This window comes from Streptomyces sp. NPDC051921 (assembly GCF_040680975.1).
Lineage (GTDB): Bacteria > Actinomycetota > Actinomycetes > Streptomycetales > Streptomycetaceae > Streptomyces.
Genome location: NZ_JBFAXU010000001.1, coordinates 222,436 through 278,518, shown reverse-complemented (window position 1 = coordinate 278,518; position 56,083 = coordinate 222,436). Strand labels below are relative to the sequence as shown.

Here is a 56,083-nt window from a genome sequence, read left to right as displayed (position 1 = left end):
CTTCCGGCTCGGGAACACCGAGAACCGCGGACGGCCCTGGACCGACGTGGAGTTGGCCTCCGGGGACCTGTTCGTCTTCGGCGGGCCCTCGCGCTTCGCGTACCACGGGGTGCCGAAGGTGTACGCGGGCACCGCCGAGCCCGGTCTCGGCCTCGGCGGCCGGCTGAACATCACGCTGCGGGAGACCGGGCTCTGACGCGGTCTCAGCGTTCGCGGGAGTGGCCGAAAACGATGCGGTACGCGATCAGCAGCACGAGCGAGCCGCCGATCGCCGACAGCCAGGTGGCCCCGTCGTAGAAGTCCGCCGTGATCGGGCGGTCCAGGAAGCGGGCCGACAGCCAGCCGCCGAGGAACGCGCCGACGACGCCGATGACCGTCGTGCCGATCAGGCCGCCGGGGTCGCGGCCCGGCAGCAGGATCTTGGCGATGACGCCGGCGAGCAGTCCGAGAACGATCCATCCGATGATGCTCATGCACGGGAGGACGCCCGGCGGTCCCGCCCGGTTGCCGGACCCCCTAATGTGCGGCACATGACACAGGAACTGCGCCGCACGCTCGGAGTGTTCGACGCCGTCGTCATCGGGCTGGGCTCGATGGTCGGCGCGGGGATCTTCGCGGCGCTCGGGCCCGCGGCCGACGCGGCCGGGGCGGGCCTGCTGCCGGCGCTCGCGGTGGCCGCCGTCGTCGCCTACTGCAACGCCATGGCGTCGGCCCGGCTCGCCGCCCTCTATCCGGCCTCCGGTGGCACCTACGTCTACGGCAGGGAGCGGCTGGGCTCGTTCTGGGGCCATCTGGCGGGCTGGGCCTTCGTCGTCGGCAAGACGGCCTCGTGCGCGGCGATGGCGCTGACCGTGGGGGCGTACGTGTGGCCCGAGCACGCGCACGCGGTGGCGGTCGCCGCCGTCGTGGCGCTGACCGCGGTCAACTACGGCGGTGTGCAGAAGTCGGCGCTCCTCACCCGGGTGATCGTGGCCCTGGTCCTGGCCGTCCTCGCCGCCGTCGTGGTCACGACCGCGGGGGCCGGGCAGGTGGACCGGCTCGGGCTGGCCGGGGACGTCCCGGCGGGCGGGGTGCTCCAGGCGGCGGGACTGCTGTTCTTCGCCTTCGCCGGGTACGCGCGGATCGCGACGCTCGGCGAGGAGGTGCGCGACCCGGAGCGGACCATCCCGCGCGCCGTGCCCCTCGCCCTGGGCATCGCCCTCGTCGTGTACGCGTCCGTCGCCGTGTGCGTGCTCGCCGTCCTCGGGCCCGCAGCGCTGGCCTCCTCCGCCGCCCCGCTCGCGGACGCGGCACGGGCCGCGGACGCGGACTGGCTGGTGCCGGTCGTCACGGTGGGGGCGGCGGTGGCGGCGCTCGGCTCGCTGCTCTCGCTGATCCTCGGGGTGTCCCGGACGACGCTCGCGATGGCCAGGGACGGCTACCTGCCGGCCCCGCTGGCGGCCGTGCACCCGCGCTTCTGGGTGCCGCACCGCGCGGAGCTCGCGGTGGGCGCGGTGGTGGCCGTGGTGGCGGCCACGGCGGACGTACGGGGCGCGATCGGCTTCTCGTCGTTCGGCGTGCTGGTCTACTACGCGATCGCCAACGCCTCCGCCTGGACGCTGGGCCGCCGCGAGCGGCCGCTGGCCCTGCTCGGGCTGGCCGGCTGCGGGGCGCTCGCGTTCTCGCTGCCGCCGGCCGCCGTGGTCGCCGGGACGGGGGTGCTCGCGGTCGGCGTGGTGGCGTACGCGGTCAGTCGGGGGCGGCCCGCCTCTCCCCGCTCCTGAGGGCGTCCACGCGCTTCCGGCCCGGCCGAGCCGCCGCGCGGCTCGCAGCCGGTGCGGCCGCGCGGGTCCGCGTAGAGGCCGGTCACGTCCTCGCGGAAGGGCCGGTCACGCGTCGCGGAGGCGACGACTGGGCGCCGGCGGGCCGGCCGGGCCGGGATCGTCCGCTACCGGCCCGCGTAGGGGCCGTACATGGCGCGCGCGTCGTCCGTACGGACGATCTCCTTGCCCAGGGGCAGCAGCGAGACCGGGATCAGCTTGAAGTTGGCGATGCCCAGCGGGATGCCGATGATCGTGATGCAGAGCACGATGCCGGTGGTGATGTGCCCGAGGGCCAGCCACCAGCCGGCGAGGATCAGCCACAGCACGTTCCCGACGCAGGACGGCGCGCCCGCGTCATGGCGGTCGACGACCGTGTGCCCGAAGGGCCACAGGGCGTAGACCCCGATGCGGAAGGCGGCGAGTCCGAAGGGGATGCCGATGATCGTGATGCAGAGCAGGATGCCGGCCAGCAAGTAGCCGAGGAACATCCAGAATCCGCACAGGATCAGCCATATGACGTTCAGAATCGTTTTCACGGGCGTCGACCTGCCATCTGTTCGAGCCGGGCGATGCGCTCGGCCATCGGCGGATGGGTGGAGAACATCTTGGAGATCCCCTGTCCCGGACGGAAGGGGTTCGCGATCATCATGTGGCTCGCGGTCTCGATCTTGGGCTCCGGGGGCAGCGGAAGCTGCTTGGTGCCCGCCTCCAGCTTGCGCAGGGCGCTGGCGAGGGCGAGCGGGTCGCCGGTGAGCTGGGCGCCGGAGGCGTCCGCCTCGTACTCGCGGGAGCGGGAGATGGCGAGCTGGATGACGGAGGCGGCGAGGGGGCCCAGGATCAGGACCAGGAGATAGCCGAGGATGCCGGGACCCTCGTCGTCGTCGGACCGGCCGACCGGGATCAGCCAGGCGAAGTTCACCAGGAACATGATCACCGAGGCGAGGGCGCCGGCGACCGAGGAGATCAGGATGTCCCGGTTGTAGACGTGGCTCAGCTCGTGGCCGATGACGCCGCGCAGCTCGCGCTCGTCGAGGATCGCGAGGATGCCCTCGGTGCAGCACACGGCCGCGTTGCGGGGGTTGCGGCCGGTGGCGAAGGCGTTGGGCGCCTGCGTGGGTGAGATGTAGAGCCGCGGCATGGGCTGGCGGGCCTGGGTGGAGAGCTCGCGGACCATCCGGTACAGCGCCGGGGCCTCGAACTCGCTCACCGGGCGGGCGCGCATGGCGCGCAGCGCCAGCTTGTCGCTGTTCCAGTACGCGTACGCGTTCGTACCGAGCGCGACGACGAGAGCGACGATCAGGCCCGTACGCCCGAAGAAGCTGCCGATGACGATGATGAGGGCGGAGAGCCCTCCGAGGAGTACGGCGGTCCTCAGCCCGTTGTGCCGGCGGTGCACGGTACGCCCTCCAAGTGGTGCGGCAGGGGAACCCTTTGCTCTGTCGGGATCCACTCGGTGCTACTCGTCCAGTGGACCCTTCCCTCCTGGTCAACGCCAGGCGGGAAGCTCGGGTTCCCCAGGTCGCGGGGGGTGCCGTGTGGGCCGTACGGGTGAGGACCGACGGGCCGCGGCCGGAGGGAAGGCCGCGGACCCGCCCGTGATCCGCCGGACGGACCGGGGTCGTGTCCGGAAAGCAGCGCCGTCCGCCCCGCCGGGCGGGGCTCGCCGCGTCCGGTGCCTAGCGCGGTGCCGGGATCGCGAGCTTGTCCAGGCCGGCCTGCTCCAGGGCCGTGGCGACCGGCTCGACCTCGCTGGTGCAGTGGCCGCAGCGGGAGGCGATGGCCGGGATCTCGGTGAAGCAGCGGGGGCAGTCGCGCTTCACGGACTTCGGGTCCTCCGCCTCCTCCTTGGCGAACTTCTCCTGGATCTTGGTCATGGGGACGACGATCAGGAAGTAGAGGACGGCGGCGGTGATCACGAACGCTATCGCGGCGGCGATCGCCAGACCGTACGGGAAGACGGTCTTGCCGACGGTGAACCTGGCCTCGCTGAAGTCACCGACCGAACCGGTGGCGAGACCGATGAGCGGGGTGATGAACGCCTTGCTGAAGCCGGTGACCACGGCCGTGAACGCCGAGCCGACGGCCAGACCGATGGCCATCGTGACGACGTTCCCGCGAAGTATGAAGTCCTTGAAACCGTTCAGCACGGTGGTCCGCTCCTTGAGGTTCTGCTGTGTGGGGGGATCAGAAGAGGCTGTCCGCCGCGAAACGGAGGGCGAACTGCGGATAGCCCGACAGCACGACGCCCGCGACGGCGGTGAGCGCCACGGCCAGCGTGACGGGGGCGGGGACCCCGGCGCGCACCGTACGCGGCTCGCCCTCGGGCGCGGCCTCCGGCGCGCGGAAGAGCAGCGCCGTCCACCGCAGGTAGTAGTAGAGGGCGATCACGACGTTGACGCCCATGATCACGGCGAGCCAGCCGAGGCCGGCGTCGACGGCCGCCGAGAAGACGGTCACCTTGGCGAAGAGGCCGATGATACCCGGGGGCAGACCGGCCAGATTGAGCAGGAAGAAGCCGAGGGCGAGCGCGGCGGCCGGGCTCGCCGCGTACAGGCCGCGGAAGTCGGAGATCCGCGCCTCCGGGTGCGTACGGGCCACGACCGCGACGACCGCGAAGGCGCCGAGGTTCACGACGGCGTACATCAGGGCGTACGCGACCGTCGCGCCGATCTGGTCGTCGCTGGAGTACGCGGCCGCCGCGATCGGCACCAGGAGGTAGCCCGCCTGGGCGACGGACGACCAGGCGAGGAGCCGTACCGCGCTCCACGCGCGCGTGGGGACCTGCCGCAGGGCGGCCACGTTGCCGACGGTCATGGTGAGCGCGGCGAGCACGGCGAGTGCCGGGCCCCACACGTCCGCGTACGACGGGAAGGCGACGACGGTCACCAGGATGAGACCGGTGAGACCGACGGCCTTGCCGACCACGGACAGATAGGCGGCGACCGGCAGCGGGGCGCCGACGTAGGTGTCGGGCACCCAGAAGTGGAACGGGACGGCGGCCGTCTTGAACGCGAAGCCGACCAGGGTCAGCGCCACGCCCGCCTGGGCGAGGGTCTGCAGCTGGCCCGGCACGTCACCGAGCCGCTGGGCGACCTCGGTGAGGTGGAGGGTGCCGGTGGCGGCGTAGACGAAGCTCACACCGAGCAGGGTGACGGCCGTGGCGGTCACGGAGGACAGGAAGAACTTCAGCGCGGACTCGCTGGACATCCGGTCGCCGCGCCGGAGGCCCACGAGCGCGAACGCGGGCAGCGAGGCCACTTCGAGGGCGACCACGAGGGTGGCCAGGTCGCGGGAGGCGGGCATCAGGGCGGCGCCGGCCGCGGAGGAGAGCAGCAGGAACCAGTACTCGCCGGCCGGCAGCCTGTCGCGGGTGTCGGCGAGCGACAGCAGTGCGGTGACCAGCGCCGCGGCGAGCACCAGGAACTGGATGACCAGGGTGAACTGGTCGGCGGTGTAGCTGCAGGCCCGCACCTGGGTGTCGGCCGTGAGGCAGAAGGTCGAGCGGTCGCCGGCGCGCAGCGGCACGAGGAGCAGCAGCGAGGCGGCCAGGCCGGCGACGGAGGTCCAGCCGAGGAGCTGCTTGCGCGCGGTCGGCAGGAAGAGGTCGGCGACGAGCACGGCGAGGGCGACCGCCGCGGTGAGCGTGGGCGGCGCGATCGCCAGCCAGTCGACGGACTGGACGAGGCTGGGCGCTGCGGCCGTGGCGGTCACTGGGTGCCTCCCGCGAGGAGCTGCTGGACGGCCGGGTCGGTGAGGCCGAGGAGGACCGCGGGCCACAGTCCGGCGAGGACGGTGAGGGCGACGAGCGGGGTCCAGGCGGCGAGCTCGTAGCCCTGGACGTCGGCGAGGGCGGTCTCGCCTGCCGGGCGGGGGCCGCCCATGCAGACGCGGCGGACGACGACGAGCAGGTAGGCGGCGGTGAGCAGGGTGCCGAAGCCGCCGATCGCCATGAAGGTGAGGAAGGCGGGCCGGCTGAGTCCCGCCGCCGGCTCGAAGGCGCCGAACAGGGCCAGCATCTCGCCCCAGAAGCCGGCGAGGCCGGGCAGGCCGAGGGAGGCGACGGCGGCGAAGGCGAGGAGCGCGCCGAGGCGGGGGGCACGGCCGTAGAGGGCGGCGCCGGTGGCCCCGGCGAGGGTGTCGAGGTCGGCGGTGCCGTAGCGGTCCTTCAGCGCGCCGACCAGGAAGAAGAGGAGCCCGGTGATGAGGCCGTGGGCGATGTTGGCGAACAGGGCGCCGTTGACCCCGGTGGGGGTCATGGTGGCGATGCCGAGGAGCACGAAGCCCATGTGGCCGACGGAGGAGTACGCGATCAGGCGCTTGAGGTCGCCCTTGCCGCCGGGCTTCGCGAGGGCGAGGCAGGCGAGCGATCCGTAGATGATCCCGGCGACGGCGAAGGCCGCGAGGTACGGGGCGAAGACGCGCATGCCGTCGGGGGTGATCGGCAGCACGATCCGCACGAACCCGTACGTGCCCATCTTCAGCAGGACGCCGGCGAGGAGCACCGAGCCGACGGTGGGGGCGGCGGTGTGGGCGTCCGGCAGCCAGCTGTGCAGCGGCCACATCGGGGTCTTCACGGCGAGCCCGAGGCCGATCGCGAGGACGGCGATGACCTGCACGGACGTGGTGAGTCCACGGCCGTTGTCAGCCGCCAGTGCCACCATGTCGAACGTGCCCGCCTTCACGCCGATGAGGAGCAGGCCGAGCAGCATGACGACGGAGCCGAGCAGCGTGTAGAGGATGAACTTCCAGGCGGCGGCCTGCCGTCCCGCGCCGCCCCAGCGGGCGATGAGGAAGTACATCGGGATGAGGACCATCTCGAAGGCCAGGAAGAACAGGACGAGGTCGAGGACGGCGAAGGTCGCCAGGGTCCCGGACTCGAGGACGAGCAGCAGGGCGACGAAGGCCTTCGGGGAGGGCCCGGAGGGCATCGAGAAGTAGCTGTACAGCGCGCAGAGGAAGGTCAGCAGCGCGGTCAGGACCAGAAGGGGGAGGGAGATGCCGTCGACGCCGAGGTGGATCCGCACGTCGAGTGCCTCGATCCAGGTGATGTCCGTGGTCGCCTGCATCCTCGAGGGCTGGTCGTGGTCGAAGCCGAGGGTCAGGACGATCGCGGCGAGCAGGATCACGCCGGTGACGGTCACGCCGTGGCGGAGCACGGCCTGGTCGGGTGACGTCCCCTTCAGCCCGGGCGGGGCGGGCAGGAGCGCGGCCGCGGCGCCGAGGAGCGGGCCGACGACGACCAGCAGGAGGAGGAACTGCATCACGGATGGGCTGATATCGATCACGGCTCACGCTCCGGCGGCGGCGTTGGCGAGGACGACGGCGACGATCGCCAGGACGACGGAGCCGGCGAGCAGCGCGCTGAGGTAGGTCTGCACGTTGCCGGTCTGGGCCCGGCGGACGAGCCAGCCGAGTCCCTTGGCGCTGTCGCCCGCGCCGCGTACGTAGGTGTCGACGACCTCGCGGTCCAGGAACCGGACCAGGGAGGCGGCGGCGAGCACGGGGCGGACGAAGAGGGTGCGGTAGACGGCGTCCAGGTGGAAGCCGGCGGCGGCGGGCCGGTGCAGCGGGCCGAGCAGGGCGCGGCCCGGGTCGGCCGGGTCCGCCGCGGGGTGCGGCAGGTCCAGCGCCTCGGCCTCGACCTGGCCGCCCTCGGCGTCGGGGTGGGCGACGTGCGGGGCGGGCTCGGCGGCCCCGGCGGCGGCCTGCTGCGACGGTACGGCCGGGGGCGTCGCCGTGACGGCGAGCCGGGCCGTGAGCGAGCGGCGGACCGCGTAGGTGACGGCGGCGCCGACGACCGCGAGGCCCGTGCCGAGGACGGCGGTGGTGACGGTCGGCGTCAGCGGGTTCCCGTCGAACCAGTCGTCGAGGTAGGCGGCGGTCAGACCGAAGCCGAGGGAGGGGACCGCGAGCACCCACAGGACGGTGGTCATGGCGATCGGCTGGCGGCCGTGGTCGGGGGCCTCGGCGCCCTTGCCGCGGAAGGCGAGGAGCCACAGGCGCATCGCGTACGCGGCGGTGAGCAGCGCTGTCAGCAGCCCGGCGACGAGCACGGTCCAGCCGGCCCCGGCGGGGGCGACGGTCTGCTCGCCGGTGGCGGTGTGCTCGGCGGCGACGAGGACGGCCTCCTTGGAGAAGAAGCCGGCGAAGGGTGGGATCGCGGCGAGCGCGAGCAGACCGACGGTCATCGTCCAGTAGGCGTCCGGGATGCGCTTGGTCAGCCCGCTCATGCGGGACATGGCCGAGAGCGAGTTGGTGCCGGCGGCGTGGATGACCGCGCCGGCGGCGAGGAAGAGCAGCGCCTTGAAGGCTCCGTGCGACAGGAGGTGGAAGACGGCGGCCCCGCGGTTGCCGACGGCGAGGGCACCCGCCATGTAGCCGAGCTGGCCGATCGTCGAGTAGGCGAGGACCCGCTTGATGTCGTCCTGGGCGAGCGCGGCGAGCGCCGAGCCGACCATGGTGACGGCGGCCGCCACGGCGAGCACGATCAGCGCTGCGGCGGAGGCGGCGAAGACGGGCAGCAGCCGGGCCACGAAGTAGATGCCGGCGGCGACCATCGTCGCGGCGTGGATGAGCGCGGAGACCGGGGTCGGGCCGGCCATCGCGTCGGGCAGCCACGTGTGCAGCGGGAACTGCGCGGACTTGCCGGCCACGCCGGCGAGCAGCAGCAGCGCCACGAGCGTCGGGTGGTCGAGGCCGCCGGTCGCGACGGCCCCGAGCACGCCGGTGATCCGGAAGGTGCCCGCGTCGGCGGCCAGCGCGAAGAGGCCGATCAGGAAGGGCACGTCACCGAGCTTGGTGACGAGGAAGGCCTTGAGGGAGGCCGAGCGGGCCTCGGGGGTCTCCCAGTAGTGCCCGACGAGGAAGTACGAGCAGATGCCCATGATCTCCCAGCCGACCAGGAGCACCATCAGGTCGCCGGAGTAGACGACCAGCAGCATCGCGGCGGTGAAGAGGGAGACCAGCGCGGCGTACGAGGGGTAGCGCGGGTCGTGGCGCAGATAGCCGGTCGAGTAGACCTGCACGCAGGTGGCGACCACGCCGACCAGGACGGCGACGAGGGCGGCGAAGCCGTCGATGTTCAGGGCCAGGTCGATCGGGACCGAGCCGGTGGGGGTGAGCTCGGTGGCGGCGACGATCGGCCTCCCGCCGCCCTGCCGGGAGGCCACGACGGCGGCCAGTGCGGCGGCGGCGAGCGTGGGCAGCACGGCGAGCGGGCGCACGAAGCCGGGTGCGGTCCGGCCGAGGAGCAGGCCGGCGGCCGAGCCGAGGAAGGGGAGGAGGGGGACGAGGACGGCGAGGGTCGTCGTGGTCACGCGGTGGCCTCGGCCTTCTCGTCGGCGGACGGCTGGTCGGCGGACGCCTCGTCTGCGGTCGGCGCTTCCTTCGTGTCGCGGAGGCGGTCGACGTCCGAGGTGCCGCGGTTGCGGTAGACCATCAGGACGATCGCGAGACCGATGCCGATCTCCGCGGCGGCGATGGCGATGGTGAAGAGGGTGAGCGCCTGGCCGGCGTGCAGGGTGTCGCGGAGCCAGACGTCGAAGGCGACCAGGTTGAGGTTGACGGCGTTGAGCATGAGCTCGACGGACATCAGGACCAGGATCGCGTTGCGCCGGGCGAGGACGCCGTACAGACCGACGGAGAAGAGCAGCGCGGCGAGGACGGCGGGGTAGGCGAGGTGCATCAGCGCGTTTCCTCCGCGTCCTCGGGGGCCTTCTTGCGGGACAGGACGATCGCGCCGACCAGCGCGGCGAGCAGCAGCACCGACAGTGCCTCGAAGGGCAGCACCCAGTGCCGGAAGAGGATCTCGCCGGACACCTCGGTGGAGCCCTGGGCGGGCCCGTCGAGGTCGACCCAGGTCGTACGGAACGCGTCCAGGACCACCCACACCAGGGCGGCCGCCGCGGCCAGCGCCACGGCGAGGGCGACCGGCCGGTTGCCCGAGTCGGAGTCCGGTGAGCGGCCGATGGGGGCCCTGGTGAGCATGAGGCCGAAGAGGAGCAGGACGACGACGGAGCCGACGTAGATCAGCACCTGGACCCAGGCGATGAACTCGGCGGTGAGGAGGAGGTACTCGACGGCGATCCCGCCCAGCGCGACCACGAGCCACAGGGCGGCGTGCACGAGCTGCTTGGTGGTGACGGTGACGACGGCGGCGCCGAGGGTGACGAGCCCGACGAGGAGGAAGGCGATCTCGACGCCGGTGGGCGACAGGAAGCCGTGGCTGTCCGGGGCGGCGAGCTGAGCGGTGAGCGGAGCGGCGAGGATCACTGCGGGCCCCCTTCGTCACCGGAGCCGGCCTGCTGCTGAGCGGCCTGGTCCTGGGCTGCCTGTTCCTGGGCTGCCTGTTCCTGGGCTGCCTGTTCCTGGGCGGCCTGCACGGCGGCCTTCTCCGCCGCCTTGCGGGCCGCGGCGAACTCCTTCGGCTCCTCCGCGCGCGGGTCGAGCGCGGGCGGCTCCGGCACGGTCCACATCCACTCGCGGAGCTTGTCGCGCTCGTGGGTGAGCTCGTGGATGTCGGTCTCGGCGTACTCGAACTCGGGCGACCAGAAGAGCGCGTCGAAGGGGCACACCTCGATGCAGATGCCGCAGTACATGCAGAGCGAGAAGTCGATCGCGAAGCGGTCGAGGACGTTCCGGCTGCGCTCGCGGCCGCCGGGGGCGGCGGGCGGCACCGTCTCCTTGTGGGAGTCGATGTAGATGCACCAGTCGGGGCACTCACGGGCGCACAGCATGCACACCGTGCAGTTCTCCTCGAACAGCCCGATGACCCCGCGGGTGCGGGGCGGCAGTTCGGGCTGCGCGTCGGGGTACTGCGCGGTGACGCTCTTGCGGGTCATCGTGCGGAGGGTGACGGCGAGGCCTTTGGCGAGGCCGGAGCCGGGGATCGGTGCCATGGTTACTGGATCGCCACCTTCACGATGCCGGTGAGCGCGATCTGCGCGAGGGCGAGCGGGACGAGGGTCGTCCAGGCCAGCTTCTGCAGCTGGTCCTCGCGGAGCCGGGGGTAGCTCACGCGCAGCCAGATCACGACGAAGGCCAGGACGGCGGTCTTGAGCAGGGTCCAGACCCAGCCGAGACCGTCGGCGCCGAACGGGCCGTGCCAGCCGCCGAGGAAGAGGACGGTGGTGAGGCCGCAGAGGACGACGATGCCGGCGTACTCGGCGAGCAGGAACAGCGCGAAGCGGAGACCGGTGTACTCGGTGTACGCGCCGAAGATGATCTCCGAGTCGGCGACGGGCATGTCGAACGGCGGGCGCTGGAGCTCGGCGAGCCCGGCGACGAAGAACACGAGCGCGCCGACGATCTGCCAGGGCACCCACCACCACGCGAAGGCGTCGAGGATGCCGGGGAGGGAGACGGTGCCGGCCGCCATGGCGACGGACGCGGCGGCGAGCAGCATCGGCAGCTCGTACGCGAGGAGCTGGGCGGCGGTACGGAGCGCGCCGAGCAGCGAGAACTTGTTGGCGGAGGCCCAGCCGGCCATGAGGGAGCCGAGCACGCCGACGCCCATCACGGCGAGCACGAAGAACACGCCGGCGTCGACCACCTGCCCGACGGCGCCCTCGCTGGGGCCGATGGGGATCGCGACGAGGACGAGCAGGTACGGCAGGAGCGCGACGGCCGGCGCGAGCTGGAACACCCGCCGGTCGGCGTCCTTCGGTACGACGTCCTCCTTCTGCGCGAACTTCACCCCGTCCGCGACCAGCTGCGCCCACCCGTGGAACCCACCGGCGTACATGGGCCCGAGCCGGCCCTGCATGTGCGCCATGACCTTGTGCTCGGTCTGCCCGACGACGAGCGGCAGCACGAGGAAGCACCCGAAGACGACGAGCAGCCGGAGGGCGACGTCGAGTACGTCGTTCACGCGGGATCGCCTCCGGCGGGGTCGGTGGGGGGTGTGGTGGGCTCGCCGCCCGGGGCGGCACGTGGGACATCGGGCTCGCCCTGCGCGGGCGGACCGTCCGGCTCGTCGGCCCCGGCTCCGCCCTGCGCGGGCGCGGCGTCGGCCTCCTGCCCGGCGGGCGCGGCGTCGGCCTCCTGCCCGGCGGGCGCGGCGTCGGCCTCCTGCCCGGCGGGCGCGGCGTCGGCCTCCTGCCCGGCGGGCGGGGCGTCGGCCTCGGCTCCGCCCTGCGCGGGCGGCGGCGGGGCGGGGGCCTCGACCTGGGGGGTCGGGGCCTCGGCGGCCCCCGTCTCCGGGCCTGCGGCCCCGCTCTCGGCGGGTGCGGCCTGCGGTGCCGTGGGCTCCTCGTCGAACGCCGGGCGGGCATGGTGCCACGGGGCGTCCGAGCTGCGCGTACGGGGCGTGGGGGCGGGAGCCTGCGGCGCCGCTTCGGCGGCGCCCTCCCGCTGGCTCGCCGAGCCGGCGCTCGCGCTGCGGGCGCGGCGCGGGGCCGCCGGGGGCGTCGGAGCGGCATCGGCCTGCGCGGACTCCTCGGCGGTGCCCGGCTCCGCCGGGGTCTCCGCGCGCCGGCTCGCCGAGCCGGCGCTCGCCGTGCGGGCGCGCCGGACCGGGGCCGACGGGTCCGTCGGGGCCTGGCTCGCCGAGCCCTCCGCCGCCGTGCGCGAACGGCGCACCGGGGCCGAAGGGTCCGTCGGGGCCTGGCTCGCCGTGCCCTCCGCCGCGGTGCGGGTGCGGCGGGGCGGAGGGGTGGCTTCCGGCTGGCCGGCCGAGCCGTCCGCTGCCGTGCGGGTACGGCGGGCCGGGCGGTCGGCGGCGCCCGCCCGGGCGGGGCGGGTGGGGGCCGGCGGGAGCTGGCCCTTCAGGGGGCCCCATTCGTTGGGGTCGGGGACGCCCGGGGGAAGCATCTGACGGCGCTTCGGGGCGTGGGGGTCGTGGGACTCGCCCGGTTCCTTCGCGCCCGGCCATGCCTTGGCGACGCGGGCGGCGAGGACGAAGTCCTTGCGCAGGGGGTGGCCCTCGAAGTTCTCGGGGAGGAGGAGGTGGACCAGGTGCGGGTGGCCCGTGAAGGTCACGCCGAACATCTCGTACGTCTCGCGCTCGTGCCATCCGGCGCCCGCGTACACCTCCACCGCGGAGGGGAGGGTCGCGGCGGCGTGCGGGACCGTCGTGCGGAGCAGCAGGCGGCGCACGTTGCCCCGGTCCACCGACGCCACGTGCGCGCAGACGCGGAAGCCCGTGCCCGGCTCGTCGACCGCGCTCAGCCAGTCGAAGTACGTCAGCCCGAGCTTGTCCCGCGCGATCTCCAGCGCGGCGATCCACGACGCCGTCGGGACGTCGACGGTCAGCAGGTCGTACGCCCGCTCCGCGGTCGCCTCCTCGCCGAAGACCTCCGTGACGGAGTCCGGCAGCGCGTCGTAGGCGTTCGTGTCGTACTCGTTCACCGGCCCTCGCCTCCTGCCGGCTTCGGGGGCTCGACCAGTCCGCTGGTCAGCTGCGCCACGGACGGCTCCCCGGCTCCGTAGCGCTCGCCCAGGCTCTCCTTCGCGATCTTCTCCTGGAGCTTGAGGATGCCCTGGAGCAGGGCTTCCGGGCGCGGCGGGCAGCCGGGTACGTAGACGTCGACCGGGATGATCTGGTCCACGCCCTTCGTCACCGAGTACGAGTCCCAGTAGGGACCGCCGCAGTTCGAGCAGGCGCCGAAGGAGATGACGTACTTCGGCTCGGGCATCTGCTCGTACAGGCGCTTCACCGCCGGTGCCATCTTGTCCGTCACCGTGCCGGAGACGATCATCAGGTCGGCCTGGCGCGGGCCCGGCGCGAAGGGGATCACGCCGAGCCGGATGAAGTCGTGGCGGGCCATCGACGCGGCGATGAACTCGATCGCGCAGCAGGCGAGGCCGAAGTTGAAGACCCACAGGCTGTAGCGGCGGCCCCAGTTCAGGACCACCTTCATCGGCTCGGGTGCCAGGCGGGCCAGCGTGCCCAGCTTCGGGGCCGGCAGGGGTGTTACGTCCATGCCAGAACGCCCTTCTTGTACGCGTACAGCAGTCCCACGGCGAGGAAGCCGAGGAAGATGAACATCTCGACCAGCGTCGTCGCGCCGAAGCCGGGCGCGGCGAAGACCGTCGCCCAGGGGAAGAGGAAGATCGAGTCGACGGCGAAGATCACGTAGAGGAAGGCGTACACGTAGTAGCGGACCTGCGTGTGGGCCCACCCCTCCCCCACCGGGTCGACACCGCACTCGTAGGTGAGGAGCTTCTCGGGGGTCGGTACGACGGGCCTCAGCAGCCGGGCCGCGCCGAACGCGACCGCCACGAAGAGCACGCCGATGACGGCGAGCAGTCCGACGACGGAATACGTCTGGAAATAGTCCGCCGCGTGACCCGCCGCTTGGTCCGCCGCGACAACGGTCGGTTCCCGCACGTCCGCCCCTCGGTCTCGGTGTCTCATGGTTTACGTCGCTTACGCACGCGAGTCTAGGCCCTGTTAAAGGGGGCGTAAGCAGTCGCGGGTGGGGTTCCGGGCGGCGGACCGGTGGGGTTATCCCCCTTGTTTCTCACCGACCTCCCCCATGGCGTGTCCGGGGCCCCGCCCGGCAGGCTTGCGCTCATGAGTGACGACACCGACACCCCGCTGCCGCCCGCACGCTTCGCCTACGGCCGGCACACCTGGAAGGAGGTCGCGCACCTCCTCGCCGATCTGCCGTGCGCGCTGGCCGGGTTCCTCTACGCCGTCGCGACCGTCGCGATCGGCGCCGGCCTCGCCGTCACCGTCATCGGCCTCCCGCTGCTCGCCCTCGGGCTCGCCGGCGCGCGGGGCATGGGACGGGCGGAACGGGCTCGGGCCCGGGGGCTGCTCGGGGTGCGCGTCGACGAGCCGAGCCCGCTGCCGCGGCGGGACGGGTTCTTCCCCTGGCTGTGGGCGCAGCTGAAGGACCCGGTGGCCTGGCGCAGCCAGCTGTACGGGTTCGTCCGGCTGCCGTGGGGCGTCCTGACCTTCTCGTTGACGCTCGTGTCGCTGATCGTCCTGTGGCCCGTGCTGCCGTTCATCGCCCGCGGCCTCGGCAACGCCGACCGCGGCATGGTGCGCGGGCTGCTCTCGCCCTCCGACGAGCTGGAGCGGCGGATCGCCGAGCTGGAGTCGGACCGGGGCGTGGTGGTCGACACCGCGGCCGCCGACCTGCGGCGCATCGAGCGCGACCTGCACGACGGTGCCCAGGCGCGGCTCGTCGCGCTCGCCATGGGGCTCGGTCTCGCGAAGGAGAAGCTGCTCGACGACCCGGAGGCCGCGGCGGCCATGGTCGACGAGGCGCACGGCGAGGTGAAGCTCGCCCTGCAGGAGCTGCGTGACCTGGCCCGCGGCATCCACCCGGCCGTCCTCACCGACCGCGGTCTCGACGCCGCCCTGTCGGCGGTCTCGGCCCGCTGCACCGTGCCCGTGCAGGTCTCGGTCGACCTGGCCGAGCGGCCTGCGGAGGCGATCGAGGGCATCGCCTACTTCACCGTCTCCGAGCTGCTCCAGAACGTCTCCAAGCACTCCCGCGCCCGCTCGGCCGCGGTGGAGGTGTGGCGGGCGGGGGACCGCCTGGTGCTCCAGGTCCGCGACGACGGCGTCGGCGGCGCCCGCCTCGACGGCGGCGGTACGGGCATGGCGGGCCTCGCGGAACGGCTCGGCGCGGTCGACGGCGTCTTCGTCGTGGACTCGCCGGAGGGCGGCCCGACGGTCGTCACGGCGGAGCTCCCGTGGCGGGACCGGGCCCTCGACGCCGCCCGCGGCACGGCGACGGTCTCGGCGCCCGGCCGGTCCGCCCGGTAGCGAACGCGACGCCCGGCCGACCCGCCTGGTACGGAACGCGGCGCCCTGCCGACCCGCCCGGTAGGGAACGCGGCGCCATGCCGACCCGCCCCGCAGCGAACGCGACGCCCGGCCGACCCGCCCCGCAGCGAACGCGACGCCCGGCCGACCCGCCCGGTAGGGAAATCCCCCCTCCGCAGACGCCAACTCGCCTCATGGTCCCGCCCCCTCCCCGGCCGGGAAGGTGGAAGCGACCACCACCGCCTGAGAAACGGACCCCCGATGGCCTCCCCCCGTCTCCCCGCCGCCGTCCGCGCGCCGATCGAAGGGCGCACCTGGCGCGCGTTCGGCTACGTCCTGACCGGTCTGCCGCTGAGCGTCGCGTACTTCTGCTTCGCCGTGGCCCTGGTGTCGGCCGGTGCCGGGCTCCTCGTCACCTTCCTCGGCATTCCGGTCCTGGCCGGCGCGCTCGCGCTGTGCCGGGGGTTCGGCGCGGTGGAGCGGGCCAGGGCGCGCGGGATGCTCGGTCTGGACGTGCGGGCGCCGGAGCCCGCCCGCGGCCGGACCGGTGGGGCGCTCTCGTGGATGGGGGCGACGCTGAAGAGCGGGGCCTCCTGGCGGCACTTCCTCTACGCCCTGCTGCACATGCCGTGGGCCGTCTTCTCCTTCTCGCTGTCGGTCGCGCTGTGGGCGTGGGGCTGGGGCCTCTTCACGTATCCCGTGTGGCAGTGGGTGTTCCCGATGTACGCCGGGCAGGCCGGGCTCCAGCTGTACGGCGACGACACCCACAGCCTCTACCTCGACTCGGCGTTCGAGATCGCGCTCACCTCGGCGGTGGGCCTGGCCTTCGTCCTGATCGGGCCGTGGATCCTGCGGGGCCTGGTCTCGGTCGACCGGCTGATGGTGTCGGGGCTGCTCGGGCCGTCCCGACTGGCCTCGCGCGTGACGGAGCTCGAGTCGGACCGGGGTGTGGTCGTGGACGGCGCGGCCGCCGACCTGCGGCGCATCGAGCGCGACCTGCACGACGGCGCCCAGGCGCGGCTCGTCGCCCTCGCGATGGACCTGGGGCTGGCGAAGGACCGGCTCGCGAAGGACCCGCAGGCCGCGGCGGCCATGGTCGACGAGGCGCACGGCGAGGTGAAGCTCGCCCTGCAGGAGCTGCGCGACCTGGCCCGCGGCATCCACCCGGCCGTCCTCACCGACCGCGGTCTCGACGCCGCCCTGTCGGCGGTCTCGGCCCGCTGCACCGTGCCCGTGCAGGTCTCGGTCGACCTGGCCGAGCGGCCCGCGCCGGCCATCGAGGGCATCGCCTACTCCACCGTCTCCGAGCTGCTCCAGAACGTCTCGAAGCACGCGGGGGCCCGACGGGCCTGGGTGGACGTGTGGCGTACGGACGCCCGTCTGATGCTCCAGGTCCGCGACGACGGCCTCGGCGGCGCCGACCCGGCGGCCGGGGGCGGCCTGGCGGGTCTGGCGGACCGTCTCGACGCCGTCGACGGGGTGCTGGCGGTCGACTCGCCGCCCGGCGGCCCGACCACGGTCACGGCGGAGCTGCCCTGGCGGGGATGAGCCGGGCCGCGCCCGCGGAGGGGGCTGCCGTGCTCCTTCCGACCGGAACCGACCGGGACCTCTGGCCCGGTTGAACCCCTCTGCCGCCCACGGCGTCCCTTCTGCTGCGATGCTGGGGTCCGCTCAGCACAAGCAGAAAGGCAGGGGCCGTGACGGACTTGGGGACGGACGGGGGCGCGGACGCCGTGCGGGTGGTGATCGCCGAGGACTCGGTGCTGTTGCGCGAAGGTCTGACCCGTCTCCTCACCGACCTCGGGCACGAGGTGGTCGCCGGGGTCGGTGACGGTGAGGCGCTGGTGAAGACCGTGTCCGCTCTCGCGGGCGAGGGCGCCCTGCCGGACGTGGTCGTGGCGGACGTGCGGATGCCTCCGACGCACACCGACGAGGGGGTCCGGGCGGCGGTGCGGCTGCGGAAGGAGCATCCGGGGATCGGGGTGCTCGTGCTGTCGCAGTACGTGGAGGAGCAGTACGCCACGGAGCTGCTGGCCGGGTCCAGCACGGGCGTCGGCTACCTGCTGAAGGACCGGGTCGCCGAGGTCCGGGAGTTCGTGGACGCGGTGGTGCGGGTGGCCCGGGGCGGTACGGCGCTCGACCCGGAGGTGGTGGCGCAGCTGCTCGGCCGTAGCCGCAAGCAGGACGTGCTGGCGGCGCTGACCCCGCGTGAGCGGGAGGTCCTGGGGCTGATGGCGGAGGGGCGCACGAATTCGGCCATCGCGAAGCAGCTGGTGGTGAGCGACGGCGCCGTGGAGAAGCACATCAGCAACATCTTCCTGAAGCTGGGCCTGTCGCCCAGTGACGGGGATCACCGGCGGGTTCTGGCAGTGCTCACCTATCTCAATTCCTGAGCAGCTGACACCCTGTCAGATAGGTTTCGGCCGGTGCGGGGCATGGGGCGGGCGGAAATATCCGCCCCGTGACCGACAATGAACGGTGCGTCACCCCCGGTTGGACTAGGGGGTTCACAGAGAGCGACAATTGACAATAAAAGGGCGTCATGGGCGTCTCAAAACGGGGTCCACGATGCGAGAAGTCCCGGGGCGGCCTCCCTCACAGACGTAGGGTGGGCCACGGGACGGCCGGTACGCCGGTCGTCTCCCGAGCCTTCTCCGCAGGTGACAGCCTCGGCGGAGAGACCCTTGCCGCGAGGGAGGTCCAGTTCAGTGACCAGCCAGGTCAGTAGCGAGGCCGGTGAGGCCCTGGTCGGGGAGCAGCGCAGCGCCCCGGCGACGGCCGACCACGGCTCCGCGAAGGAAGTCCGCCGGCTCGACCGGGTGATCATCCGCTTCGCGGGCGACTCCGGTGACGGCATGCAGCTCACAGGTGACCGGTTCACGTCGGAGACGGCGTCGTTCGGGAACGACCTGTCGACACTGCCGAACTTCCCGGCGGAGATCCGGGCGCCCGCCGGCACGCTGCCGGGCGTGTCCTCGTTCCAGCTCCATTTCGCCGACCACGACATCCTGACCCCGGGCGACGCCCCGAACGTGCTGGTCGCGATGAACCCGGCCGCGCTCAAGGCGAACATCGGGGACGTGCCGCGCGGCGGAGAGATCATCGTCAACACCGACGAGTTCGCGAAGCGCGCCATGGCCAAGGTCGGCTACGAGACCTCTCCCCTGGAGGACGGCTCGCTGGCCGGCTACCGGGTCCACCCGGTGCCGCTGACCACGCTCACGGTCGAGGCCCTGAAGGACTTCGGGCTGTCCAGGAAGGAGGCCGAGCGGAGCAAGAACATGTTCGCGCTCGGACTGCTGTCCTGGATGTACCACCGGCCCACCGAGGGCACCGAGACCTTCCTGCGCCAGAAGTTCGCGAAGAAGCCGCAGATCGCCGAGGCGAACGTGGCCGCGTTCCGGGCCGGCTGGAACTTCGGCGAGACCACCGAGGACTTCGCCGTCTCCTACGAGGTCGCCCCGGCGACCCGGGCCTTCCCCACGGGCACGTACCGCAACATCTCCGGGAACCTGGCCCTCTCGTACGGCCTGGTCGCCGCCTCCCGCCAGGCGGACCTGCCGCTCTACCTCGGCTCGTACCCGATCACCCCGGCCTCGGACATCCTGCACGAGCTGAGCAGGCACAAGAACTTCGGCGTGCGCACCTTCCAGGCCGAGGACGAGATCGCCGGCATCGGCGCCGCGCTGGGCGCCGCCTTCGGCGGCTCGCTCGCCGTGACGACGACCTCCGGTCCGGGCGTGGCGCTCAAGTCCGAGACCATCGGGCTCGCCGTCTCCCTCGAACTGCCCCTGCTCATCGTGGACATCCAGCGCGGAGGCCCGTCCACCGGACTGCCCACCAAGACCGAGCAGGCCGACCTGCTGCAGGCCATGTACGGGCGCAACGGCGAGGCCCCGGTGCCCGTCGTCGCCCCGCGCACGCCCGCCGACTGCTTCGCCGCGGCGCTCGACGCGGCCCGGATCGCGCTCACCTACCGCACCCCGGTCCTGCTGCTCTCCGACGGCTACCTCGCCAACGGCTCCGAGCCCTGGCGGATCCCGGACGTCGAGGAACTCCCGGACCTCACCACGACGTTCGCCACCGGCCCGAACCACACCCTGGACGACGGCACCGAGGTCTTCTGGCCGTACAAGCGCGACCCCGAGACCCTCGCCCGGCCCTGGGCGCTGCCCGGCACGCCCGGCCTGGAGCACCGCATCGGCGGCATCGAGAAGCAGGACGGCACCGGCAACATCTCGTACGACCCGGCCAACCACGACTTCATGGTCCGCACCCGGCAGGCCAAGATCGACGGCATCGAGGTGCCCGACGTCGAGGTCGACGACCCGGACGGCGCCACGACCCTCGTCCTCGGCTGGGGCTCCACGTACGGACCGATCACCGCCGCCGTGCGCCGGCTGCGGGTGGCCGGGCAGCCCATCGCCCAGGCCCACCTGCGCCACCTGAACCCCTTCCCGAAGAACCTCGGCGAGGTCCTGCAGCGCTACGGGAAGGTGGTGGTGCCCGAGATGAACCTGGGCCAGCTCGCCACCCTCGTCCGGGCCAGGTACCTCGTCGACGCCCGGAGCCACACCCAGGTCAACGGCATGCCGTTCAAGGCCGAGCAGCTCGCCGCCGCTCTCAAGGAGGCCATCGATGAGTGAGCCGGTCCGGTCCACGGATCGTCCGGAGTCCCTTCTGCAGCTGGTGCCCAAGGCCGAGGCCGCCCAGTCGATGAAGGACTTCAAGTCCGACCAGGAGGTCCGCTGGTGCCCCGGCTGCGGTGACTACGCCGTCCTCGCCGCGGTGCAGGGCTTCCTGCCCGAACTCGGCCTGGCGAAGGAGAACATCGTCTTCGTCTCCGGCATCGGCTGCTCCTCCCGCTTCCCGTACTACATGAACACCTACGGGATGCACTCCATCCACGGCCGCGCCCCCGCCATCGCCACCGGCCTGGCGACCTCGCGCCGTGACCTGTCGGTGTGGGTGGTCACCGGTGACGGCGACGCGCTGTCCATCGGCGGCAACCACCTCATCCACGCGCTGCGCCGCAACGTCAACCTGAAGATCCTGCTGTTCAACAACCGGATCTACGGCCTCACCAAGGGCCAGTACAGCCCCACCTCGGAGCTCGGCAAGATCACCAAGTCGACCCCGATGGGCTCCCTGGACGCCCCCTTCAACCCGGTGTCCCTCGCCCTCGGCGCGGAGGCCTCCTTCGTCGCCCGGACCGTGGACTCCGACCGCAAGCACCTCACCGAGGTGCTGCGCCAGGCCGCCGCCCACGACGGCACGGCGCTGGTGGAGATCTACCAGAACTGCAACATCTTCAACGACGGCGCCTTCGAGGTCCTCAAGGACAACGAACAGGCGAAGGAGGCGGTCATCCGCCTGGAGCACGGGCAGCCGATCCGCTTCGGCGCCGAGCTCGACAAGGGCGTCGTCCGCGACCCCGCCACCGGCGACCTCAGGGTCGTCACGGTCACCCCGCAGAACGAGGGCCTGGTACTCGTCCACGACGCCCACTCGGCGTCGCCGACCACCGCCTTCGCACTCTCCCGGCTCGCCGACCCGGACACGCTGCACCAGACGCCCATCGGGGTGTTCCGGTCGGTGGAGCGGCCGGTGTACGACACGCTGATGTCGGAGCAGCTGGAGCAGGCCGTGGAGCAGCAGGGCAAGGGCGACCTGGCACAGCTGCTCACGGGGAAGGACACCTGGACGGTCGTCGGCTGACGTCCGTCCGCGCGGTCAGTCGCGCTGCGCTGCCTCGGCGTACGGGCCGAGGCAGCGCAGCCTTCCCGACCTGACCTGCCAGAGGGTCAGCCCCTCCAGCCGGGCCGCCACGCTGTCGTTGGCCCTGGCGTTGTAGGACCGGGCCACCCCGCGGTACACCGTGACGTCCTTCATGAACGCGTTCGGCATCGCCGTGGCCGGGCGCTCCACGTTCTTCCGGGCGGCACCGCGCAGCGCCTGCTCCACCCAGTACACGGCGTCGTAGGACTCCACCGCGAACCGGTCGACCGGGTCCGCGGCCGCGAGCCGCCAGCGCTTGCGGTACGCGGCCGCGAACTCCTTCGCGGCCGGGACCGTGTCGGGATCGGTGTAGCCCATCCCGAAGTACCAGCCCTCGGCGGCCGGACCCGCCAGGGTGAGGAACTCCGGGCCGAGCGCGGGCTCGACGCTTCCGCGCGGGCCCTTGTACCCCTGCTGCCGCAGGGCCCTGGCGCACAGGGCGGCCCGGCGCGGTGACTTCCCCACGTACATCACGCCCGTCGGGGAGGTGGCCAGCGCGGCCCGGACCGCCGGGCCGAAGTCCTCACTCTCCGCCGCGACCTGGTGCACGGTGACCGTGCCGCCGGCGGGAGCCGAGTTCTTCACGCTCCGGGCGGCGAGCCAGCTGTAGGTACCGGCCGCCCGGTCCTCGATGACGGCGGTGCGGCCCAGCTCGTGCTCGCTGAGGTAGCGGCCGAAGGGCACGATCATCACGTCGGGAACGGGCCGCATCTCGAAGTACGTGCGGAAGTCCGGCGTCTGCCCCTGGATCACCCCGTCGGGGACCGACGCCACCACGCTCAGCATCGGCACCTTCGGTTCGACGAACACGTTCGCCGCCGCGGTCGCCGTCTCGGTGGCCGTCGGACCGAGGACGGCGACCAGGGCCGGGTCCTGAAGCAGGGCGCGGGCCCCCGCGGCGGCCCGCTTGGGGTCCCCCCCGTCGTCCGTCACCTTGAGGACCAGGTCGAAGGGCCGGTCCTCGCGGGCGTTGAAGGTCTCCGTCGCGAGGCGCATCCCGCGTTCCTGGGCGCGCCCGTCCGCCTTGCCGGGGCCGCTGAGGTCGGTGAGCACGCCGAGCGTGTACGCCGTCCTCGGCGCCCCCGTACCGCCTCCCGTGCCGCCGCCCGCCCCGGTGGCCGGGCCGCGGCCGAGCAGCCAGGCGGTGAGGCCGCCCGTGCCCGCGACGGCCCCGGCCGCACCGAGGACCAGGAAACGGCGCCGCGAAGTCCCCTGCGGCTCCACGGGGTCGAGCATGGTCGGGTCGGCGACCGGCAGGTCCAGGACCCGCGACGAGCGCTGGGCGATCAGCGCGGGCAGGCCGGGCGGCAGCCAGTCGCCCGCCGCCGGGCCCTCGTACGGGCCGAGGGCGTCCCGCACCTCGGCGGCGCTCGGACGGCCGGCGGCGTCCTTGGCGAGGCAGGCCGTGACCAGGGGCAGCAGCGCCCCGGGCAGACCGTCGAGGTCGGGCTCCTCGTGGACGGTGCGGTAGACGACCGCGGCCACCCCGCCGGTACCGAAGGGGCGACGGCCGGTCAGCGCGTACGCGAGGACGCAGCCGAGCGAGAAGACGTCGGCGGCCGGGCCGACCTCGCCCGCGCCCATGACCCGGGCCTGCTCGGGGGCGAGGAAGCCGGGCGTGCCGATCATCGCGTCGGTGGCGGTGAGTGCGGTGGCGCCGCTGACCCGGGCGATGCCGAAGTCGATGAGCCGCGGCCCGTCGAGGGCGAGGAGCACGTTGCCGGGCTTGACGTCCCGGTGGACGAGCCCGGCCGCGTGCATGCCGTCGAGGGCCTCGGCGAGCCGGGCGCCGAGGGCGCGGACGGTGGGCTCCGGCAGTGCGCCGTGCAGGGATACCGCCTCGGCCAGCGAAGGCCCGGGCACGTACTCGGTGGCCAGCCACGGCTCGCGGGCCTCCGGGTCGGCGCCGAGGACCCGGACCACCCAACGGCCGGTGATGGTCCCGGCGGTGGCCGCCTCGCGGCGGAAGCGGGCCCGGAAGCCGGGGTCCGCGGCGTGCTCGGCACGGATCAGCTTGAGCGCGGCGAGCGCGCCGCCGGCGGAACGGGCGAGGTAGACCACGCCCATGCCGCCGGCGCCGAGCCGCCCGAGCAGCCGGTAGCCGGCGATGGCGGAGGGGTCGTTCTTCCTGAGTGGCTGCACGCTCAGGCCTTCTTGGGCTTGTTGGGCTGCGGGGGCGCCGCACCGAGGTACTTGTAGGCCCCCTTCTGCACGCCGAAGAGGAAGGTGCCGACGCCGGTCAGCTCACCGCGCTCGCCGAACTCGTAACCGCCCATGGCCCCGGTGTACTTCTGCTTGCGCAGGGCCTCCCACAGGCCCTTGCGGGTGAGCGGGCCCCTGGCGGCGCTCGTGGAGAGCCAGGACGTGACCAGGTTGACCACGTCGAAGGACTCGCCGGTGTAGAAGGCCGGGGTGGTGCCGTAGCGCTTGCGGTGGGCGTCGAGGAAGTCCTGGGTGAGCTTGCGGTGTTCGGGCTTCTGCTGCGTGTCGGCGGCCCGCTGGACGGGGTCCGTGACGGGCGCGCACACGAACCAGCCCTCGGCGGCGCTCCCGGCCTCCTTGAGGAACTCCGACCCGAAGACGTGCTGCCCGGCGAACCGGGGCCCTGTGAAGCCGAGTTGCTGCATGGCGCGGGCGGCGAGCACGGCCGTGGAGCGGACACCGCAGTGGACGTACGCGTCGATGCCGGCGTCGAGCATCTCGCCGATGATCCGGCGGTAGTCGGTGGCCCGGCCCGGGACCACCCGGAAGTGCGGCTTGATCCCGGCCTGCTGGAAGCCGAAGCGGACGCCTCGGGTGTACTGCCAGCTGTACTGGTCGTCGGTGCGTTCCTCCAGGACTCCGGGGCGGCGGATCTGCGGCAGCAGCGTGGCGGACCAGGCGAGGTAGGTGCCTGCCAGGAGGTGGTTCGGGATGGCGCGCAGCACGGTGGTGTTCGGCGGCCCGGCCGCGCCGCGCATGGTGAAGAGGTTGTAGCCCGCCGAGACGGTGAGGAGCGGAACGTCGGCTTCCTCGAAGGCGGGGAGCGCGGCGATGCCGGTGTCGTCGGAGGTGGGGCCGAGGACCGCGACCACGGAAGGGTCGGAGGTGAGCCGGCGGGCGGCGGCGAGGGCGCCGGCACTGTCGCCGCGGTCGTCGGAGACCTTGAGTTCGAGGGTGAAGGGCTTGCCCTTGTGCGCGGCGTTGAACCGCTCGACGGCGAGCCGGGCGCCGCGCTCCTGGGCCCGGCCGATCTCCTTGGCGGGTCCGGAGAGGTCGGCGAGGAGGCCGACGGCCCAGGTGTTCCGCCGCTTCGGCGCGGGGGCCTTGCCGTCCCCCTTGGTGTCGTCGCGCCGGGAGTCGACGAGGGCGTATGCGCCGCCGCCGGCCGCGAGCACGGCGGCTCCGGCGCCGAGCAGCAGGAAGCCGCGTCTGCTGGGCTTCGGCGGCGCGGCGGGATCGATGCCGGGCGCGGTCGCGTCGATGTCGGGGAGCGCCAGCATGGCCGCGGAGCGGGCGGCGATGGTGGCGACGACGGGCGCGGGCAGCCAGTCGGCGGGAGCGCCCGGGGTGTCCTCGGTGAGCCGCTCGGCGATCGACCGGGCGGTGGGGCGCACGGCCGGTTCCTTGGCGAGGCACTGGCGTACGAGGTCGAGCAGCGGTTCCGGGACGCCGGCGAGGTCGGGCTCGTCGTGCACGGTCCGGTAGAGGAGCGCGTCCAGGGCGCCGCTGCCGAACGGCGGGCGGCCGGTGGTCGCGAACGCGAGCAGGCAGCCGAGGGCGAAGACGTCGGCGGCCGGGCCGATGTCGGCGGCGCGGGCCTCGGCCTGCTCGGGCGCGAGGAAGCCGGGCGTGCCGACGACCATGTCGGCCGAGGTCAGCGCGGTCTCGTCGGCGGCGCGTGCGATGCCGAAGTCGATCAGCCGGGGGCCGTCGACGGCGAGCAGGATGTTGCCGGGCTTCACGTCCCGGTGGACGATCCCGGCCGCGTGCACGGCGGCGAGCGCGCGGGCGACGGCGCTGCCGAGGATGCGTACGCTCCGCTCGGGCAGCGGCCCGTGCGCGCGGACGGCCTCGCCGAGCGACGGGCCGGGCACGAAGGCGGTGGCCATCCAGGGCTCGGGCGCGTCGGGGTCGGCGCCGGTCACGGGGACGGCCCAGGGGCTGACGACCCGGCGGGCGGCCTCGACCTCGCGGCGGAAGCGTGCCCGGAAGTCGGCCTGGTCGGCCTGGTCGGCGTGGGTGACCTTGACCGCGGCGAGCTCACCGCTGTCGGTGCGGCCGAGGTAGACCACGCCCATGCCACCGGCGCCGAGGCGGCCGAGGAGGCGGTATCCGGCGATCGTGGAGGGGTCGGCGGGGAGGAGCGGCTGGAGCGCGCCCGGCTGGGAGCCGGGCTGGGGGCCGGACTGGGGGCCGGGCTGGGCCATCGGGCTCACGACTGGGCTCCCAACTGCTTCTTGACGTGGTCCTGCATGATGACGACGGCCCTGACCTGCGCGTTGTTGATCTCCGCCTCGGTGTAGCCGGGGGCTCCCTTGACCACGGCGGCGACGGTGACCTGCCCGGTGCGGGTCTGGAACCACGTGTAGAACTGCCGGCCCTTGAAGGCGTCGTTGAGGTACTCGCCCCGTTCGAGGACGGAGTCGGTCGACGAGGCGTTGCCGCCGGTGCCGTAGGGAGTGCCGAGCGAGGTGAGGCCGATGATGCGTTCGCCCGGGCGCAGCTGCTGGTCGGAGCAGCGCAGGGCCTCCTCCAGCGTCTCCGCCATCTCCCAGTCGGCGTCCGACTCGGTGCGGTGCACGGTGACCGTGGCGGCGACCCGCAGCGGTCCCTTGCCGCCGACGGCCGGGATCTCGCTGTAGGCGGTGACGCTGGCGAGGACGGAGCGGGGCCGGGTGCCGGCCTCCCACTCGCAGTCGGCGTCGAGGACCGGCCAGGAGCCGGGATCGCTGAGGTAGGGCGTGCGCTTGACGTAGTCCGGGCCCCAGGCGTCGGGGCCCGCGACGATCGCGAGGGCCAGTCGCTGGGCGTCGGCCGCGGTCTTCGGCGCGCGCGACGGGTCCGGGGTGAAGTCGATGCCGGTGGGGGTGGGGCTGGGGCCCGCGGTCGCCGGTGCCGGCGCGCTCGTGCTCGTACCGCCCTTGCCGACGCCCTTGTCCTCGCCGGCTCCCCCGTCCCCTCCGGAGCATCCGGCCAGGAGCAGCGTCGCGCCCGCCGTCATCACCCCGCATGCGCGCAGCAGTCTTCGCCTCACGTGCGCCACGATTCCCCCCACAAACGGTCATGGAATCCCCCGTAGGTGAGCGATCGTACGCCGGGCGGCTCCAACGGGCCCTGGCTACAACATCATTGGGACGCTTCACGCACCGTGTCGTAACGCACACGCGCCTCCTCCACGGACGCGAGGCGGTCTTCCGTCCAGCGCCCCAGCTCCGCGACCAGCAGGGCCGCCTCGCGCCCCAGGCCGGTGAGGCTGTAGTCGACGCGGGGCGGAATGACCGGCTTGGCGTCGCGATGGACGAAGCCGTCGCGCTCCAGGGTCTGGAGGGTCTGGGCGAGCATCTTCTCGCTGACGCCGCCGACGTGCCGGCGCAGCTCGCTGAAGCGGTACGAGCGCTCCAGCAGGGCGATCAGGATCAGGACGCCCCAGCGGCTGGTGACGTGCTCCAGGACGAGCCGTGAGGGGCACATGGCGTCGTTGATGTCGGGCTCCTTCCCACTTACCTGCACACCAGTACCTTACTTCAAAGTGGGTACTTACGAAAGGTTAGCGCCCGCCGTACGGTGAGTGCGTTCCCACCGATCACCCCCGAGAACGGGAGAAGCCCTCATGAGCATCGTCGTCACCGGAGCCACCGGACAGCTCGGCCGTCTTGTCGTCGACGCCCTCCTGGCCACCGCGCCCGCCGCGTCCGTCGCCGCCCTCGTCCGCAGCAAGGAGAAGGCCGCCGACCTGGCCGAGCGCGGCGTCGAGCTGCGGATCGGCGACTACAGCAGGCCCGAGACGCTCGCGGACGCCTTCGCGGCCGGTGACCGGGTGCTGCTGATCTCCGGCAGCGAGGTCGGGCAGCGGGTGGCGCAGCACGCGGCCGTCATCGCCGCCGCCAAGGCCGCCGGGGTCGCCCAGCTCGCCTACACCGGCATCCTCGGCGGGCCCGCGGCCGACTTCAGCCTGGCCGACGAGCACAAGGCGACCGAGCAGGCGATCCTCGACTCCGGCCTGCCGTACACCTTCCTCCGCAACGGTTGGTACACCGAGAACTACACCGCCAACCTGGCGCCCGTCCTCGCCCACGGCGCCGTCGTCGCCAACGCCGGCGGGGGCCGGGTCGCCTCGGCCTCCCGCGCCGACTACGCCGCCGCGGCCGCTGCCGTGCTCACCGGCCCGCTCGACGAGCACCTGGGCCGCGCCTACGAGCTGAGCGGCGACGTCTCGTGGTCGTTCGCCGAGTACGCGGCGGAGGTGGCACGCCTGTCCGGCCGGGAGATCGCGTACTCGGACGTGCCCGCCGCGACGCACCGGGAGATCCTGGTCGGCGCCGGCGTCCCGGCGTTCTTCGCCGAGATCCTCGTCGAGGTGGACGAGGCCGTGGCGCGCGGCGCGCTGGCCGCGCGCGGGGACGACCTGTCCCGGCTGATCGGGCGTCCGACGACGCCGATCACGGAGACGATCGCGGCGGCACTCGCCACCGCGTGAGGCGAGGCGCCCGCCCCTCCGCGGCGGCTGCGCCGCCTCCTCCTCGATCCGTCAGGACCGTATGGCGATACGGGCATGACAGGTGGCCCTCCGCGGCGCTACCTTCGACTGGACGCGCGGCGCAGGGCCGGCAGGGGCAGGAGGTCCGGTGGACACGGGACACGACGAACGAGCCGAACGCTCAGGACTGATCTACGGGTTCGCCGCCTACGGCATCTGGGGCCTGTTCCCCCTCTACTGGCCCCTCCTCCAGCCCGCCGGCGCGGTCGAGATCCTCGCCCACCGCATGGTCTGGTCCCTCGTCGTGGTCGCCCTCGCCCTGCTGGCGCTGCGCCGCTGGGCCTGGGTGCGCGACCTCGTCCGCACCCCGCGCCGACTGGCCCTGATCGCCCTCGCCGCGGGCCTGATCACGGTCAACTGGGGCGTCTACATCTGGGCCGTGAACGCCGGCCACGTCGTCGAGTCCTCGCTCGGCTACTTCATCAACCCCCTCGTCAGCATCGCCCTCGGTGTGCTCGTCCTCAAGGAGCGGCTTCGGCCCGCGCAGTGGGCGGCCGTCGGGATCGCCCTGGCGGCCGTCGTCGTGCTCGCGGTCGGCTACGGGCGGCTGCCGTGGATCTCGCTGGTCCTGGCCTGCTCCTTCGGCACCTACGGCCTGGTGAAGAAGAAGGTGAACATCGGCGGCCTGGAGTCGCTCGCCGCCGAGACCGCCGTCCAGTTCCTGCCGGCGGTGGGCTACCTCGTCTGGCTCGGGGCACAGGGCGAGTCCACCTTCACCTCCGGAGGCGGCGGCCACGCCGCGCTGCTGGCGACGACCGGTGTGATCACGGCGGTGCCGCTGGTCTGCTTCGGGGCCGCGGCCATCCGCGTCCCGCTCTCCACCCTGGGTCTGCTCCAGTACCTGGCGCCGGTCTTCCAGTTCCTGCTCGGCGTCCTCTACTTCCACGAGGCGATGCCGCCGGAGCGCTGGGCCGGCTTCTCACTGGTGTGGCTGGCCCTGTCGGTCCTCACCTGGGACGGGCTGCGGACGGCCCGGCGCAGCCGGGAGGCCCTGGCCGCGGCGGCCGCCGCGGCGACGGCCCCGGCCCCGACGCCGACCGCGCCGGGGGTCACGACGCCCGATCCCGTCATCGTGACCGGGCACCCCGGCGACGGGACCGGCACCGGCACCGCACCGCTGTCCACCCCGTCGGCGCGGCCCGGCCCCTGACCGTCCGCGGGCTCAGGCCGCCAGCAGGTCGTGCTCCCGGATCAGCCAGCAGACGGCGGTCAGGCGCAGGGTGGCGAAGTCGTGACCGGCGGGCTCGACCCAGTCGACCTCGGCGAGCCGGTCGGTGAAGCCCAGTACGTAGTCCGCGAGTTCCTCGCGGTGCACGGTACGGCCCTGCGGGCCCCGCTGGGCGGGCACGAGGGCGTCGCACACGGCCGCCGCGTGCTGGTCGACGGCGGCCACCAGCCCCGGCTCGAAGGAGAACTCCGAGAGCCGGGGCATGTACGCGGCGGCGACACCGACCAGGGGGCAGTCGGGCGAATCGTTCATCCCTCCACATTAGGCGCGGAACGCGCGAGCGAGGCCGTGACCTTGGTCGCAGCTCCGGGGAGCGACGTCCGGTGCCGGCCGGCCCGGCGCGGCGGCCGAGCGCCCGGGCCGACGGTGCGCCCGGCGGCGGTGCGCCCGGCGGCGGTGCGCCCGGCGGCGGTGCGCCCGGCGGCGGTGCGCCCGGCGGCGGTTGTCAGAGGCTCCCCCTATAAAGGCCGTATGACCGCACTCCACTGGAAGCTCGTCATCGACGCGGCGGATCCGCACACCCAGGCCGCGTTCTGGGCCGCCGCCCTCCACTACCGGCAGGAGGACCACAGCGCCCTCATCGACCGGCTCCTCGCCGCCGGCGCCGCCCCGCGCGAGGCCACCCTCACCGTCGACGACCGACTCGCCTGGCGGGACCTGGCGGCGGTACGGCACCCGGACGAGCCGTTCGACCCGGCGTCCGACGCGGGTCTCGGCCGCCGCATCCTCTTCCAGCGCGTGCCCGAGCCGAAGACGGCGAAGAACCGCCTCCACCTCGACCTGCACCCCGACCCCGGCACCCGCGACGCCGAGGTGGCACGCCTCGAGGGGCTGGGCGCGAAGGTCGTCCGCCAGGTGGCCGAACAGGGCGGCGCGTGGACCGTCATGGCGGACCCCGAGGGCAACGAGTTCTGCGTACATTGACCGCATGACGTCCCGCATGATCCGAGTCTGCTTCGCCGGGATCACCGGCTGGACCGCGCCGCCGATCGTCGCCGCCCTCGACCGGGCCGAGGACCTGACCCTGGTCTCCGGGGTCTCCCGGTCCTCCGCCGGCAGGTCCCTGGCCGAGGCGGTCGGCTCCCGGGCGGAGGGACAGGTGTACGGCTCGGTCACGGAGGCGCTCGCGGGCGTGCCGGCGGACGTGCTCGTCGACTACACGAGCGCGGCCGCCGTCGGGCCGCACGTCCGGGCGGCGATCGAGGCGGGGGTGCACGTCGTGGTCGGGTCCAGCGGCCTGACCGCCGAGGACTACGCCGAACTCGACGCCCTCGCCCGGGCTGCGGGCGTCGGGGTGATCGCGGCGGGCAACTTCTCCCTGATGGCCGCCGTCCTGTCCCGGGCGGCGGCGCTCGCGGCGGAGCACCTGGACCACTGGGAGATCATCGACTACGCGAGCGTGAGCAAACCGGACGTGCCGAGCGGCACCGCCCGCGAACTCGCCGAGTCCCTCGGCGCGATCCGCGCCCCGGAACAGGGCGTCGCCGCCGCCGACCTGATCGGCCCGCCCGAGGCGCGCGGCGCGGACGTGGCGGGCGGCCGGGTGCACTCCGTGCGCCTGCCGAGCTTCGTCGTCAGCACCGAGGTCGTCTTCGGCGGCGACGGAGAGCGGCTCACCCTCCGCCACGACGCGGGCGCCACCCCCGACCCGTACACGGCGGGAACGCTGCTCGCGGTGCGGCGGGTGGGCGCAACGACGGGCGTACGACGGGGCCTGGACTCGCTGCTCTTCGACGCGTAGCCGTCCGGCCTGCTAAGAAGCCGGGATGGACACCCAAACCGAACACCTCGACGACACCGCCCGGTTGATCGCCGAGCGGGCGTGCGAGCGTCTGATCCTCGACTTCGTCCACACGCTCGACCTCGGGGACCCGGGAGACGTGGCCGAGCTGTTCACGGACGACGGATCCTGGGAGTGGCCGGAGGGCGACCGCCGCATCGAGGGCCGTGACGCCCTCCGGTCCTACTTCGCCGGCCGCCCCGCGGACCGGCTCTCGCGCCGGATCTGCACGAACGTCCTGGTGACCGTCACGTCCGGGACCACGGCGTCGGCGACCACCTACTTCACGACCTACCGCGTCGACGGGTACGCCGGCGGCTTCGTGCCCCCACGGGCCCCGACGCAGGTCGGCCACTACGAGGACACGTTCCGCAAGGTGGACGACCGGTGGCTGCTCAGCTCCCGCACCCTGTTCCTGGCCTTCGCCGGACCGACCGACCGGATCGAGACGGCCGCCCCGCGCGACACCCTGTAGGAACCAGCCCTGGCACTCCATCAGTTCTTGCTTCTGGCGCGTGCCCCGTGGTCCGGGGCCGTCAGTCCTGGGGCAGCGCCGCGAGCTGGATGCCCGCGATGCGGCCGAGGGGGTCGAAGGCGATCTCGACCGTGCTGCCGCCCGGGAGTTCGGCGACGATCCGGCCGTCGCCCTCGGCCCGGCGGGGCAGGTCGTGGTGGTCGAGGTAGCCCTCGACCACCCGCCGGGCCGAGTGGCCGATGAGGCCGGCGCCGGTGAGCAGGGTGCGCGGCAGCGAGACCGGGTCCAGGGCGGCGCGCGGCACCTGCGGGTCGTCGGGCAGGAAGTACACCTGGGTGGCGGGGCCGGCCGGCACACCGAGGTAACCGGGCGCCTCGGCGACCCCCATGCCCGTGAAGGCGAGCGTCTCCGCGGCCAGTCGGGGATCGGCGAAGCCGGACAGGTCCAGGACCTCGTCGGTGAGTTCGGCGATCCCGTGCGCCCGCCCGTACCGCTCGACCGCCGCCGCCAGGGCGACCACCTCGGTGCCCCGCAGGCCGGGGTTCGCCCAGCCCCACATCCAGGACCGCTCGTCCATGTCGTACGTACCGAGGACCGAGACCCGCAGGTCCAGACCGCCCTGGCTGTAGCGGCAGCCCGGCAGGTCGGCGGTCCAGTCCCCCTCGGGCAGGAACGCCATCAGCGTTTCGAGCTGGGCCGCGCCCCAGGCAGCGTGCCGTTCGGCTTCGAGAAGAAACGTGTCACTGAAGGAACTCACCATGCCAGGGACCCTAGCGATCGGACCGTCGCGCGGGTCAAGGCGCCCACGGGACCGGCCGCGGCCGATCCCGCATCGGGCGCCGGTCACGCCCGGCGCAGTGCGGAGCGGCCCGCGAAGCGTGCCGAGTCGCCCAGCTCCTCCTCGATCCGGATCAGTTGGTTGTACTTGGCGGTGCGGTCGGAGCGGGAGAGCGAGCCGGTCTTGATCTGGCCGCAGCCGGTCGCCACCGCCAGATCCGCGATGGTGGTGTCCTCGGTCTCGCCCGAGCGGTGCGACATGACGGCCGTCCAGCCCGCCTGGTGGGCCGTGGCCACCGCGGCCAGCGCCTCGGTCAGGGTGCCGATCTGATTGACCTTGACCAGGATCGAGTTGCCCACGCCGGTGCGGATGCCCTCGCGCAGCAGCGTCTCGTTGGTGCAGAACACGTCGTCGCCGGTGAGCTGGCAGCGGTCGCCGACGCGGGCGGTCAGCTCGCGCCAGCCGTCCAGGTCGTTCTCCGCCATCGGGTCCTCGATGGAGACGATCGGGTAGGCGTCGATGAGCTTGGCCAGGTAGTCGGCGTTCTCGGACGGGGTGCGGCGCACCCCCTCGCCCGCGTAGTCGTACACCCCGTCGCGGAAGAACTCCGACGACGCCGGGTCCATGATCAGGCCGATGTCCGTGCCCGGGCGGTAGCCGGTGCGCTCGATGGCGGCCATCACGAAGTCGAGCGCCTCCTCGGCGGTGCGCATCGCGGGCGCGAAGCCTCCCTCGTCGCCGACGCCCGTGGAGTGCCCGGCGGCCAGCAGGTCGCGGCGCAGGGTGTGGAAGACCTCGCTGCCCATGCGGACGGCTTCGGCGAAGGTGTCCGCACCCACCGGGGCGATCATGAACTCCTGGAAGTCCAGCGGGTTGTCGGCGTGGGCGCCGCCGTTGACGATGTTCATCATCGGCAGCGGCAGGAGGCGGGCGTCGGCGCCGCCGAGGTAGCGGTAGAGGGGCTGGCGGTGGGCCGCCGCGGCGGCCTTGGCGGTGGCCAGCGAGACGCCGAGGACCGCGTTGGCGCCGAGCCGGGACTTCGTGGCGGTGCCGTCGAGGGCGACCAGCGCGGCGTCGAGACCCGCCTGGTCCGCCGCGTCCCGGCCGCGCACGGACGCGGCGATCTCCCCGTTGACGTGGGCCACCGCGCGGTCGACGCCCTTGCCGTGCCAGCGCGCGGCGTCTCCGTCGCGCAGTTCCACGGCCTCCCGGGCGCCGGTGGAGGCGCCGGAGGGGACGGCCGCGCGCCCCAGGGACCCGTCCGCCAGGACGACGTCGACCTCGACCGTGGGGTTGCCCCGGCTGTCGATGATCCTGCGGGCGGTGACCGTCTCGATGGTGACGTCGGCGGTCGCGGCTGTCGGTGCGGACATGGGTGTTCCTCCCCAGTGGGCGTGTGCCGTGGCCCCCGGCTGCGACGACGCTGGCGCTGGGCCCGACGAGGAAAACCATACAGCAATGCTGTTCAGTTTTGCTGTGCAGCATTGCTGTGCAGATCAGCTGCGCAGCTTCGCCGACCCACGGGTTAAAGTGCCCTATGCCCACCCCGGAAGCCGCCGCCATCGCCGCCGAACTGCGCACCGCGATGGGCAGGCTCACCCGACGCGTCAAGGACGAGGACCGCATTCCGCTGGGCCAGGCCGCCGTGCTCGGCGCGCTCGACAGGAACGGCGCCATGACCACCAGCGACCTCGCCGCCGATCAGCGCGTACGGCCCCAGTCGATGGCCCGGGCGGTGGGGCTGCTCATGGAACAGCAGCTGGTCACCCGCCGGGCGCATCCCACGGACGGCCGCAAGTCGCTGGTCGAGCTGACGGCCGCCGGCCGGGCCGCCCTCGAAGCGGAGCGCGGCCGCCGGGCCGGCTGGCTCGCGCAGGCCATCGAGGCCGAACTCAACGACGAAGAGCGGGCGTTGCTGGCGAGGAGCACCGCCCTGCTGGGGCGGCTCGCCGCACGCTAGCGCCCCGGCGGACGAGGCCCACGCACACTAGCCGGGGCGCCGTACCTCGAACTGGAAGCAGCCGTACTCGACCGCCCTGACGTGCACGAGGGCGACGGCCGGGTCGGCGAAGGCCTCGCCGAAGGCCCGGTCGAAGCCCTGGGTGGCGGCCTGCGGGATCTCCAGGAGCCGCCCGCCGACGATGCGCCCGCGCTCGTCGTAGCGCCGCAGGGTGCGCAGCGCGCCGGGCCGGTCGAAGGGGTAGCGCCCCGCGTCCCCGGCCTCCGGGCCGCCGCACTCCTCGGCGTGGACGAACACGGGACCCTGCTCGTCGTACGCCCCGGGCTCGGCGCCGCTCCCGGCGGCCCAGCGGCGCAGCGGCGCGTACGCCACGAGGGCGATCCGCTCCCCCGCCTCGACCGGCCGCAGGCAGCAGCGGAGCGGGCTGCCGACCGCGTCCTCCCCGGTCGCGGCGTACGGGACACACGGCCGCCCGGCGTCGTCACGGATCCGCAGCTCGGCGAGGGCATCGGGCGGGATGGGCAGTGCGGTGTACGTGGTCATGCGGCCAAGCCTCGCGCGCGCACGGGGCGAACACCGGCGGTATTCGGACGCGGAGCTCAGGGGGGCGGGCGACCCCGCCGGGAGCGCCCGCGTCGCGCGAACCCACGACGCGGCGACCCACGCCGTAAAAGACCTAAGTACCAGGGCAATGACCCAGTCGCCCCGGCTCCTCCTCTCCGAACGCGACGTACGTCGGCTCGCACCGGCCGCCACCAGCTGGCTCGAACGTGGTGTCCCCCCCGACAGCATCGCCCACACGGGCTTCAGGGCGCGCCCTCGTCCAGCAGCCGCCACGCCGCCAGCGCCAGTCGCGCCCTCGTCAGTCCCGTCGGGTCCGTGAGGTCGAACGACAGGGCCCTGCCGAGGTGTTCGAGCCTGCGGGCCACGCTGCTGTGGTGCAGGTGGAGGAGGTCGGCCGCCCGGCGGAGTGAGCCGGTGGCGCAGTAGGCGTCCAGGGTCTCCAGGTCCTCCGGGGTGCCGGCGATCCCGGCCAGCGCCGCCACGTCCGGGTTCGCCCGGGCCGACTCCCGCGGGATCTCCGCCAGGAGGGCCAGGGCGCCCAGGTCGGCGTAATGGACCACCGGTTCGCGCGCGGTGGTGAAGCGCAGCGCGGTGCGGGCCCGGTGCCAGGAGCGGTCGGGGCGGTCGGCGGCGGCCAGGCCCGCGCGGACGCCAGGCGGGAAGCTGCTCGGGTGCACGGCCGTGGCGGTCAGGAGGACGCCCACGTCACCGAGCGGGGCCGCCTTCACCAGGCCGTCCGGGCAGATGCCGGCGCCGATCCGGTCGAGCGGGAGATCGGCCCGTACGGCGACGACGTGGACGGGGGGACCCGGGGCGAAGCCCAGCAGCCGCAGGGCCCGGGCCCGGGCCGCCTCGTCCGCGTCGGTGGCGACGGCGAGTTCGACGAGCGCCGGGTCGGCCATCGTCGTGCGGGCCGGGCCGTAGCGTTCCACGGCCGCCGCCACCGCGATCGCGAGCCGGTCCAGGAGGATGTCGTCGAGGGCGGTCGGCGGGCCGGATCGCTCCAGCCACACCGCGCCGATCTCCTCGTCGTCGAGGGTGACCGGGGCCGTGGTCGACGGCGTCGGCGGCTCCGTCGTCGCCTCCGTGCCCAAGGGGGACACCCGGATCGCCCGCTCCGTGCCGTGGAGCCTGATCCCGGTCACGCACTCGGCGAGGCCCGCGGAGGCGCGCGCGAGCGCCGGGAGGTCGACGCGGCGGCGCATCAGGGTGTCGTAGAACGCGACGATGCGGATCGCGCCGTCCACGTACGGGTCAAGTCCCGACAGGCGCAGGGCCAGTGCCTCCATGGCGGCAGCATACGGAGGGGCGGCCGTCTGGCGGGGCGCCGAACGGCGCGTATCGGCGGGCCCGTTCGCGACGGTCGGCGGATGATCCGGCGCGGCGCCGGCCCCGAGGATGGGCCTCATGGATCCCGAACTCGAAGTATTCGTGCCGCTGTTCCCCCGGGCGGAACTCGGCGACCCGGCCGCCGCGCGGCAGGGGCTCGCCGCCCTGGCCTCCGCGATCCCCTCGCCCGAGACGCCGGGCCTGGAGGTCGAGGACGTCACGGTGCCGGCCGGCCCGGACGTGCCGGTGCGGGTCTACCGCCCGCAGGGAGCGCGCGGCGCCCTCGTCTGGCTGCACGGCGGCGGGTACGTCATGGGGGACGTGCACACCGAGCACCCGTGGGCGACGCGGATCGCCGCCGGCTCCGGAGCCGTCGTGGTCTCGGTGGGCTACCGGCTGGCCCCCGAGAACCCGTTCCCGGCCGCCCTGGACGACTCCTACGCCGTGCTCGAATGGACCGTCGCCCACGCTGCCGAGCTCGGCGTCGACCCCGAACGGATCGCGGTCGGCGGGCACAGCGCCGGGGGCGGGCTCGCGGCGGCGACCGCGCTGCGGGCGCGGGACGAGCGGGGGCCGGCCATCCGGTTCCAGCTGCTCAACCAGCCGCAGCTCGACGACCGGCAGGAGACCTGGTCGCAGCGGAACTTCACCGACACCCCCTGGATCGACCGCGACAAGGCCGCCGCGTCCTGGCGGCACTACCTCGGCGGCCGGCCGGCCGGCCCGTACGCCGCCCCCGCGCGGGCCGAGGACCTCACCGGGCTGCCGCCCGCGTACATCGCCACGGCGGAGCTGTGCCCGAACCGCGACGAGGACATCCACTACGCGCTGCGCCTCATGCAGGCGGGCGTGTCGGTCGAGCTGCACCAGTGGCCCGGCACCTTCCACGGCTCCCAGGCGATCGTCTCCGCCGACGTCTCGCAGCGGCAGAACGCCGAGCTGGGCGCGGTGCTCCGGCGCGCGCTCGGCGGCTGAGCCCTGCCCCCCTCCCACCACTCACGCGAGGACGAACTCATGAAGATGCGCATGGCGTTGTGCGCCGGGATGACCGCGCTGACCCTCGGCACCGGCACCCTGACGGCGGCCGCCGCGCCCGACGGGTCCGGCGCGACCCCACCCGCCGACGGCGCGGCCCCCGCGTCGACCCGGCTCGACGGCGTCGAGCTGCAGTCCGCCCTGGACGGTCTGCACGACGCGGGGATGCCGGGCGTGTTCGCGGAGGTGCGGGACTCCGGGCGGACCTGGCGCGGCGCCTCCGGGGTCGCGGACCTGGACACCGGGCGGCCGGTCACACCCGAGATGCGGCACCGGGTCGGCAGTCTCACCAAGACCCTCGTCGCCGCCGCCGTCCTGCGGCAGGTCGAGGCGGGCCGGGTCAGGCTGGACGCGCCGATCGGCGACCACCTGCCCGACCTGGTGCCGGGCGAGCGCGGCCGTGCGGTCACGGTGCGCATGCTGCTCAACCACACCAGCGGCATCGCCGAGTACATCCCCTACGCCTTTCCGTCCATCCGGGGCGGCGCTTCGGGCGTATCCGCGCAGAGCCTGGACGACAACCGGTTCCGGCGGTTCCGCCCGGCCGAGCTGATCGCCATGGGGCTCGCGGCTCCGCCGTCCGGCGCGCCCGGCGCCACCCCCGGGGTGTATTCCAACACCAACTACCTGCTGCTCGGGCAGCTGCTGGAGCGCGTGACCGGCACCCCCGCCGAGGAGTACATCACCCGGGCGGTCATCGAGCCCGCCGGGCTGCGGCACACCTCCTTCCCCAGCGGGCCGCGCATCAAGGGGCCGCACTCCAAGATGTACGAGGCGCTGTGGGGCGTGCTCGACCCGCCGCGCGACTACAGCGTCTACGACATGTCGTGGGTGATGACCGGGGCCGGGCTGGTGTCCACCATGGAGGACATGAACCGGTTCTACGCCCGGCTGCTCGCGGGCCGGGTCGTCGCCCCGTCCTCGTGGGCGGAGATGCGGCGCACGGTCCCGGTGGTCGCGCTGGACGGATCGACCATCCAGTACGGCCTCGGGCTCCACAGGCTCGAGATCCCGGGCTGCGGCACCTTCTGGGGCAACGAGGGCACGACCTGGGGCGCCGGCACGGTCTCGATGATCCGGGCGGACGGCAAGCGCCAGTTCTCCTTCGCCATCAACCTCATGCGGTGGAACGGACCGGGGCGGCCGCAGCCCCATCCCGTCGACGGCGCGCTGGCGACACTGAAGGCGCGGGCGCTCGGATGTTCGATGAGCGAACACTCCTGACCGGTTTCTGCTCTTGACGGGAAGTCAAACTCTCACTGAACATTCGTCACACACAGCGCAGCCGCACAGCTCCAACGCCTCGCACCACCCACGGTGCGAGGCGCTCGCACGTTCCGTCCCATCCCCAGTTCGGAATCCGGAGCCCCCACATGAAACTCTCCGCGAGACTGTCCGCCATAGCCGGCGCCTCGGCACTCGTCCTCGGCGCCTTCGCCGGCGCCGTCCCGGCCAACGCCGCGCCGGGCACCGCCGCCGCCGTCACCCCGCCCGACATCTCGGTGACCAACGTCAAGCAGCACCTCGCCGACCTCCAGACGATCGCCACCAACAACGGCGGCAACCGCGCCCACGGCCGTACGGGCTACAAGGCGTCCATCGACTTCGTGAAGGCCAAGCTGGACGCGGCGGGCTACACCACCACGCTCCAGCAGTTCACGTACAACGGGTCCACCGGCTACAACCTGATCGCCGACTGGCCGGGCGGCGACCCCAACCAGGTCGTCATGTCCGGCTCACACCTCGACTCGGTCAGCTCCGGGCCCGGCATCAACGACAACGGCTCGGGCTCCGCGGCCATCCTGGAGACCGCGCTCGCCGTCTCCCGCGCCCAGTTCCAGCCCACGAAGCACCTGCGCTTCGGCTGGTGGGGCGCGGAGGAACTCGGGCTCGTCGGCTCGAAGTACTACGTCAACAACCTGCCCGCGACCGAGCGTTCGAAGATCAGCGGCTATCTGAACTTCGACATGATCGGCTCGCCGAACCCGGGCTACTTCGTCTACGACGACGACCCGACCATCGAGCAGACGTTCAAGACCTACTTCACGGGCCTCGGCATCCCGACCGAGATCGAGACCGAGGGCGACGGGCGCTCCGACCACGCCCCGTTCAAGAACGTCGGCATCCCCGTCGGCGGGCTCTTCACCGGCGCCGACTACACCAAGACCGCCGCCCAGGCGCAGAAGTGGGGCGGCACGGCCGGCCAGGCCTTCGACCGGTGCTACCACTCCTCGTGCGACACCACGGCGAACATCAACGACACCGCCCTGGACCGCAACGCCGACGCCATCGCGTACGCGATCTGGAACCTGTCGAGCGGGACGACCCCGCCGCCCGGCAAGGTCTTCGAGAACACCGCCGACGTCTCCGTCCCGGACAACGGCGCCGCGGTGACCTCGTCGGTGACCGTCTCCGGCATCACCGGCAACGCCCCGAGCAGCCTCTCGGTCGGTGTGAACATCGTCCACACCTACATCGGTGACCTCGTCGTCGACCTGATCGCCCCCGACGGCTCGGTCTACAACCTGCACAACCGCTCCGGCGGCAGCGCGGACAACATCAACCAGACCTACACCGTGAACGCCTCCTCCGAGGTCGCCAACGGCGTCTGGAAGCTCCGCGTCCAGGACAAGGCCGCGATCGACACCGGCTACATCAACAGCTTCAAGCTGACCTTCCCGTAAGCGGCACGGCAAGAGCACACAGAAACGCCCGGGTGGGTCGGTGACCATCGCCCCGACCCACCCGGGGTCCCAACTACCGCGTCACTTGCCGGAGTTCGCCGCGTCCACGAGCGCCTGCGGGGTGACCGCGCCGACGTAGACCTTGCCGTCGTCCGTCATCAGGGCGTTGACGAGCTTCGTCTTGAAGACGGTCCCCGAGCCGAACTTCCCGCTCACCTTGTCGCCGAGGGCGTCCAGGAAGCCCTGGACCTCCTTCGGCGCCTCGTCGGTCTTCGGCGCCGGGGCGCCGGAGTCCAGCTTCGCGATGGTGGTCCAGCCCTCGCCGATGACGCCGAAGCCGCCGCCCTCCGCGTCCTTCCCGCCCTTCTCCAGGTCGCCGAGGTCACCCAGCCCGAGGTCGCCGAACATCCCGTTCAGGTCCTCGGGGGCCTTGCCGGCCCCCTTCTCCGCGGCCCCCTCCGTCACCTTCGCGCCCTTGGGTGCCTTGAAGTCGAAGGTGCCGGCGTCCGGCTTGCCGAAGTCGACCTTGGTGAAGCCCGCGTCGACGACCGGCTTGCCGCCGCTGACGGAGGCCAGGGTGAACTTCAGCGGGGTGCCGTTGGCGGCGTCCACCGCGATCTTGACCGACTCGACCGTCGAGCCGGACTGCTTCGGCTTGATGACGAGCTGGTACGCGTCCCGGCCGGCCACCTTGGCCGTGCCGCCGACGGTGACGGAGGTCGTGTCGCCCGCCGCCTTGAGGACCTCGTCCGCGAGCTCCTTCGGCGTGGCCGGAAGCTGCTTCTCCTCGGGGGCCGCGTCCCGGGCGCCCTTCTCGTGGAAGACCTCGTTCGACTTGCTGTCGTAGGCCCAGACGTCGTTGCCGTTGTGGATCAGGCTGTACTCGTCCGAACCGTCCAGCAGCGTCAGCTTCTGCCGCTCCGGGCCGTCGGCCGCCACCCGCAGGGTGTGGGAGCCGGAGACCAGCTGGGTCAGCTTCTCGGCCGGGTCGGCCGAGGAGGACCCGCCGCCCGGGGCCGACGGGAGCAGGCCCGCGAAGGCCGGCAGACCCAGGTCGGTGTCGATCTTGAAAGTGCCGGACAGGGTCTGGGTGTCCGACGCGGCGATCTTCTCGATGAGCTGCTGCGCCGTGATCTGCGGCAGATCCGGGTCGCCCGACGCGGCGAGCGCCGGAACGAGCCCGATGGTCGCCGCGGCCACTCCGGCCACCGCGACCGGGACGACGTAACGGCTCGCCTTGCGCTGTCCTGCCATGGTCTGCGTTCCCTCCGTGCCCTCGTGGACCGTGCTTGATGAGTCCATCTCACCAGCACGGCGGCACGGAATCGTCAGCCCGCGGGATCAACCTCGCGTACCTCTACGGGATGACCCACCCCTAGGGCGGGTCACCCGGTCGGCCGCCCCGACCGGCCGCGCCGATCGGCTATCCCGCCCGGTGGACCACCGCGTCGCACAGCTCTTCCAGGGCCGCCTTGGCCCACCCGTCGGGCAGCGGGGCCAGCATCGCCCGCGCCTCCTCCGCGTACCGCAGGGTGTCCCGGCGGGCCCGCTCCAGGGCGGGGTGGATGCGCAGCCGGCGCAGCGCCTCGGCGTGCCGCTCGTCGTCGCTGAGGTCGCCGTCGACGAGGGCGAGCAGCTCCAGGTCCTCGGGGCGGCCGTCGGCGGCCGCGGCGGCCCTCAGGTAGAGCACGGGCAGGGTGGGGACGCCCTCGCGGAGGTCGGTGCCCGGGGTCTTGCCGGACTCGTGGGAGTCGGAGGCGATGTCGAGGACGTCGTCGGCGAGCTGGAAGGCGACGCCGAGGCGCTCCCCGTACTGGGTGAGGATGTCGACGACGGACTCGTCGGCACCGGACATCATCGCGCCGAAGCGGCAGGAGACGGCGACGAGCGAGCCGGTCTTGCCGCCGAGGACGTCGAGGTAGTGGTCGACGGGGTCGCGGCCCTCCTGGGGACCCGCGGTCTCCAGGATCTGGCCGGTGACGAGCCGTTCGAACGCCTCGGACTGGATGCGTACGGCCTCGGGTCCGAGGTCCGCGAGCGTGTGCGAGGCGCGGGCGAAGAGGAAGTCACCCGTGAGGACGGCGAGCGAGTTGCCCCAGCGGGTGTTCGCGCTGTCGACGCCGCGCCGCACGGCCGCCTCGTCCATGACGTCGTCGTGGTAGAGCGTGGCGAGGTGGGTGAGTTCGACGACGACGGCCGAGGGCACGACGCCCGGCGCGTACGGGTCGCCGAACTGGGCGGCGAGCATCACGAGCAGCGGTCGGAACCGCTTGCCACCGGCGAGCACCAGGTGCTGGGCGGCCTCCGTGATGAACGGTACGTCGCTCTTGGTGGCGTCGAGGAGGCCGGCCTCCACGGCGGCGAGACCGGTCTGGACATCGGCTTCGAGAGCCTGGTCCCGCACGCTAAGACCGAACGGCCCGACGACGGTCACGAGGGGATCTCCTGTCTGCTGACGCCTGCTGACGCTGTCCGGACCGAACGCCGATCACTCGGATTGTCGATGTGTCGGTCCACTCACTCAAGCCAGCGTATCCGGTCACGTTTCGATCACCGTGGGCGCCTTCCCGTCACCGCCGGTATGTTCGTGATCAGCTCATACGACCAGGAGTGGGTGTTTTGTCCCGAACAGCGATCGACACCGGTACGAACGGCGGGCAGCCGCCGACCGAAGACGTCCGGGCCCCCCTTCGCCCGGCCGAGGGGGTTGCTCACTCTCCCGGGCCCGAGGTGCGGGGGCGCTTCTCGTCCCTCGGGGGCCTAGGCGATCCCCGGCCCCGGCGTGATCGCCCCGTCGCCGCGGCCGCGCCGCACCACGCACCCCGTCCCCCGAGGTGACCCGATGGCCCCGAAGCCGAAGATCCGCACCGACTTCCCGTACGAGACCCGCCACGAGGACGTGCGCATCCCGATGCCGGACGGGACGCGGCTCTACGCCCGGATCTGGCGCCCGCTCACCGACGAGCCCGTGCCCGCCCTCCTGGAGTACCTGCCCCACGGGCTGACCGACCGGACCGCGCCCCGCGACTGGCAGCGCCACCCCTGGTACGCGGGCCACGGCTACGCCTCCGTGCGCGTCGACGTCCGCGGCCACGGCAACAGCGAGGGCCTGCCCGGCGACGCGTACGACCCCCTCGAGCTCGCCGACGGCGTCGCCGTCGTGCACTGGCTCGCCGAGCAGCCCTGGTGCACCGGCAGGGTCGGCATGTTCGGCATCTCCTGGGGCGGCCTCAACGCCCTCCAGATCGCCGCGCTCGCCCCCGAACCACTGAAGGCCGTCGTCACCGTCTGCTCCACCGACGACCGCTACGACAACGACGTGCACTACATGGGCGGCTCCGTCCTCGCCGTCGACATGCACGCCTGGGCGGCGACCATGCTCGCCTTCGTGTGCCGCCCGCCCGACCCCCGGTACGTGGGCGAGGAGTGGCGCGAGACGTGGCTGAAGCGCCTGGAGGCGGTGCGGCCGTTCGTCCACACCTGGCTGGCCCACCAGACCCGCGACGCGTACTGGCGACATGGCAGCGTCTGCGAGGACTACGCGTCGATCCGCTGCGCCGTGCTCGCCGTGGGCGGCTGGCACGACCCGCACCGGGACACCGTGCTCCGGCTGGTCGAGCACCTCCCCCAGGACCGGATCCGCGGCATCATCGGCCCCTGGTCGCACCAGTACCCGGACCGCGGGCTGCCGCCCGGCCCGGCGATCGGCTTCCTCCAGGAGACCCTGCGCTGGTGGGACCACCACCTGAAGGGCCGCGAGAACGACGTGATGGCCGAGCCGCTGCTGCGCTCCTGGATCAGCGAGTCGCACCCGCCGGCCACCGTGTACGAGGAACTGCCGGGCCGCTGGGTCGCCGACCCCGCCTGGCCGTCGCCGCACGTCACCCCCGTCACGTACGGCTTCCGGGGCGCACCGGTCGTCGTCGACTCGCCCCAGCAGACGGGCCTCGACGCGGGCCGCTTCTTCCCGTTCGGCAACGACGCCGACCTGCCGCCCGACCAGCGCGAGGAGGACGCGCACTCGGCCTGCTTCGACTTCCCGGTCCCGGCTGACGGCGCCCCGATCGAGGTCCTGGGCAGACCCTCCGTCCGCCTCCGTCTGATGACGCCCGCTCCCACCGGCCAGGTCATCGCCCGGCTCTGCGACATCGCACCGGACGGCTCCTCCACCCTGGTCACCCGGGGCGCGCTGAACCTCTCGGCCCGCTACGGGCGCGACCGGGCGGTCGAGGCGCAGATCGGCGAGTGGGAGTCGTACGACCTGGACCTCAACGGCATCGGGCACACCTTCCCGCCCGGCCACCGGGTCCGGCTCGCCGTCTCCTCCACGTACTGGCCGTGGATCTGGCCCCAGCCCGACGCGGCCGGCTTCACCCTGGACCCGGCCGGCTCCTCGCTCACCCTCCCGGTCCGGGCGCGCACCACCGACGCCGTCGAGTTCGAGGAGCCGGAGCAGTCCGAGCCGCTGGGCGTCAGCCACCCCGGCACCCTGGAGGAACCGAGGCCGGAGCGGACGGTCGTCCGGGACGTGGCGAAGGGCGAGTGGCGGCTGGAGGTGGACCCCCGGTACGGCGGCACCCGGGTCTACCCGGACGGCCTCGAATACACCGAGGACGCCCTGGAGACCTACACGATCTCCGCATCCGATCCCCTCTCCGCCCGCACCCGCTCGAACTGGTCGATCCGGCTGCACCGCCCGGAGCTCGCCTGGGACGTCACCGTCGTCACCCGCTCGGAGATCTCGTGCGACGCGGACGCGTTTCTCACGTCGGACGAGGTGATCTGCAAGGAGGGCGGGGAGGTCGTCTTCCACCGCACCTGGGAGAAACGCATTCCGCGTACGGCGGGGTGAATTCCGCTGGTCGGCAGGAGAACCGACAAGCAAAGGGCCCGCATTCCGTGACGGAATGCGGGCCCTTTATCGCGCTGCGTGTCAGGCGTCCGCGCCGGCCTTGCGGCGGCGCACGACGACCATCGCGCCGGCGCCCAGGACCACGGCCGCGCCGCCCGCGAGGGCGATCGGCATCGTGGAGGAGCCCGCACCGGTCTTGGCCAGCGAGCCACCGGTGGAGCCGGAGGTGCCGTTGGTCACCGGGGTGTTCGACTGGCCGCCCTGCTGGGAGGTGTTGCCGTTGCCGCCGGTGGAGCCGGTGCCGGGCTTGCCGGGCTTGCTCGCCTTGACGATGCCGAACTCCGCGTAGGAGCCCTCCTCGGCCCAGCCGCAGGAGCCGTCCTCGTTGATGTAGGCACCACCGGCGACCACGACGCCGTCGCCGGCGGGGGCCTTGGCGTCGACCGCGACCTTCAGCTTGAAGTCGAAGGACTTGCCCGGCTTGAGGGAGGAGAGGCTGGAGAAGCCCTCCTCCTCGTCGACGGCCTGCCACTTCGGGCTGGTCGCGGAGGACCAGGTGAGGTGCAGGTACTTGTCGAGGTCGTCGCTCATGTTGAAGGCCTCGGCGTAGCCGCCGACCTCGCCGAGCTCGACCTTGCCCTTGTTGGTGACGCGGAAGGTGAAGACGCCGCTGGCACCGGCGGTGATCTTCTTCGGGCCGGTCACGGAGGTGACGAGGTTCTTGTCGACCTCGCACTCCTCGCCCGGCTCCTCCTCCAGGGCGTCGGCGAGCGCCTTCTTGGCGGCGTCGAGCTCCTTGGCGGCCTTCTCCTTGGCCTGCCGTGCCTTCTCGACCTCGCGGACGGCGGCGACGCGAGCGTCGTCCAGGGCGGTCTGCGCCTGGGTGGCGGCGGCGGCCTTGGTCTCGGCGGTGGTCTTGGCGGCGTCGGCGGCGGCCTGGGCCTCGTTCACGGCCGTCTGAGCCGCGTCCTTCTGCTCCTGCGTGGCGTCGGCGGGCAGCTCGGACTGGGCCTTCTTGGCCGCGGCCAGCTTGTCGTCGGCGGCGACCTTGGCGGCGGCGGCGTCGGCGGAGGCCTTCTTCGCGTCGGCGGCGGCGACGACCAGCGGGTTGTCGGACTTGCCGAGGGCGTCGACGGCCTCCTCGGCCTTCGCGTACGCGACGACGGACGCGTCGTACGCGGCCTGCGCCTTGGTCACCGCGCGGCGGAGCGCGTCGATGTCGGTCTTCTGGTCCTGCGTCTGCGCGGCCGGCTTGGTGTCGGCGAACGCGGGCGCGGCGGAAAGGAGCACGACCGGGGTGGTCACGGCGGCGGCCACGGCGGTCGCCACGATGCGGCGAATCTTCAAGGTAGACCTTTTCTGGTCGGACGAAGAGCGAAATAACAGAGTTGTGGGGGCCACGCCTGCGGATACCTCACGCGGCGCGACATAGCAGCGATCGTATGACCGGAATAAGGCCCGGGAATAGCCGGATTGACGAGTCCGCGACAGGCGCTTTGTCGATACAGCCGCCCCACAGGCATCACAAAATCCTCGAACACGGACAGTTGCCCACGGAGGCCACAGTTTCCGTGTGACACATGTCATCCGCCGCTCGGCGCCCGCCCCGTAACGTGTCCCCCACACACCTGGAAAGCGAGGCAAGCACCGATGCCCGAGCAGAGCCCGCTCGATCTGGCCGAGGGCGACCCCTTCGGCCCGCACAACCTTCCGTACGGCGTCTTCTCCACCGCCGACGAGCCCGACCGGCGTCGGCTCGGCGTCCGGATCGGCGGGCACGTGCTCGACGCGGGGGCCGCGGCCCACGCGCTCGGTTCGCCGTACGCCGCGCTGCTCGCGCAGCCCAGCCTCAACCCGCTGCTCGCGGCCGGCCGCACCGCCTGGCGCGACGTGCGGCGGGCGCTGACCGGCTGGGTGACCGTGCCCGCGCACCGCCCGGTCGTGGAGCCGCTGCTGCACCCGCTGGACGCGGTCACCCTGCACCTGCCGTACGAGGTCGCCGACTACGTCGACTTCTACGCGAGCGAGCACCACGCCACCAACGTCGGGCACATCTTCCGCCCGGACGGCGAGCCGCTCACCCCGAACTGGAAGCACCTGCCGATCGGCTACCACGGGCGCTCCGGCACCGTCGTGGTCTCCGGCACGGACGTGGTCCGCCCGGCCGGTCAGCGCAAGACCCCGGCCGACGCGACGCCCGTCTTCGGGCCCTCGGTCAAGCTGGACATCGAGGCCGAGGTCGGCTTCCTCGTCGGCACCCCGTCCGCGCTCGGCACTCCGGTGCCGCTGGCCGACTTCCGCGAGCACGTCTTCGGCCTGACCCTGCTCAACGACTGGTCGGCCCGGGACATCCAGGCCTGGGAGTACGTGCCGCTCGGCCCGTTCCTCGGCAAGTCCTTCCAGACCTCCGTCTCGGCCTGGGTGACGCCGCTGGAGGCCCTGGACGCGGCCCGGGTCGCCGCGCCCGCGCGGGACTTCCCGCTCCTCCCCTACCTGGACGACTCCGGCGAGGAGGAGCCCGGCGGCTTCGACCTGCGGATCACCGTCGCCATCAACGGCGAGGTCGTGGCCGAGCCGCCGTTCTCCACGATGTACTGGACGGCCGCGCAGCAGCTCGCCCACATGACCGTCAACGGTGCCTCGCTGCGCACCGGTGACCTGTACGGCTCCGGCACGGTCTCCGGCCCCGAGGTCGGTCAGCGCGGCTCGCTGCTCGAACTCACCTGGAACGGGCGCGACGCCCTCGACCTCGCCGACGGCAAGCGCACGTTCCTGGAGGACGGCGACGAGGTCACCCTGACCGCCTGGGCCCCGGGCCCGGACGGCGTCCGCGTCGCCCTCGGCGAGGTCACCGGCCGGATCGCGCCGAACAGCGCCGTCTGAGCCGGCTCAGGCCGCCCGCCACAGGGCGGGCACGGCCGGCGGCTCCCACCCGGGCTGGGCCGTGTGGGCCTGGAGGCACACATAGCCCCGCCCGGCGTAGGTGACCGCGTCCCCGGCCCGGTACGCGGTCCCGGCCGCCCAGGTGCCCCCCGGGGCGGTCGCCGTGGGGGTCGGTGTCGGGCTCGGGCCCGGGTCCTGGGGCACGTCCAGGACGAAGTCGAAGGCGGCCTCCTTGGCCCCGCCGCCCGCGTCCCGCACGCTCATCAGCAGCCGCGCGTCGAACAGCGCGTCGGTGTTGTTGCGCGGCTCGCCCGGGAAGTACAGCTGGGTGGTGAGCACCGGGCGGCCCGGTGCCTGCACCTTGACGTGGAGGTGCCGGGTGCGGCCCGGGTAGAGGCCCGGCACGATCGTGCCCAGCGTGAAGGCGCCGTCCGCACCGGTGAACTGGTGGCCGCGGAAGCGGAATCCGGTGTTGTCGTAGGCGCCGTTGGTGTCGGCCTGCCAGAAGTCGAGCAGGGCTCCCGCGACGGGGAGGCAGGCCCGTCCGAAGACGTAGCCGCTCACGGTCAGCCGCACGCCGGGCGTCCCCGGCTCCGCCAGGCTCGTGCGTAAGGGCGAGTTGGGCTTGAAGTAGGGCCCTTCGATCTGCGCCGGTGTGGGGTCGTCGCCGTCGTCGCACGCCGGGGTGAGCGCGGGCGCGACGGTGCCGGCGTCGAGGTTGCGTGCGAGCGCGGGAACGCCCATGAGCACCGCCGGGGCGGCCATGCCGGCCGCCAGTGCGGCGCGCAGCACGGCCTTGCGCGTGACGTGCCCGGTCGGGGTCTCTCGGTCCATGCCTGCTCCTCTGTGGGGGGCGGAACGATCGACCAGAAACCTAGGCGGATCCGGGGTCCGCTTCGATGGACGCAGCGCGGTGGTCGTGGTGCTTTCGGAAGTCCCCGGGGCTCATGCCGGTCTCGCGGCGGAAGAAGCGGCAGAAGTACGCGGGGTCGTCGAAACCGGTCCGGGCGGCGACCTGACGTATCGACAGCTGCGTGTGCGCGAGCAGGCGTTGGGCCTCCCGGGTGCGGGCCTCGCGGAGCAGGCCGGCCGGGGTGCGGCCGAGGGCCGCCCGCACCGTCGCGGTGAGATAGCCGGGGGTGACCCCGAGCAGCTCGGCGCACTGGCGCACGGACCGGGGTCCGGCGGCCGCGCCGTCCGCGTCGGTGCGGGCGATCAGCCGGGTGAAGGCGTCGGCGACGGAGGCGGGGCGCCCCGGAGGTACCGCCGGCTCCGTGGGGCCGCCGAGGCGGGCCGTGCGCACGAGCAGTACGTGCAGCAGGGAGCGCAGCACGGTGGCGAATCCGCTGTGGCCGTGGCCGTACTCCTCGCTGAGTTCGGCGATCAGACGCCCGGTGCGGGTGTGCTCGGCCGGGTCGAGGCGGAGCCAGGGGCGGGCGCCGATGCGGCGCAGCAGGTCCTGGTCGCCGGGATGGTCGACGAGGAACTCGGGGGTGAACAGGACGACGGAGCCGTCGAGGCCGTGGACGTCCTCCCAGTGGTGCAGCTCTCCGGGCAGGATCAGGCCGAGGTGCGGCGGGCGGAGCTCCCAGCGGTTCAGGTCGACGACGTGGGTGCCGGTGCCGTGGGTGACGTGCACGATCTCGTAGAAGGTGTGCCGGTGCGGGAAGGTGGCCCGGGACATGGGTCCGATGGTGTCGAAGCTGCCCACGGCGAACGGCACGTCGTCGGGCAGCCGCACCTCCAGGCGGTGCACGGGCGGTTCCCCGCGCCGGGACGCGGCACAGGGGGTGTCGGGCGACGCGGTGGTGCCGCGCATGGGGCGTCCTCCTCAACTGGTCGAGACCAATCCGGCGGTCACTCACGATGGCACGCCGCCCCCGGTCGGGTCACCCCCGCGTGCGCCGGACACGCGCCGAGGGCCCGGCCCCCCGCGAGCGCGGGGGCCGGGCCCTCGGGGCCGTACGGGTGGCTACCGCACGAACACGCTCGCCTGGTCGGCCAGGTCCAGGAAGTACTGCGGCGCGAAGCCGAGCACCAGCGTGACCACGACACCGGCCGTGATCGCCGCCGAGGTGAGGCCCGAGGGCACGGCGACCGTGGGGCCGTCCTCCTTCGGCTCGCTGAAGAACATGAGCACGATCACCCGGATGTAGAAGAACGCGGCGATCGCCGAGGAGATGACACCGACCACGACCAGCGTGCCCGCGCCGCCCTCCGCCGCCGCCTTGAAGACCGCGAACTTCCCGGAGAAGCCGGAGGTCAGCGGGATGCCGGCGAAGGCGAGCAGGAAGACCGCGAAGACCGCCGCGACCAGCGGGGAACGACGCCCCAGTCCGGCCCACTTGGACAGGTGCGTGGCCTCGCCGCCCGCGTCCCGCACCAGCGTGACGACCGCGAAGGCGCCGATCGTCACGAAGGAGTAGGCGCCCAGGTAGAACAGCACCGAGGAGACGCCGGTGGGCGTGGCCGCGATGACACCGGCCAGGATGAATCCGGCGTGGGCGATGGAGGAGTACGCGAGCAGGCGCTTGATGTCGGTCTGGGTGATGGCGACGATCGCACCGCCCAGCATGGTGACGATGGCGACGGCCCACATGACCGGCCGCCAGTCCCAGGTGAGGCCGGGCAGCACCACGTACAGCAGACGCAGCATCGCGCCGAACGCGGCGACCTTCGTCGCGGCGGCCATGAAGCCGGTGACGGGGGTCGGGGCGCCCTGGTAGACGTCCGGGGTCCACATGTGGAACGGGACGGCGCCGACCTTGAAGAGCAGGCCCATCGTCACCAGGGCGAAGCCGATGAGCAGCAGCACGTCGTTGCCCATGGTGTCGGCGAGCGCCGGGTCGATCGCGGTGACGTCGCCGCCGACGACGTCGGCGATGGTGGCGTACGAGACGGAGCCCGCGTAGCCGTAGAGCAGGGCGATCCCGAAGAGCAGGAACGCCGAGGAGAAGGCGCCGAGCAGGAAGTACTTGACCGCCGCCTCCTGCGAGAGCAGACGCCTGCGGCGGGCGACGGCGCACAGCAGGTAGAGCGGGAGCGAGAAGACTTCCAGGGCGACGAAGAGCGTCAGCAGGTCGTTGGCGGCCGGGAAGACCAGCATGCCGGAGACCGCGAACAGGGCGAGCGGGAAGACTTCGGTGGTGGTGAAACCGGCCTTGACCGCCGCCTTCTCCTGCTCGCTGCCGGGGACGGCGGCGGCCTCGGCGGCGAAGGAGTCGACCCGGTGGCCGTGGTCGGCCGGGTCGAGCCTGCGTTCCGCGAAGGTGAAGATCGAGACGATCGCGGCGAGCAGGATGGTGCCCTGGAGGAACAGGGCGGGTCCGTCGACGGCGACGGCGCCCATGGCCGCGATGTGGGCCTTGGTGGAGCCGTAGCCTCCGGCGGCGAGGCCGACGACCGCGGCGAAGGCGGCGGCGAGGGCCAGGACGCTCAGGAAGACCTGCGTGTAGTGGCGGGCCTTGCGCGGCACGAAGGCCTCGACGAGGACGCCGATGACGGCCGCGCCCACCACGATGAGCACGGGGGACAGCTGGGTGTACTCGATGTGGGGTGCCGGGATCTTGTCGATCGGCTCGGCGGCCGCCGTCGTCCACAGGGTGTGGACAGCGGGTGCGACGGCTGAAACGCTCACTTGGCCGCCTCCACTTCGGGGCTCGGGTCCTTCTGCTGGACATCGGACATGGTGTACTGCACCGCCGGGTTGACGACGTCCGTCAGCGGCTTCGGGAAGACCCCGAGGAAGATCAGCACCGCGATCAGCGGGGCCACCACCGCGAGCTCGCGCACCCGCAGGTCGGGCAGCCCGCGCACGTCCTCCTTCACCGGGCCGGTCATCGTCCGCTGGTAGAGGACGAGGACGTAGAGCGCGGCGAGGACGATGCCGGTCGTGGCGACGATCCCGGCCACCGGGTAGCGCGAGAAGGTGCCGACCAGGACGAGGAACTCGCTGACGAACGGGGCGAGTCCGGGCAGCGACAGGGTGGCGAGACCGCCGATCAGGAAGGTGCCGGCGAGCACCGGGGCGACCTTCTGCACACCGCCGTAGTCGGCGATGAGCCGCGAACCGCGCCGGGAGATCAGGAAGCCGGCGACCAGCATCAGCGCGGCCGTCGAGATCCCGTGGTTGACCATGTAGAGCGTGGCGCCCGACTGCCCCTGGGTGGTCATCGCGAAGATGCCCATGATGATGAAGCCGAAGTGGGAGATCGAGGCGTACGCGACCAGGCGCTTGATGTCCCGCTGGCCGACGGCGAGCAGCGCCCCGTAGACGATGCTGATGAGGGCGAGGACGACGATCGCGGGGGTGGCCCACTTCGAGGCCTCGGGGAAGAGGCCGAGGCAGAAGCGGAGCATCGCGAAGGTGCCGACCTTGTCGACGACGGCGGTGATGAGGACGGCGACCGGGGCGGTGGCCTCCCCCATCGCGTTGGGCAGCCAGGTGTGCAGGGGCCACAGCGGCGCCTTCACCGCGAAGGCGAAGAAGAAGCCGAGGAACAGCCACCGCTCGGTGCTGGTGGCCATCTCCAGCGAGCCGTTCGCCCGTGCCGCGGCGATCTCGGTGAGCGAGAAGTTGCCGGCGACGACGTAGAGCCCGATGACCGCGGCCAGCATGATGAGGCCGCCGACCAGGTTGTAGAGCAGGAACTTGACCGCCGCGTAGGAGCGCTGCGCGGCCGCGTTCTCGTCGGTGCCGGAGTGGGCGCGGTCGCCGAAGCCGCCGATGAGGAAGTACATCGGGATGAGCATGGCTTCGAACAGGATGTAGAAGAGGAAGACGTCGGTGGCCTCGAAGGAGAGGATCACCATCGCCTCGACCATGAGGATCAGGGCGAAGAAGCCCTGGGTGGGCCGCCACCGCTTGGAGGAGGTCTCCAGGGGGTCGGCGTCGTGCCAGCCGGCCAGCACGATGAACGGGATGAGCAGCGCGGTGAGCCCGATGAGCGCCACCCCGATGCCGTCCACGCCGAGCTCGTAGCGGACGCCGAAGTCCTTGATCCAGGCGTGCGATTCGACGAGCTGGTAGCGGTCGCCGCCGGGTTCGAACCGTACCCAGACGACGGCGGCGAGCACGAGCGTGACGAGCGAGACGAGCAGCGCGAGCCACTTGGCCGCGGTGCGGCGGGCGGCGGGGACGGCGGCGGTGAGGACCGCGCCGACCGCCGGGACCCCCGCCGTCACCGTAAGGAGCGGGAAGCCCGCGTTGACCACTTGGGACATGGTGGTTACACCGCCCTCATCAGCAGGGTCGCGGCGATGAGCACCGCCGTACCTCCGAACATGGAGACCGCGTACGACCGGGCGTAGCCGTTCTGGAGCTTGCGCAGCCGGCCGGAGAGCCCCCCGACCGAGGCCGCGGTGCCGTTGACCACCCCGTCGACGAGGCTGTGGTCGACGTAGACGAGGGAGCGGGTCAGGTGGGTGCCGCCGCGGACGAAGACGACGTGGTTGAAGTCGTCCTGGAGCAGGTCGCGACGGGCGGCCCGGGTGAGCAGCGAGCCGCGCGGGGCGACCACGGGCACCGGGCGGCGCCCGTACTGGACGTACGCGATGCCGACGCCGAGGAGCATGACGGCGACGGTGGCGGTGGTGATCGCGCCGGCGCCGATCGGCGGGTGTCCGTGCTCGAAGCTCGTGACCGGCTCCAGCCAGGTGACGAACCGGTCGCCGATGCTGAACAGGGCGCCCGCGAAGACCGAGCCGACGGCCAGCAGGACCATCGGGACGGTCATCGACCTCGGCGACTCGTGCGGGTGCGGCAGCTCGCCGTTCGCGTCGGGCTGCCAGCGCTTCTCGCCGAAGAAGGTCATCAGCATCACGCGGGTCATGTAGTACGCGGTGATGGCGGCGCCGAGGAGGGCGCAGCCGCCGAGGATCCAGCCCTCGGTGCCGCCCTTGGCGAAGGCCGCCTCGATGATCTTGTCCTTGGAGAAGAAGCCGGACAGGCCGGGGAAGCCGATGATCGCGAGGTAGCCGAGGCCGAAGGTGAGGAACGTGACCGGCATGTACTTCCGCAGGCCGCCGTAGCGGCGCATGTCGACCTCGTCGTTCATGCCGTGCATGACCGAACCGGCGCCGAGGAAGAGCCCGGCCTTGAAGAAGCCGTGGGTGACCAGGTGCATGATCGCGAAGGCGTAGCCGATCGGGCCGAGGCCGGCCGCGAGGATCATGTAGCCGATCTGCGACATCGTCGAGCCGGCCAGCGCCTTCTTGATGTCGTCCTTCGCGCAACCGACGATCGCACCGAAGAGGAGCGTGACGGTGCCGACCACGGTGACGACGAGCTGCGCGTCGGGGGCGGCGTTGAAGATCTCGCCGGAGCGCACGATCAGGTAGACGCCGGCGGTCACCATGGTGGCGGCGTGGATGAGGGCCGAGACCGGGGTCGGGCCCTCCATCGCGTCCCCGAGCCAGGACTGCAGGGGCACCTGGGCCGACTTGCCGCAGGCGGCGAGGAGCAGCATCAGACCGATCGCGGTCAGCTTGCCCTCGGACGCCTCACCGGTGGACTCCAGGACCGGGCCGAAGGCGAAGGTGCCGAAGGTGGTGAACATCAGCATGATCGCGATCGACAGGCCCATGTCGCCGACCCGGTTGACCAGGAAGGCCTTCTTGGCGGCGGTGGCCGCGCTGGGCTTGTGCTGCCAGAAGCCGATGAGGAGGTACGAGGCGAGGCCGACGCCCTCCCAGCCGAAGTACAGCAGCAGGTAGTTGTCGGCGAGGACGAGCAGCAGCATCGCCGCGACGAACAGGTTCAGGTAGCCGAAGAAACGGCGGCGCCGCTCGTCGTGCTCCATGTAGCCGACGGAATACAGGTGGATGAGCGTGCCGACGCCGGTGATCAGGAGCACGAAGGTCATCGACAGCTGGTCGAGCTGGAAGGCGACGTCCGCCCGGAAGTCTCCGACCGAGATCCAGGTGAACAGCTCCTGGTGCAGGGCCCGCTCGTCGGCGCTCTTGGAGAGCATGTCGGCGAACAGGACCAGCCCGATCACGAAGGAGGCGGCGGCGAGCAGGGTGCCGAGCCAGTGCCCGGTCCTGTCGAGCCGCCTTCCGCCGCACAGCAGGACGACGGCTCCGAGCAGGGGCGCGGCGATGAGCAGCGCAATGAGGTTGTCCACGGTCAGCCCCTCACAGCTTCATCAGGCTGGCGTCGTCGACCGAGGCCGAGTGACGGGCACGGAAGACGGACACGATGATCGCGAGCCCGACGACGACCTCCGCGGCGGCCACGACCATCGTGAAGAAGGCGATGATCTGGCCGTCGAGGTTGCCGTGCATGCGGGAGAAGGCGACGAACGCGAGGTTGCAGGCGTTGAGCATCAGCTCGACGCACATGAAGAGCACGATCGCGTTCCGCCGGATCAGCACCCCGACCGCGCCGATGGTGAACAGCAGGGCGGCGAGGTACAGGTAGTTGACGGGATTCACCGGGAGGCCTCCTCTTCGTCCCGCGTCCGGCCCAGACGCTCCTCGGAGCGCTGCTCCAGGGCCTTGAGGTCCGCGAGCGCCTCGCCGGACACGTCCCGGATCTGGCCCCGCTTGCGCAGGGTCGAGATGACGGTCAGCTCGGCCGGGGTGCCGTCGGGCAGCAGGCCGGCGATGTCCACCGCGTTGTGCCGGGCGTAGACGCCGGGCGCCGGGAGCGGCGGAACGTGCTTGCCTTCCCTCACGCGCTGCTCGGCCAGCTCGCGCTGGGTGCGGGCGCGTTCGGTGCGCTCGCGGTGGGTGAGGACCATCGCGCCGACGGCCGCGGTGATGAGCAGGGCGCCGGTGATCTCGAAGGCGAAGACGTACTTGGTGAAGATGAGGGCGGCGAGGCCCTCCACGTTCCCGCCGTTGGCCGTGTTGGCCGTGCCGAGGCCGTTGAACTCGGTCAGCGAGGCGTGGCCGAGTCCCGCGATCAGCAGGACGCCGAAGCCGAGCCCGCAGGCGGCGGCCCACCAGCGCTGGCCCTTGATGGTCTCCTTCAGCGAGTCGGCGGCGGTGACGCCGACCAGCATGACGACGAAGAGGAACAGCATCATGATCGCGCCGGTGTAGACGACGATCTGGACGATGCCCAGGAAGTACGCCCCGTTCGCCAGGTAGAAGACCGCCAGGACGATCATGGTCCCGGCGAGGCAGAGCGCGGAGTGGACGGCCTTCTTCATCAGGATGGTGCACAGCGCGCCGATGACGGCGACGGTGCCGAGCACCCAGAACTGGAACGCCTCACCGGTGGAGGTGGTGGCGGCGGCGAGCGCGCTCATGCGTCCACCCCCTCCGGTTCGTCCTTCTCCCCCTTGGAGGCGGCGACCTGACGGACGGTGCCGGGCGCCGCCTCGGTGACCCGGCCGCGGTAGTAGTCCTGCTCGTCCGTGCCCGGGAAGATGGCGTGCGGCGTGTCGACCATGCCCTCTTCCAAGCCCGCGAGCAGCTGCTCCTTGGTGTAGATCAGGTTCTCGCGGGAGGAGTCGGCCAGTTCGAACTC

The 56,083-nt window shown here is 72.7% G+C and carries 52 protein-coding genes (2 of these 52 running past the window's edge); 18 read left to right on the top strand and 34 right to left on the bottom strand.

Features of this window, described 5'->3' with window-relative positions; genetic code table 11:
• On the top strand, positions 1 to 196 hold the 3' end of the coding sequence (locus AB0M16_RS01335; RefSeq protein WP_365337466.1) for an alpha-ketoglutarate-dependent dioxygenase AlkB. Its footprint begins 434 nt before the window's first position; the window shows 196 of its 630 coding nt (coding positions 435-630); the start codon falls outside the window, past its left edge; its stop codon occupies positions 194 to 196.
• Between the two features lie 7 nt (positions 197 to 203).
• Here AB0M16_RS01335 and AB0M16_RS01330 read toward each other — a convergent pair whose 3' ends face one another.
• Positions 204 to 473, bottom strand: a complete 270-nt coding sequence (locus AB0M16_RS01330) for a GlsB/YeaQ/YmgE family stress response membrane protein (RefSeq protein WP_365337464.1) — start codon at positions 471 to 473, stop codon at positions 204 to 206.
• A gap of 57 nt (positions 474 to 530) precedes the next feature.
• Here AB0M16_RS01330 and AB0M16_RS01325 point away from each other — a divergent pair, with 57 nt between their 5' ends.
• Positions 531 to 1,763 carry an amino acid permease gene (locus tag AB0M16_RS01325; protein WP_365337462.1) on the top strand — a complete coding sequence of 411 codons (1,233 nt, stop codon included), beginning with the start codon at positions 531 to 533 and terminating at the stop codon, positions 1,761 to 1,763.
• Between the two features lie 164 nt (positions 1,764 to 1,927).
• On the opposite strand, the gene AB0M16_RS01320 is transcribed toward AB0M16_RS01325, so the two are convergent.
• The 13 genes from AB0M16_RS01320 to AB0M16_RS01260 all read right to left on the bottom strand — a co-directional run bounded on the left by AB0M16_RS01320 (position 1,928) and on the right by AB0M16_RS01260 (position 14,157).
• On the bottom strand, positions 1,928 to 2,338 hold the full coding sequence (locus AB0M16_RS01320; protein WP_365337460.1) for a YccF domain-containing protein: 411 nt from the start codon (positions 2,336 to 2,338) through the stop codon (positions 1,928 to 1,930).
• A complete protein-coding gene (htpX, locus tag AB0M16_RS01315; protein ID WP_365337458.1) occupies positions 2,335 to 3,198 on the bottom strand; it encodes a zinc metalloprotease HtpX in 864 nt (287 codons plus the stop codon). The genes AB0M16_RS01320 and htpX overlap by 4 nt, the downstream gene beginning before the upstream one ends.
• Before the next feature lie 280 nt (positions 3,199 to 3,478).
• On the bottom strand, positions 3,479 to 3,949 hold the full coding sequence (gene mscL / locus AB0M16_RS01310; RefSeq protein ID WP_365337456.1) for a large conductance mechanosensitive channel protein MscL: 471 nt from the start codon (positions 3,947 to 3,949) through the stop codon (positions 3,479 to 3,481).
• A gap of 37 nt (positions 3,950 to 3,986) precedes the next feature.
• Complete coding sequence (locus tag AB0M16_RS01305) at positions 3,987 to 5,513, bottom strand: NADH-quinone oxidoreductase subunit N (RefSeq protein WP_365337454.1); 1,527 nt, start codon at positions 5,511 to 5,513, stop codon at positions 3,987 to 3,989.
• Positions 5,510 to 7,063 carry an NADH-quinone oxidoreductase subunit M gene (locus AB0M16_RS01300; protein ID WP_365337942.1) on the bottom strand — a complete coding sequence of 518 codons (1,554 nt, stop codon included), beginning with the start codon at positions 7,061 to 7,063 and terminating at the stop codon, positions 5,510 to 5,512. The genes AB0M16_RS01305 and AB0M16_RS01300 overlap by 4 nt, the downstream gene beginning before the upstream one ends.
• Positions 7,064 to 7,090: 27 nt before the next feature.
• Positions 7,091 to 9,118, bottom strand: coding sequence for an NADH-quinone oxidoreductase subunit L (locus tag AB0M16_RS01295; protein WP_365337452.1), 2,028 nt, complete (start codon positions 9,116 to 9,118; stop codon positions 7,091 to 7,093).
• Entirely contained in the window at positions 9,115 to 9,486 is a 372-nt protein-coding gene (gene nuoK, locus AB0M16_RS01290) for an NADH-quinone oxidoreductase subunit NuoK (protein WP_365337450.1), read from the bottom strand. Before nuoK (AB0M16_RS01290) ends, AB0M16_RS01295 begins: the two co-directional genes overlap by 4 nt.
• A complete protein-coding gene (locus AB0M16_RS01285) occupies positions 9,486 to 10,073 on the bottom strand; it encodes an NADH-quinone oxidoreductase subunit J (RefSeq protein WP_365337448.1) in 588 nt (195 codons plus the stop codon). The genes nuoK (AB0M16_RS01290) and AB0M16_RS01285 overlap by 1 nt, the downstream gene beginning before the upstream one ends.
• On the bottom strand, positions 10,070 to 10,699 hold the full coding sequence (locus AB0M16_RS01280) for an NADH-quinone oxidoreductase subunit I (protein WP_365337446.1): 630 nt from the start codon (positions 10,697 to 10,699) through the stop codon (positions 10,070 to 10,072). Before AB0M16_RS01280 ends, AB0M16_RS01285 begins: the two co-directional genes overlap by 4 nt.
• Positions 10,700 to 10,701: 2 nt before the next feature.
• Entirely contained in the window at positions 10,702 to 11,670 is a 969-nt protein-coding gene (locus tag AB0M16_RS01275) for a complex I subunit 1 family protein (RefSeq protein WP_365337444.1), read from the bottom strand.
• Positions 11,667 to 13,148: an NADH-quinone oxidoreductase subunit C gene (locus AB0M16_RS01270; protein WP_365337442.1), complete on the bottom strand. Its 1,482-nt coding sequence runs from the start codon at positions 13,146 to 13,148 to the stop codon at positions 11,667 to 11,669. The genes AB0M16_RS01275 and AB0M16_RS01270 overlap by 4 nt, the downstream gene beginning before the upstream one ends.
• Positions 13,145 to 13,723: an NADH-quinone oxidoreductase subunit B family protein gene (locus AB0M16_RS01265; protein WP_365337440.1), complete on the bottom strand. Its 579-nt coding sequence runs from the start codon at positions 13,721 to 13,723 to the stop codon at positions 13,145 to 13,147. Before AB0M16_RS01265 ends, AB0M16_RS01270 begins: the two co-directional genes overlap by 4 nt.
• A complete protein-coding gene (locus AB0M16_RS01260) occupies positions 13,714 to 14,157 on the bottom strand; it encodes an NADH-quinone oxidoreductase subunit A (protein WP_365337438.1) in 444 nt (147 codons plus the stop codon). The genes AB0M16_RS01265 and AB0M16_RS01260 overlap by 10 nt, the downstream gene beginning before the upstream one ends.
• 159 nt (positions 14,158 to 14,316) lie before the next feature.
• Here AB0M16_RS01260 and AB0M16_RS01255 point away from each other — a divergent pair, with 159 nt between their 5' ends.
• The 5 genes from AB0M16_RS01255 to AB0M16_RS01235 all read left to right on the top strand — a co-directional run bounded on the left by AB0M16_RS01255 (position 14,317) and on the right by AB0M16_RS01235 (position 21,240).
• Complete coding sequence (locus AB0M16_RS01255; RefSeq protein ID WP_365337436.1) at positions 14,317 to 15,522, top strand: sensor domain-containing protein; 1,206 nt, start codon at positions 14,317 to 14,319, stop codon at positions 15,520 to 15,522.
• 261 nt (positions 15,523 to 15,783) lie between these two features.
• The gene (locus AB0M16_RS01250) at positions 15,784 to 17,070 is read left to right on the top strand and encodes a sensor domain-containing protein (protein ID WP_365337434.1); all 1,287 of its coding nucleotides are present in this window, start codon (positions 15,784 to 15,786) and stop codon (positions 17,068 to 17,070) included.
• A 185-nt stretch (positions 17,071 to 17,255) separates the two neighbouring features.
• A complete protein-coding gene (locus AB0M16_RS01245; protein WP_365337940.1) occupies positions 17,256 to 17,915 on the top strand; it encodes a response regulator transcription factor in 660 nt (219 codons plus the stop codon).
• 315 nt (positions 17,916 to 18,230) lie between these two features.
• The gene (locus AB0M16_RS01240) at positions 18,231 to 20,168 is read left to right on the top strand and encodes a 2-oxoacid:acceptor oxidoreductase subunit alpha (RefSeq protein WP_365337432.1); all 1,938 of its coding nucleotides are present in this window, start codon (positions 18,231 to 18,233) and stop codon (positions 20,166 to 20,168) included.
• Positions 20,161 to 21,240 carry a 2-oxoacid:ferredoxin oxidoreductase subunit beta gene (locus AB0M16_RS01235; protein ID WP_365337430.1) on the top strand — a complete coding sequence of 360 codons (1,080 nt, stop codon included), beginning with the start codon at positions 20,161 to 20,163 and terminating at the stop codon, positions 21,238 to 21,240. The genes AB0M16_RS01240 and AB0M16_RS01235 overlap by 8 nt, the downstream gene beginning before the upstream one ends.
• Before the next feature lie 15 nt (positions 21,241 to 21,255).
• Here the strand turns inward: AB0M16_RS01235 and AB0M16_RS01230 are convergent, their stop codons facing one another.
• From AB0M16_RS01230 to AB0M16_RS01215, 4 genes are all read right to left on the bottom strand, one after another.
• Positions 21,256 to 23,442: a bifunctional serine/threonine-protein kinase/ABC transporter substrate-binding protein gene (locus AB0M16_RS01230; protein WP_365337428.1), complete on the bottom strand. Its 2,187-nt coding sequence runs from the start codon at positions 23,440 to 23,442 to the stop codon at positions 21,256 to 21,258.
• A 2-nt stretch (positions 23,443 to 23,444) separates the two neighbouring features.
• Entirely contained in the window at positions 23,445 to 25,709 is a 2,265-nt protein-coding gene (locus AB0M16_RS01225; RefSeq protein ID WP_365337938.1) for a bifunctional serine/threonine-protein kinase/ABC transporter substrate-binding protein, read from the bottom strand.
• A 5-nt stretch (positions 25,710 to 25,714) separates the two neighbouring features.
• On the bottom strand, positions 25,715 to 26,536 hold the full coding sequence (locus AB0M16_RS01220; protein ID WP_365337426.1) for a hypothetical protein: 822 nt from the start codon (positions 26,534 to 26,536) through the stop codon (positions 25,715 to 25,717).
• A gap of 92 nt (positions 26,537 to 26,628) precedes the next feature.
• The gene (locus AB0M16_RS01215) at positions 26,629 to 26,973 is read right to left on the bottom strand and encodes a helix-turn-helix domain-containing protein (protein ID WP_365337936.1); all 345 of its coding nucleotides are present in this window, start codon (positions 26,971 to 26,973) and stop codon (positions 26,629 to 26,631) included.
• A gap of 139 nt (positions 26,974 to 27,112) precedes the next feature.
• Here AB0M16_RS01215 and AB0M16_RS01210 point away from each other — a divergent pair, with 139 nt between their 5' ends.
• Both AB0M16_RS01210 and rarD read left to right on the top strand, forming a co-directional pair.
• Positions 27,113 to 27,979 (top strand): NAD(P)H-binding protein, encoded by an 867-nt coding sequence (locus AB0M16_RS01210; RefSeq protein ID WP_365337424.1) that lies wholly within the window; start codon positions 27,113 to 27,115, stop codon positions 27,977 to 27,979.
• Positions 27,980 to 28,127: 148 nt separating this feature from the next.
• Positions 28,128 to 29,189 (top strand): EamA family transporter RarD, encoded by a 1,062-nt coding sequence (gene rarD / locus AB0M16_RS01205; protein WP_365337422.1) that lies wholly within the window; start codon positions 28,128 to 28,130, stop codon positions 29,187 to 29,189.
• Positions 29,190 to 29,201: 12 nt separating this feature from the next.
• Here rarD and AB0M16_RS01200 read toward each other — a convergent pair whose 3' ends face one another.
• Entirely contained in the window at positions 29,202 to 29,519 is a 318-nt protein-coding gene (locus tag AB0M16_RS01200; RefSeq protein ID WP_365337420.1) for a DUF6401 family natural product biosynthesis protein, read from the bottom strand.
• A gap of 219 nt (positions 29,520 to 29,738) precedes the next feature.
• Here AB0M16_RS01200 and AB0M16_RS01195 point away from each other — a divergent pair, with 219 nt between their 5' ends.
• The 3 genes from AB0M16_RS01195 to AB0M16_RS01185 are packed head-to-tail and all read left to right on the top strand — an operon-like array spanning position 29,739 to position 31,522.
• Entirely contained in the window at positions 29,739 to 30,191 is a 453-nt protein-coding gene (locus AB0M16_RS01195; protein ID WP_365337418.1) for a VOC family protein, read from the top strand.
• 4 nt (positions 30,192 to 30,195) lie between these two features.
• A complete protein-coding gene (gene dapB, locus AB0M16_RS01190) occupies positions 30,196 to 31,008 on the top strand; it encodes a 4-hydroxy-tetrahydrodipicolinate reductase (protein ID WP_365337416.1) in 813 nt (270 codons plus the stop codon).
• A gap of 25 nt (positions 31,009 to 31,033) precedes the next feature.
• Positions 31,034 to 31,522: a nuclear transport factor 2 family protein gene (locus tag AB0M16_RS01185; RefSeq protein WP_365337414.1), complete on the top strand. Its 489-nt coding sequence runs from the start codon at positions 31,034 to 31,036 to the stop codon at positions 31,520 to 31,522.
• Between the two features lie 61 nt (positions 31,523 to 31,583).
• Here the strand turns inward: AB0M16_RS01185 and AB0M16_RS01180 are convergent, their stop codons facing one another.
• The gene (locus AB0M16_RS01180; RefSeq protein ID WP_365337412.1) at positions 31,584 to 32,282 is read right to left on the bottom strand and encodes a DUF6882 domain-containing protein; all 699 of its coding nucleotides are present in this window, start codon (positions 32,280 to 32,282) and stop codon (positions 31,584 to 31,586) included.
• 83 nt (positions 32,283 to 32,365) lie between these two features.
• On the bottom strand, positions 32,366 to 33,673 hold the full coding sequence (eno, locus tag AB0M16_RS01175) for a phosphopyruvate hydratase (protein WP_365337410.1): 1,308 nt from the start codon (positions 33,671 to 33,673) through the stop codon (positions 32,366 to 32,368).
• A 164-nt stretch (positions 33,674 to 33,837) separates the two neighbouring features.
• On the opposite strand from eno, the gene AB0M16_RS01170 reads away from it, so the two are divergent.
• A complete protein-coding gene (locus AB0M16_RS01170; RefSeq protein ID WP_365337408.1) occupies positions 33,838 to 34,260 on the top strand; it encodes a MarR family transcriptional regulator in 423 nt (140 codons plus the stop codon).
• Between the two features lie 27 nt (positions 34,261 to 34,287).
• Here AB0M16_RS01170 and AB0M16_RS01165 read toward each other — a convergent pair whose 3' ends face one another.
• Positions 34,288 to 34,803 carry a DUF1203 domain-containing protein gene (locus AB0M16_RS01165; protein WP_365337406.1) on the bottom strand — a complete coding sequence of 172 codons (516 nt, stop codon included), beginning with the start codon at positions 34,801 to 34,803 and terminating at the stop codon, positions 34,288 to 34,290.
• Between the two features lie 263 nt (positions 34,804 to 35,066).
• Positions 35,067 to 36,113 carry a helix-turn-helix domain-containing protein gene (locus AB0M16_RS01160; RefSeq protein ID WP_365337404.1) on the bottom strand — a complete coding sequence of 349 codons (1,047 nt, stop codon included), beginning with the start codon at positions 36,111 to 36,113 and terminating at the stop codon, positions 35,067 to 35,069.
• Positions 36,114 to 36,231: 118 nt separating this feature from the next.
• On the opposite strand from AB0M16_RS01160, the gene AB0M16_RS01155 reads away from it, so the two are divergent.
• The 3 genes from AB0M16_RS01155 to AB0M16_RS01145 all read left to right on the top strand — a co-directional run bounded on the left by AB0M16_RS01155 (position 36,232) and on the right by AB0M16_RS01145 (position 39,872).
• On the top strand, positions 36,232 to 37,128 hold the full coding sequence (locus tag AB0M16_RS01155; RefSeq protein WP_365337402.1) for an alpha/beta hydrolase: 897 nt from the start codon (positions 36,232 to 36,234) through the stop codon (positions 37,126 to 37,128).
• A 225-nt stretch (positions 37,129 to 37,353) separates the two neighbouring features.
• Complete coding sequence (locus AB0M16_RS01150) at positions 37,354 to 38,412, top strand: serine hydrolase domain-containing protein (protein ID WP_365337934.1); 1,059 nt, start codon at positions 37,354 to 37,356, stop codon at positions 38,410 to 38,412.
• 149 nt (positions 38,413 to 38,561) lie between these two features.
• Complete coding sequence (locus tag AB0M16_RS01145; RefSeq protein ID WP_365337400.1) at positions 38,562 to 39,872, top strand: M28 family metallopeptidase; 1,311 nt, start codon at positions 38,562 to 38,564, stop codon at positions 39,870 to 39,872.
• Between the two features lie 81 nt (positions 39,873 to 39,953).
• On the opposite strand, the gene AB0M16_RS01140 is transcribed toward AB0M16_RS01145, so the two are convergent.
• Both AB0M16_RS01140 and AB0M16_RS01135 read right to left on the bottom strand, forming a co-directional pair.
• Entirely contained in the window at positions 39,954 to 41,126 is a 1,173-nt protein-coding gene (locus AB0M16_RS01140) for a sigma-E factor regulatory protein RseB domain-containing protein (RefSeq protein WP_365337398.1), read from the bottom strand.
• Between the two features lie 169 nt (positions 41,127 to 41,295).
• Positions 41,296 to 42,306, bottom strand: coding sequence for a polyprenyl synthetase family protein (locus tag AB0M16_RS01135; RefSeq protein WP_365337396.1), 1,011 nt, complete (start codon positions 42,304 to 42,306; stop codon positions 41,296 to 41,298).
• Positions 42,307 to 42,714: 408 nt separating this feature from the next.
• Between AB0M16_RS01135 and AB0M16_RS01130 the strand changes: the two genes are divergently transcribed.
• Positions 42,715 to 44,724 carry a CocE/NonD family hydrolase gene (locus tag AB0M16_RS01130; RefSeq protein ID WP_365337394.1) on the top strand — a complete coding sequence of 670 codons (2,010 nt, stop codon included), beginning with the start codon at positions 42,715 to 42,717 and terminating at the stop codon, positions 44,722 to 44,724.
• 81 nt (positions 44,725 to 44,805) lie between these two features.
• Here AB0M16_RS01130 and AB0M16_RS01125 read toward each other — a convergent pair whose 3' ends face one another.
• Positions 44,806 to 46,071 carry an LPXTG cell wall anchor domain-containing protein gene (locus tag AB0M16_RS01125; protein ID WP_365337392.1) on the bottom strand — a complete coding sequence of 422 codons (1,266 nt, stop codon included), beginning with the start codon at positions 46,069 to 46,071 and terminating at the stop codon, positions 44,806 to 44,808.
• A gap of 303 nt (positions 46,072 to 46,374) precedes the next feature.
• Here AB0M16_RS01125 and fahA point away from each other — a divergent pair, with 303 nt between their 5' ends.
• Positions 46,375 to 47,607 (top strand): fumarylacetoacetase, encoded by a 1,233-nt coding sequence (gene fahA / locus AB0M16_RS01120; RefSeq protein ID WP_365337390.1) that lies wholly within the window; start codon positions 46,375 to 46,377, stop codon positions 47,605 to 47,607.
• 6 nt (positions 47,608 to 47,613) lie between these two features.
• On the opposite strand, the gene AB0M16_RS01115 is transcribed toward fahA, so the two are convergent.
• From AB0M16_RS01115 to nuoI, 8 genes are all read right to left on the bottom strand, one after another.
• Positions 47,614 to 48,441 carry a carbohydrate-binding protein gene (locus tag AB0M16_RS01115; RefSeq protein ID WP_365337388.1) on the bottom strand — a complete coding sequence of 276 codons (828 nt, stop codon included), beginning with the start codon at positions 48,439 to 48,441 and terminating at the stop codon, positions 47,614 to 47,616.
• A 40-nt stretch (positions 48,442 to 48,481) separates the two neighbouring features.
• Complete coding sequence (locus tag AB0M16_RS01110; protein ID WP_365337386.1) at positions 48,482 to 49,426, bottom strand: AraC family transcriptional regulator; 945 nt, start codon at positions 49,424 to 49,426, stop codon at positions 48,482 to 48,484.
• Positions 49,427 to 49,579: 153 nt separating this feature from the next.
• On the bottom strand, positions 49,580 to 51,244 hold the full coding sequence (gene nuoN / locus AB0M16_RS01105; RefSeq protein ID WP_365337384.1) for an NADH-quinone oxidoreductase subunit NuoN: 1,665 nt from the start codon (positions 51,242 to 51,244) through the stop codon (positions 49,580 to 49,582).
• Positions 51,241 to 52,830, bottom strand: coding sequence for an NADH-quinone oxidoreductase subunit M (locus AB0M16_RS01100; protein WP_365337382.1), 1,590 nt, complete (start codon positions 52,828 to 52,830; stop codon positions 51,241 to 51,243). Before AB0M16_RS01100 ends, nuoN begins: the two co-directional genes overlap by 4 nt.
• Positions 52,831 to 52,835: 5 nt before the next feature.
• Complete coding sequence (gene nuoL / locus AB0M16_RS01095) at positions 52,836 to 54,731, bottom strand: NADH-quinone oxidoreductase subunit L (protein ID WP_365337380.1); 1,896 nt, start codon at positions 54,729 to 54,731, stop codon at positions 52,836 to 52,838.
• A 10-nt stretch (positions 54,732 to 54,741) separates the two neighbouring features.
• Positions 54,742 to 55,041: an NADH-quinone oxidoreductase subunit NuoK gene (gene nuoK, locus AB0M16_RS01090; protein WP_365337378.1), complete on the bottom strand. Its 300-nt coding sequence runs from the start codon at positions 55,039 to 55,041 to the stop codon at positions 54,742 to 54,744.
• A complete protein-coding gene (locus tag AB0M16_RS01085) occupies positions 55,038 to 55,862 on the bottom strand; it encodes an NADH-quinone oxidoreductase subunit J (protein ID WP_365337376.1) in 825 nt (274 codons plus the stop codon). Before AB0M16_RS01085 ends, nuoK (AB0M16_RS01090) begins: the two co-directional genes overlap by 4 nt.
• Positions 55,859 to 56,083, bottom strand: the 3' end of a protein-coding gene (gene nuoI, locus AB0M16_RS01080; RefSeq protein ID WP_365337374.1) for an NADH-quinone oxidoreductase subunit NuoI. 372 nt of this gene lie beyond the right edge of the window; only the last 225 of its 597 coding nucleotides appear in the window; the start codon falls outside the window, past its right edge; the stop codon is at positions 55,859 to 55,861. Before nuoI ends, AB0M16_RS01085 begins: the two co-directional genes overlap by 4 nt.

Bases quoted from the DNA above. Each gene is read 5' to 3' on its own strand.
- AB0M16_RS01235 (WP_365337430.1), top strand. From the start codon at position 20,161: ATGAGTGAGCCGGTCCGGTCCACGGATCGTCCGGAGTCCCTTCTGCAG.
- AB0M16_RS01330 (WP_365337464.1), bottom strand. From the start codon at position 473: ATGAGCATCATCGGATGGATCGTTCTCGGACTGCTCGCCGGCGTCATC.
- AB0M16_RS01145 (WP_365337400.1), top strand. From the start codon at position 38,562: ATGAAACTCTCCGCGAGACTGTCCGCCATAGCCGGCGCCTCGGCACTC.
- AB0M16_RS01250 (WP_365337434.1), top strand. From the start codon at position 15,784: ATGGCCTCCCCCCGTCTCCCCGCCGCCGTCCGCGCGCCGATCGAAGGG.
- AB0M16_RS01150 (WP_365337934.1), top strand. From the start codon at position 37,354: ATGCCGGGCGTGTTCGCGGAGGTGCGGGACTCCGGGCGGACCTGGCGC.
- AB0M16_RS01170 (WP_365337408.1), top strand. From the start codon at position 33,838: ATGCCCACCCCGGAAGCCGCCGCCATCGCCGCCGAACTGCGCACCGCG.
- AB0M16_RS01180 (WP_365337412.1), bottom strand. From the start codon at position 32,282: ATGGTGAGTTCCTTCAGTGACACGTTTCTTCTCGAAGCCGAACGGCAC.
- AB0M16_RS01085 (WP_365337376.1), bottom strand. From the start codon at position 55,862: ATGAGCGCGCTCGCCGCCGCCACCACCTCCACCGGTGAGGCGTTCCAG.
- AB0M16_RS01115 (WP_365337388.1), bottom strand. From the start codon at position 48,441: ATGGACCGAGAGACCCCGACCGGGCACGTCACGCGCAAGGCCGTGCTG.
- AB0M16_RS01100 (WP_365337382.1), bottom strand. From the start codon at position 52,830: ATGTCCCAAGTGGTCAACGCGGGCTTCCCGCTCCTTACGGTGACGGCG.
- AB0M16_RS01265 (WP_365337440.1), bottom strand. From the start codon at position 13,723: ATGGACGTAACACCCCTGCCGGCCCCGAAGCTGGGCACGCTGGCCCGC.
- AB0M16_RS01210 (WP_365337424.1), top strand. From the start codon at position 27,113: ATGAGCATCGTCGTCACCGGAGCCACCGGACAGCTCGGCCGTCTTGTC.
- eno (WP_365337410.1), bottom strand. From the start codon at position 33,673: ATGTCCGCACCGACAGCCGCGACCGCCGACGTCACCATCGAGACGGTC.
- AB0M16_RS01225 (WP_365337938.1), bottom strand. From the start codon at position 25,709: ATGGCCCAGCCCGGCCCCCAGTCCGGCCCCCAGCCCGGCTCCCAGCCG.
- AB0M16_RS01255 (WP_365337436.1), top strand. From the start codon at position 14,317: ATGAGTGACGACACCGACACCCCGCTGCCGCCCGCACGCTTCGCCTAC.
- AB0M16_RS01165 (WP_365337406.1), bottom strand. From the start codon at position 34,803: ATGACCACGTACACCGCACTGCCCATCCCGCCCGATGCCCTCGCCGAG.
- AB0M16_RS01200 (WP_365337420.1), bottom strand. From the start codon at position 29,519: ATGAACGATTCGCCCGACTGCCCCCTGGTCGGTGTCGCCGCCGCGTAC.
- AB0M16_RS01160 (WP_365337404.1), bottom strand. From the start codon at position 36,113: ATGGAGGCACTGGCCCTGCGCCTGTCGGGACTTGACCCGTACGTGGAC.
- AB0M16_RS01185 (WP_365337414.1), top strand. From the start codon at position 31,034: ATGGACACCCAAACCGAACACCTCGACGACACCGCCCGGTTGATCGCC.
- AB0M16_RS01215 (WP_365337936.1), bottom strand. From the start codon at position 26,973: ATGTGCCCCTCACGGCTCGTCCTGGAGCACGTCACCAGCCGCTGGGGC.
- nuoK (WP_365337450.1), bottom strand. From the start codon at position 9,486: ATGCACCTCGCCTACCCCGCCGTCCTCGCCGCGCTGCTCTTCTCCGTC.
- AB0M16_RS01140 (WP_365337398.1), bottom strand. From the start codon at position 41,126: ATGGCAGGACAGCGCAAGGCGAGCCGTTACGTCGTCCCGGTCGCGGTG.
- AB0M16_RS01260 (WP_365337438.1), bottom strand. From the start codon at position 14,157: ATGAGACACCGAGACCGAGGGGCGGACGTGCGGGAACCGACCGTTGTC.
- AB0M16_RS01155 (WP_365337402.1), top strand. From the start codon at position 36,232: ATGGATCCCGAACTCGAAGTATTCGTGCCGCTGTTCCCCCGGGCGGAA.
- dapB (WP_365337416.1), top strand. From the start codon at position 30,196: ATGACGTCCCGCATGATCCGAGTCTGCTTCGCCGGGATCACCGGCTGG.
- AB0M16_RS01300 (WP_365337942.1), bottom strand. From the start codon at position 7,063: ATGCAGTTCCTCCTCCTGCTGGTCGTCGTCGGCCCGCTCCTCGGCGCC.
- AB0M16_RS01280 (WP_365337446.1), bottom strand. From the start codon at position 10,699: ATGGCACCGATCCCCGGCTCCGGCCTCGCCAAAGGCCTCGCCGTCACC.
- AB0M16_RS01195 (WP_365337418.1), top strand. From the start codon at position 29,739: ATGACCGCACTCCACTGGAAGCTCGTCATCGACGCGGCGGATCCGCAC.
- AB0M16_RS01130 (WP_365337394.1), top strand. From the start codon at position 42,715: ATGGCCCCGAAGCCGAAGATCCGCACCGACTTCCCGTACGAGACCCGC.
- fahA (WP_365337390.1), top strand. From the start codon at position 46,375: ATGCCCGAGCAGAGCCCGCTCGATCTGGCCGAGGGCGACCCCTTCGGC.
- AB0M16_RS01325 (WP_365337462.1), top strand. From the start codon at position 531: ATGACACAGGAACTGCGCCGCACGCTCGGAGTGTTCGACGCCGTCGTC.
- AB0M16_RS01110 (WP_365337386.1), bottom strand. From the start codon at position 49,426: ATGCGCGGCACCACCGCGTCGCCCGACACCCCCTGTGCCGCGTCCCGG.